The organism is Acidocella sp. C78, assembly GCF_907164655.1.
Genome location: NZ_CAJQZK010000008.1, coordinates 53,547 through 100,447, shown reverse-complemented (window position 1 = coordinate 100,447; position 46,901 = coordinate 53,547). Strand labels below are relative to the sequence as shown.

Below are 46,901 nucleotides of genomic sequence, written 5' to 3'. Positions count from 1 at the left end.
CCAGCGTTCGTCGGACGCGGCGAGGCGGATCACCCCGCTCATTCTCGGCTCGCGCCGCCAGGTGACGGAAGGCGTCGCTCTGGTGGCCCGCACCGGCGAGGCATTGCAGGGCATTTTCCGGGACGTCGAGGCGATGAATGGGCGGATCGGCGAGATGGCGGCGGCGATTGCCGCGCAGTCCGACGATATCGGCGCGATCAATTCGGCAATCGGCTATCTCGACCAGGCGATCCAGCAGAATGCGGCGATGGCCGAAGAGGCCAACGCCGCCACCGCCACCCTTGCCGGGCAGGCGGAGGCGCTTTCGGGGATCGTCGGGCGTTTCCGGTTTGCATCCGGCGCGGCGAAGCCGGACGCGCCGCCGCTTTTGCGCCTGGTGCGGAGCGAGGCGTCCTGATCCGGCCCGGCGTTGCGCGGTTCGGAACCGCGCCGGGCTTCAGACGGCCGGATCGGGCGGCGGGCCGGATAGCAGCGAGCTGCCCCGGGCGACGAGGCGGAGCCCGACCTCGATGCGCTCGGGCGGGAGGGCATCGCCCCGGCGGCGGGCAGCGACCGCGCGGGCCAGCATCGCTCCGGCGCGCTCGCCAATACCCCGCGCATCCACCGCGACGGTGCTGATCGCCGGCACGGCGCAGCGCGACACCTCGAAATCGCCGAAGCCGCCGATGGCGATGCGCGCCGGCACGGCGATACCCCGCCGCTGGCATTCGCCGATCGCGCCGAAGGCGATCAGGTCGCTGGCGCACACGACCGCGTCGATCTCGGGCCAGCGTTCCAGCAGCCGCGCCATGCCCTCGGCGCCGTGGCGCATCGAGAGCGGCGGCTGGCCGTGGCGGAACAGACGAGGCGGGCCGAGCCCGGCGGAAGCCAGCGCCTCTTCATAGCCACGGCCGCGCTCCTCGCCGCGCGGATCGCGCCTTGAGGCGCCGCCGAGAAAGGCGATTCGGCGGCGCCCGATCGATGCGAGATGCGCCGTCATCGCCGCCCCCGCGGCACGGTTGGAGAAGCCGACCACGCCGCCGATGGGGGACGCGGGCAGATCCCATGTCTCGACCACCGGCAGCGCCGAGCGGCCGAGCAAGGCGGCGACGCGCCGGCTGTGCGCCCCGCCGGTCAGCACGATGCCCTCGGGCCGGTGGCGCATCAGCGTGTGGAGCAGCGCCTCCTCGCGGGCGCTGCTGTAGAGCGTGGTGCCCAGCAGCAGGTCGAGCCCTGCCTGGCGGAGCGCGGCCTCAAGCCCGGCGACGGTTTCGGCGAAGTTGGAATTGTCCATCGAGGGAACGATGGCGGCGACGAAGCCGGACCGCCGGCTGGCCAACGCGCCGGCCGCCGCGTGCGGCACATAGCCGAGCCGGGACACCGCCTCCATGATCCGCGCCCGCGTCGGCGCCGCCACCACCGCGCCGCGCAACGCCCGCGAGACGGTCATTTTCGACACGCCGGCGGCGGCGGCGACATCGTCCATCGTCGGCGCGCGATCGAGCGGGGAGGTCATCGCGCCAGCGCCTAGAAGGCGAGCTGGACCTTCACCGCGCGCGCCTTGTCAGCCGCGAGCGCGAAAGCCTCCGCCGCCCGCGCCGCCGGCAGCACCGCGCTGAGCAGGGGGTCGGGGTCGATCGCGCCGGATGCGAGCAGCGCCACCGCCTCGGCGAATTCGGGGCCGAAGCGGAAAGCGCCGGCCAGCTCGATCTCCTTGCTCACCAGCGCCATCAGCGGCAGGGTCATGTCGCCGCCAAGACCGAGCTGGACGATCCGTCCCTGCGGGCGCACCACCGCGATCAGCCCGGCGAGCGAGGCGGCGGCACCCGACGCCTCGATCGCCGCATCGAACCGGCCCTTGCCCTCGGCGAAGCGGGCGAGACCCTCCGGTTTCTGACCGAGATCGACCGTTTCGGTCGCGCCAAGCCGGGCCGCGAGGGCGAGCGGGGCGCCAAGCACGTCGCAGGCGACGATCTCGGCAGCACCACGATGCCGTGCCGCGAGCAAGGCGAGCAAGCCGATCGGCCCCATGCCCGCGATGATCACCCGCATCCCCGGCCCGATCCCCGCCCGCGCCGCGGCGTGCAGCCCCACCGCCAGCGGCTCGGCGAAGGCGGCGCGCTCGACCGACAGCCCCGCCGGCAGCCGGACGAGCTGGCGCGCCGGCACCGTGATCGCGGAGCGGAACGCGCCGTTGATGTGCGGCCGGCGCATCGCGCTGCCGAAGAACCGCATGTCGGCGCAATGCTGCGTCGCCCCGGCAAGGCAGAACCGGCAGGCGCCGCAGGGCAGCGACGGGTCGATCGCCACCGCCTCGCCGGGCGCGAAACCCGACGCGGCGCCGGCAACCTCCACCTCGCCCGCCACCTCATGGCCGAGCACCATCGGCTCGGCCAGGCGCACCGGGCCGAAGCCGCCATGGCGCATGTAATGCAGGTCGGAGCCGCAGATCCCGCCGCGCAGCACCCGCACGCGCACCTCGTCCGGCCCCGGCGGCGGCGCGGGGCGATCCTCGATCCGGAGATCGCCCGCGGCGTGGATCACGATCGCTGTCATGGTGATTTCCTCCTTGAGCGGTGGGCCGGGTTCGTGTTACGGCATCAAAAGTGTTACCGCTAACATGCGCCGGTTTCGGCAGTTCGGCAACCATCCGGCACGAGCCGGCATAAAATTCGAGACCGGCCCGTGCCGGCGGATCAGAAAAATGACCGGCATTTGCCGGTGGAGCCAATAAATGACCGGCATTTGCCGGTCGGGGATGGATACGTGGGACTGACTCTGTTCGACCTTTCGGGCCGCAGGGCCCTGATCACCGGCGGGCGCAGCGGCATCGGCCGCGCCATCGCCACCGGGCTCGCCGAGGCCGGGGCGACGGTCATTCTGAACGCGCGCGACGCCGGGCGGCTGGAGGAGGCCGCCGCCGCGCTGCGCGCCCTCGGGCTCGACGCCCATGCCGCCTGTTTCGATGTCACCGACGCCGACGCCACCGCGGACGCCATCGCGCGGATCGAGGCCGACGGGCCGATCGACATCCTGGTGAATAACGCCGGGCTGCAACACCGCGCCCTGGCGGCGGATTTCCCGCTCGACGCCTTCGACCGGATCATGGCGCTCAATGTCCGCGCCGCCTTCGTGATGGCGCAGACGGTCGGCCGGCGGATGCTCGCCCGCAACCGCGGCAAGATCATCAACATCGCCTCGGTGCAGAGCGAGCTGGGCCGCGCCTCGATCACGCCCTACACGATGAGCAAGGGCGCGGTCCGCCAGCTCACCCGCGGGCTCTGCGCCGAATGGGGCGGGCGGAACATTCAGGTCAACGCCATCGCGCCCGGCTATTTCCGCACCGAGCTGACCGCAACCCTCACCGCCGACGCCGATTTCTCCGCCTGGCTCGCCGCGCGCACGCCGGCCGGGCGCTGGGGCGAGCCGGACGAGCTGAAGGGGGCGGCGATTTTCCTCGCCAGCGCCGCGTCGGATTTCGTCAACGGCCAGATGATCTTCGTCGATGGCGGGCTGACGAGCGTCGTATGACCGCGATCGGGCTGATCGGCGCGGGGGTGATGGGCAGCGCGATCGCCCGCCGCCTGCTCGCCGCCGGGTTCGGCCTGCGCGTGCACGACCGCAATCCGCCGAAGCTCGCCGCCCTCGCCGCGCAGGGCGCCCTGCCCGCCGCCAGCCCGGCCGAGGCCGCGCGGGGTTGCCCCTTCGTCATTCTCAGCCTGAACGATGCCGCCGGCATTCGCGCCGTGATGTTTGGCGCTGGCGGAATCACCAGCGTCGCCGGGCCGGAGACGCTGGTGATCGACATGTCCTCGATCGACCCGGCGGCGACCCGCGCGCTGGCCGCCGGCTTCGCCGCCGCCTGCGGCGGGCGCTGGCTCGATGCCCCGCTCTCCGGCGGCGCCCCCGGCGCGCTGGCCGGGCGGCTCGCCGTGATGGCCGGCGGCACCAGCGCCGATTTCGAATCCGCCCGCACGGTGATGGATCATCTCGCCGCGCGCTTCACCCTGATGGGCGGCACCGGCGCCGGGCAGGCGGCCAAGCTGGCCAACCAGCTGCTCTGCGGCGTCGGCTTCGCCGCCCTCGCCGAGGCGATCGCGCTGGCCGAGGCCGCCGGGGTCGATGCCGCGCGCCTGCCCGAAGCACTGTCCGGCGGCCGCGCCGATTCCGCCATCCTGCGCGAGTTCGGACCGAAATTCGCCGCCCGCGACGAAACCCCGACCGGCCGGCTCGACAACATGGTGAAGGACCTCGCCGGCGCCGCCGGCCTCGCCGCCGAGGCGGGCCTCGCCCTACCGCTGCTCGACGCGACCCTCGCCACCCACCGCGCCCGCATTGCCGAGGGGCTCGGCGGGGCGGATACCGCCGCGCTGATGCGCGCCTTTCCCCGACGCGAAGCGGGCGCGCCATGACCGCGCCGCTGCTTGCCATGCGCGGCAATACCGCGCCACTCCTGGCCATGCGCGGCATCTGCAAGAGTTTCGGCGGCACGCGGGCGCTGGATGCGGTCGATCTCACCGTCAACGCGGGCGAGATCGTCGCCCTGCTCGGCGAGAACGGGGCGGGCAAATCGACGCTGATCAAGATTCTCGCCGGCGTCTACCCGATGGATCGCGGCGAGATCAGCTTTCGCGGCGCGCCGGCCGTGCCGGGCAGCCTGCCGGTGCGGTTCATTCATCAGGATCTCGGCCTGGTGGACTGGATGACGATCGCCGAGAATTTCGGCCTCGCCCTCGGCTTTCCCCGCCGCCTCGGCCTGATCGACCGGCGTGCCGCCGCCCGCCGCGCCGCCGCCGCGCTGGCGGAGCTTGGCGTCGATCTCCACCCCGAAACCCGCATCCGCGACCTTGCCCGCGCCGAGCGCGCCTTGGTCGCCATCGCCCGGGCGCTGGCCGGCGAGGGCGAGATGCTGGTGCTCGACGAACCCACCGCCAGCCTGCCCGCCGCCGAGGTCGAACGGTTGTTCACGGCACTGCGCCGGCTGCGCGCCAAGGGCGTGGGGATGCTCTATGTCTCGCACCGGCTCGACGAGGTGTTTGCCCTGGCCGACCAGGCGGTGGTGCTGCGCGACGGGCGGCTGGCGGGGGCCGGCGCGGTCGCGACACTCGATGCCGGGGCGCTGATCGGCATGATCGTCGGCCACGCCGTCGCCCGGCATCGCCGCGCCGATGCCGCACCCGGCGCGGTCCGGCTCGAATGCCGCGACCTCTCGGTCGCCGGCGGGCCGCCGGTGAACCTTTCGGTCCGCGCCGGGGAAATCCTTGGCCTCGCCGGCCTCGTCGGCGCTGGGCAGGAGCGGCTCGGCCGCGCCCTGTTCGGGCTCGCGCCGCGCAGCGAAGGCCGCATCCTGCTCGACGGAATCGCGTCCGCGCCGGACTCCCCGCAGGCGGCGATGGCGCTCGGCATCGGCTTCGTCGCCGGCGACCGGGTGGGCGAATCGACCGCGCCGCGCCTTTCGGTCGCCGAGAACGCCTTCCTCAACGCCTATGCCCACGGCATGAAGCCGCTTTCCATCGTCCCGCCCGGCCGCCTCGCCCGCCGCGCTGCCGCCCTCGGCCGCGCCGTCGGCCTGCGGCCGAACGATCCGTCGCTGCCGATCGAGCAGCTTTCGGGCGGCAACCAGCAGAAGGTCGTGGTCGGCCGCTGGCTCGACCAGGCCGCCCGGCTGCTGGTGTTCGAGGACCCGACCGCCGGCGTCGATGTCGGCGCCAGGGCCGATATCTACCGCCTCTTCGCCGCCGCCGCCGCGTCCGGGGCGGCGATCGTCGTCGTTTCGTCGGATTTCGAGGAGATCGCCGAATTGTGCGACCGCGCGCTGGTGTTCGATCGCGGCGCCGTGGTCGGCGAGATCGCCGGGGCGGCGCTGACCATGGAACGCCTGCTCGCCGCCGCCTCCGCCGGCATCGCGACGGCGGCACCACCTGAAACCGGGGAGATCCGCGATGGAATCGCTTAAGTCCGACGCGCTGGAGCCGAGCGGCGCCGAACGCGCCGTCCTGCCGCGCGCCGAACTCCGCCGCCGCCTGCTCACCGTCTATGGCCTGCCGATCCTCACGGTGGCACTGATCGTGCTGTTCTCGCTGCTGCTGCCGGACACGTTCCCCACCGCCGGCAACATGCGGGCGATCTTCGTGGTGAAATCGGTCGTCGCCCTGCTCGCCCTCACCGCCCTGCCGCCGATGATCGCCGGGCGGATCGACCTGACCGTGGGCTACGGCATCGTGCTGTGGTCGATCATCGCGATCAGCCTGCAGGTGCAGTATCACTGGCCCTGGCCGCTGGCTGTGCTGGCGGTGCTCGCGCTCGGCGGGCTGTTCGGGCTGATGAACGGCATGCTGGTCGAGATCGCGCAGATCGACAGTTTCATCGCCACCCTCGGCACCGGCACCATCATCTACGCCCTCGCCGAATGGTATACCGGCGGCGAGCAGGTGGTGGGCACGCTGCCCGCCGCCTTCACCGCCATCAATGACGGCCGCCTGTTCGGCCTCGTGCCATTCCCCGCGCTCTACGTGCTGGTGGTGGCGCTGCTGCTCTGGCTGGTGACGGAGCGGATGCCGCTCGGCCGCGTGCTGTATGCGATCGGCGCCAACCGCCGCGCCGCCGAGCTGAACGGCATCGCGGTGCGGCGGCACGTTATCCTCGTGTTCGTCGCCTCCGGCGTGCTGACCGCCTTCGCCTCGGTGGTGTTGGCGGCACAGCTGCGGATCGGCGCGACCAGCCTCGGGCTGAGCTACCTGCTGCCCGCTTTGGTCGGCGCCTTTCTCGGCTCGACCACGATCCGCCCCGGCCGGGTGAATGTGTGGGGCACGGTGGTGGCGGAGCTGCTGCTCGCGGTCGGCATTTCCGGCATCGAGCAGCTCGGCGGCGCGTTCTTCGTCTCCAGCCTGTTCAACGGCGTCACCCTCGTGGTCTCGATCGGCCTGGCCGGTCTCGCGCAGCGGCGACGCGGCGTTCTCATCAAGGCGGCGCCGCCGGCGACCGCCGCAACCGGGGAGGACTCATGAAAAAGAACATCACACTGCTGGCGGCGCTGGCCGTCGCCGGCTTCACGGCACAAGCGCTGGCCGCGCCGTCGATGCTCGCGACGGCGCGCCAGTATGTCGCCGCCGCGACCAATCCCGCCCTGCCCTATACCGGGCCGACCACCGGGCCCAAGGCGGTGGCGGGCAAGTTCATCGTCTATGTCTCGTCGAACCAGTCGAATGGCGGGGCGCGCGGCGTGGGCAAGGCGGTGCGCGCGGCGGCGACGGCGATCGGCTGGCGCTTCCGCCTGCTCGACGGCAAGGGCACGGCGGCCGGGCAGAACGCCGCCCTGTCGGAGGCGATCGCGCTGAAACCCGCCGGCATCGTCCTTGGCGGGCTGGATGCGACGCAATCCGCCCCGTTCATCGAACAGGCCGACAAGGCCGGGATCAAGGTGGTCGGCTGGAATGTCAGCCCCAAGCCGGGCCCGATCGCGAAGCCGGCCATCGTCTACAACGTCGCGCAGGACCCGCTGGAGGTCGCCCGCGCCGCAGCACTCTACGCTATCGCCCGCTCGGACGGGCATGCCGGCGTCGTCATCTTCACCACCAGCGAATTCTCGATCGCGCTCGCCAAATCGAACCGGATGGCGGCGATCATCCGCGATTGCAAGGGCTGCCACCTGCTCGGCATCGAGAACGTGCCGCTCTCCTCGACCGCGACGCGGATGCCGCAGGTGACCGCGGCGCTGCTTGCCAAATACGGCAAGAAATGGACCTATTCGCTCGCCATCAACGACCTCTATTACGACTACATGGCGCCTGGCCTGTCCGCCGCCGGGCATCGCGGCGACGGCCCGCCCTACAACGTTTCGGCGGGCGACGGCTCGCAATCGGCCTTCCAGCGCATCCGCTCGAAACAGTTCCAGACCGCGACCGTCGCCGCACCGCTGGAGCTGGAGGGCTGGCAATGCGTCGATGAACTGAACCGCGCCTTCGCCGGGCAGAAGCCGGTCGCCGAGCCTGACCCGGTGCATCTGTTTACCCCGGAAAACGTCAACCAGGACGGCGGCGACAAGGACGTGTTCAATCCGCCGAACGGCTACAAGAGGGTGTTTCTGCGGATCTGGGGCCGCGCCGGCTGACCCCGGCGCGCAAGACCGACTCGCCGGCTGACCCCGGCGCGCAAAGCCGACGCGCCGGCTGACCCCGGCGCGCAAGACCGACGCGCCGGTTGACCCCGGCGCGCAAGACCAACGCGCCGGCTGACCCCGGCGCGGGACGCTGCCACGCTGTTTTCGCGGTGATGGCAAACGAGCGGTTTGGGTATAGGCTGCGCATTAGAGCATCATCCGATCAGATGGAGCCATCTGATCGGATAAAGATGCTCTGATCATCAATATCATAGAGCACTACATCCGATCCGGATGGATCGGAAAGTGCTCTAGCGCATGGCGGCGGGGCCACGGTGGCACCGCCGCCACGGCGCGAAGGAGCGGGGCCATGCCGACCACGATCGAACTGCCCGACCGAATCATCGTCGATCCCGCCATCACCACGCTGCGACGACATATCCACCACTGGCAGCGGGTGCAGGACATTGCCGGACTGCTGGCCTTTGTGCTGTTCGCCGCAACGCCGCTGGTGATGACGCTGACGTTCTGAGGCGTCCGGCACGTCCTCGCGGGCGGGGACGTGCGGTGTTGCCGGTTCAGACCACGCGGTTGGCGGGAGACTGGCCGGCGAGGACGGCCTCGATCCCGTCCAGCGCCAGCATGCCCATCGCAGTGCGGGTCTCGCGCGTGGCGCTGCCGAGATGGGGCAGCAGGACGACGTTCTCCAGGCCGAGATAGACCTCGGGCACGGCGGGTTCGGCGGGAAAGACGTCGAGCCCGGCGGCGCCGAGATGGCCGCTGGCGAGTGATGCGGCGAGGGCTTCATCGTCGATCGTGGTGCCGCGGCCGGTATTGATGACGATGGCGCCCGGTTTGAGGCGGGCGATGCGCGAAGCGTTCAGCCAGTGCCGCGTCGCGTCGCCGCCGGGCAGGTGGATCGACAGCACGTCCGCCGCGGCGAGGAAATCGGCCTCGTCGGCGATAAAGGCGGCGCCGCCCTCCTGCGCCGGGGCGAGGCGGCGGCGGTTGTGATAGACCACGCGCATCGACAGGCCCTGCGCCATCCGCGCCAGCGCCTGGCCGATGCGGCCCATGCCGAGGATGCCGAGCGTCTTGCCCTCAAGGCTGGTGCCGAGGAGGTAGGTCGGCGTCCAGCCCGGCCAGGCGCGGGCGCGGACGATGCGCTCGCCCTCGCCGGTGCGGCGGGCGGCGGCGAGCATCAGCGTGAGCGCAAGCTCGGCGGTGGCGAAGGAGAGCACGTCCGGCGTGTTGACCACGGCGAGGCCGCGCGATTTGGCGGCGTCGAGATCGATATGGTCGGTGCCGACGGAGAAGGTGGCGAGGACGCGCAGGCCGGCAGGGATGCGGGCAATCGCGGCGGCGTCGAGCCGGTCGGCGGGGGTGACCAGGGCGGCGGCGGCGCCATCGAGCGCGGCGAGGAAGGACTCGGCGTCGAAGGCGCCGTCCTGCGCGAGGAAGCGGGCGGCGAAGCCCTCGGCGGCGCGGGCCTCGACCGGTTCGGGCAGCACGCGGGAGATGGTCAGTCCTGGTTTCATGGGCGGTCCTTGAGTTCGGCCAGCGCGTCCCGCGTGTCGAAATCGCGCAGGACGGCATCGTCGGGCATTTCGACCTCGGCGATCCGGTCGACATGACGGGCGAGGATGTGGCGCGCGCCGGCATCGCCGGTGAGGGCGGCGATTTCGGGGAAGAAGCTCCGATCCCAGAGGATCGGGTTGCCGCGGCGGCCGCGATGGGTGGGGACGACGATGGCGCGGCCCTCGTCGGGATCGTAGGCGGCGATCAGCCGGTCGATCGCGGCGGCGTCGACCAGCGGCATGTCGCCAAGGCAGATCAGCGCCGCCGCCGTGTCCGCCGGCAGGGCGTTGATGCCGGCGGCGAGGCTCGCGGCCATGCCGGACGCGAAGCCAGCGGCGTGGACGAAGCGGACCGGGCGGCCGGTCAGCGCCTCGCGCACCGCATCGTCCTGATGGCCGGTGACGACGAGGACGAGGGCGGCGCGGGCGGCGAGCGCGTGATCGACCGTCGCGGCGACGAGGGCGCGGCCATCCTGCAGGCGGGCAAGGAGCTTGTTCTGCGGAGCGGCGCGCGAGGAGCGTCCGGCGGCCAGCACGATGACGGCGATTTTCGGCGCGGTGCGGCGGGCGGCGCGCGGCACGCGGGGTTCGGGGCGGGGGGCGAAATCCTTGAGCAGGCCGCCAATGCCCAACGAGGCGATCAGCGCGTCGTCGAGCGGTTCGCCGGCGAAGACGCGGTCGAGCACGAAATCGATGCCGTTGAGCCTCGGGCTGCGGGCGCAGCCGGGCAGGACGATGGCCGGCACCGCGCCGATGCGGCCGAAGCAGAGCAGGTTGCCGGGATCGACCGGCATGCCGAAGCGATCGATCCGGCCGCCGGCTTCGGTGATGGCGGCGGGGGCGACATCGGCGCGGTCGGTCACGGCGGAGGCGCCGGCGATCAGCACGAGATCGGCCCCCTGGGCGAGGAGCGCGTCGATCGCCGCGCGGATCGGCGCGGTTTCGTGCGGGGTCTCGATCGGGTCGAGCAGGGCGCCGCCGCGGGCGGCGACGCGCTGGCGGGTCGCCTCGATCGTGTTGCGGATCGCCGCGTCCTTCAGTTGCGGCAGGCGGGAGAGGACGAGGCCGGTGCGCAACGGCCGGAACGCCTCGATCCGCAGCGGCGCGCCCGCGCCGAGCAGGGACGCGGCGCGCGCCATCACCGCGCCGGGACGGCGAAGGGGACGATCTTGAGGGTTGCCAGCATGTCGCCGGGGGCGACGGGCGCGGCATCCGGCAGGGTGCCGAGGGCGATCGCCTCGTCGAGCCCGTTAAGGGCGGCGATGGCGGCGGCATCGAGGCGGAACAGGCCGTGGGCTTCGGCGAAGACGTTGACGCGGCCATGCACCGGGGCGGCGACGCGCAGACCGGGGCCGGCGAAATGGGCGCCGAGGCGGCGGGCGGCGTCTTCCTCCGGCACGTCGCCCGGTTCGAGCCGGGCGACGGTGACCTCGGCATGGCCGGCGGCGCGCAGGGCGGCGATCAGGGCGTCATCGAGCACCGCACCCTTGTGGATGACGCGATCGCGCGTCTTGAGGCTGTGGGCGAGGATGGCGCCGGCGAGATCGGCCGCGAGCGGGGCGGCGCCGAAGATCATGGCGCGGCGAGGCGACCGCGGCGGGCGGCGACGATTTCGGCGATGATCGACAGGGCGATCTCGGGCGCGGTGACGGCGCCGATATCGAGGCCGACCGGGGCGCGGATGCGGGCGAGCGCGGCATCATCGACCCCGACGGCGCGCAGGCGATCGAGCCGGGCGGCGTGGGTTTTCCGCGAGCCGAGCGCGCCGACATAGAACGGATCGGCGGCCAGCGCCCGGCGCAGCGCCGGATCGTCGAGCTTGGGGTCGTGCGTGAGGGTGACGACGGCGGTGCGGGAATCGAGGCCGAGGCGGTCCAGCGCCTCGTCCGGCCAGTCGGTCGCGATGGCGACGCCGGGAAGCGATCCGCGGTGGCGAAGGCGCGGCGGGGATCGACCACGGTGACGGCGAAGCCGGAGGCCAGCGCGAAAGGCACCAGCGCCTGGGCGATGTGCACCGCGCCGATGACGAGCAGCCGGGGGGACGGGTTGCGCGACTCGATGAACCAGGCGTCGTCGCCGATGGTGACGGTGCCGCTGCGGTCGGCGGCAAGCATGGCAGCGGCCTCGGCGGCAAGTGCGGCGGGGGCGGCCTCGTCCGGCAGGATGAAGGCAGCACCAGTGGCGAGGTTGGTGGCGAAGGCGACCGGGCGGCGGGCGGCGGCGGCTTCGCGCAGGGCTGCGAGATGGGCGGCCTTCACGAGAGCTTTTCCACGAAGACCGAGACCTTGCCGCCACAGGCGAGGCCGACCTCCCAGGCGCGTTCGTCGGTGACGCCGTAATCGAGGCGCTGCGGCGCGCCGGTTTCGATGCTGCGCTGGGCGGCCTCGGCCACCGCGCCCTCGATGCAGCCGCCGGAGACCGAGCCGGCGATGCGACCGGAGGCGGTGACGGCCATGCGGCTGCCGACGCGGCGCGGCGAGCTGCCCCAGGTGCTGGTGACGGTGGCGATGGCCACCTGCTCGCCTTCCGCGTGCCAGGCGGCGGCGATTCCGAGAATGTCCTCGGCGTCGGATACGGTGTCGCTCATTGGCGGGTCTCCCACAGGGCGGCGGCCTGCAGACGCGGCGGCGCCTCGCCCGACAGGGCTTGGACCAGGCTGCGCAGGCTGGCCAGGTTATGCACCGGGCGGAACTCGTCGACATAGGGCAGCATCGCCCGTGCGCCTTGCGATTTCGGCGCGAAGCCATCGTAGCGCAAGAGCGGATTGAGCCAGATCAGCCGGCGCGAGGAACGGTGCAGCCTTGCCATGTTGTCGGCGAGGCCGACGGCGCCCTCGCGGTCGAGCCCGTCGGTGACGAGAAGGACGACAGCACCCTGCGCCAGCACGCGGCGGGCCCAGAGCCGGTTGAACTGGCCGAGCGCCTCGCCGATGCGGGTGCCGCCCGACCAGTCCGGCACCGCGCTGGCGACCTGCTCGAACGCCTCTTCCGGGTCGCGCCGGGCGAGCTGGCGGGTGATGTTGGTCAGCCTCGTGCCGAAGAGGAAGGTGGTGACGCGCTCGCGGTCGTTGGCGACGGCGTGGAGGAAGTTCAGCAGGATCTGCGCGTAGCGGGCCATCGAGCCGGAAATGTCGCACAGGACGACGAGCGGCGGCGGGCGGGTGAGCGGCACGCGGCGGGCGATGTCGAACACCTCGCCGGAATGACGCATCGAATCGCGCAGGGTGCGCTTGAGATCGACCCGGCTGCCGCGGGCGGCGAGGCGGAAGCGGCGGGTGCGGCGTTCATCGAGCGGCAAGGCGAGACGGGCGATCTCGGTCTTGGCGGCGGCGATCTCCTCGGCGCTCATCGCCTCGAAATCGAGGGTTTCGAGGCGTTCCTGGGCGGAGGCGGAGAGGATCGCGTCGATCTCGCGGCGTTCGTCGGGGCGGGGTTCCTGCTCGCGTGCCTTCGCCGCCGCCATCGCCTCGGCAAGGCGGCGGGCGCCGGCGGCGGCCTTCTCCTCGCGCGGGGCGCGGCCATCCATCGCCGCCAGCATCTGGGCGAATTTCGCGGCATCGGGGTTGCGCCAGAAGGCCGAGAAGGCCTGGTCGAACAGCAGCGCGTGCTCGTGCCGGCGCAGCATCACCGCTTGCAGGGCCGCGCGCATCACCCGCCGGTCGGTGATGTCGACATGGGTGAGTGCCTCGGCGGCGGCGATGACCTCGCCGGGGCCGACGGGCAGGCCGGCGCGCCGGAGCAGGCGCGCGAAATGCATCACGTTCGGCGCGAGCCGGCCCGTATCGGAGGCACTCATGCCGCCTGGATCGCCTCCCCGGTGAGGCGGGCGGCGGTCTCGCCACGGATTTTCGCGATGTCGTCCTGGTATTTCAGCAGGGCGCCGAGCGTGTCCTCGACCGCGGCGGGGGCGAGTTCGACCTCGTCGAGCGCGGCGAGGGCGGAGGCCCAGTCGATCGTTTCGGCGACGCCGGGGAGCTTGAAGATGTCGGTGGTGCGGATGCGCTGGACGAACGCGACCACCTGGGCGGAGAGCTTCGCCGGCACCGCAGGCGCGCGGGCGGCGAGGATGGCGCGCTCGCGGGCGGCATCGGGATAGTCGACCCACTGGTAGAGGCAGCGGCGGCGGATCGCGTCGTGCACCTCGCGGGTGCGGTTGGAGGTGATGACGACGACGGGTTTCGTCGCCGCGGCGATGGTGCCCAGCTCGGGAATGGTGATCTGGAAATCGCCCAGCAATTCGAGGAGGAAGGCCTCGAAGGGCTCGTCCGCGCGGTCGAGCTCGTCGATCAGCAGGACGGCGGGCGACAGGCCCGGATCGATCGCCGAGAGCAGCGGCCGGCGGAGCAGGAATTCGGCAGAATACAGCGTCTCGCGCAGGGAGGCGCGGCTGGCGCCGCGGATTCGGCGAGGCGGATTTCCATCAGCTGGCGGGCGTGATCCCACTCATAGGCTGCGGCGGCGAGATCGAGCCCGTCATAGCATTGCAGGCGCACCAGACGCCGGCCGAGCTGCTCGGCCAGGACCTTGGCGATCTCGGTCTTGCCGGTGCCGGGCTCGCCCTCAAGGAACAGGGGGCGCCCCATGGCGAGGGCGAGATGCACGCTGGTGGCCAGCGCCCGGTCGGCAACGTAGTTGCCGCGGGCGAGCAGTTCGGCGGTTTCGGCGACGGTGCGCGGGAGGGCGGTTTCGGTCATCCGATGTATTTGGAGAGGACCAGTGCCACGACAACCGCCGAAATGATGATCGGCACCCAGATCCCGAGGGGCAGGCCGGCGATGACGGGGTTGCTGCGATCCTCGCCATGGGCGGGGTGGGCGTGATCGTGGGCGTGGTCGGCCATGCTGGCGGTCTCCTTGGTTTGGTCCGGCGCGGGAGCCGGGACGGCTGCCGGGGCGGGGGCGAGTTTTTCGGAAAATTTGGTGAAGAAGGACTCGGCGTAGGATTTCGCCACCGAATCGATCAGCCGGGCGCCGAGCTGGGCCATCTTGCCGCCGATCTGCGCGGAGACCTGATAGGTCAGCTTCGTGCCGCCCTCGGCATCGGCGAGCTGGACCTTCGCGCCGCCCTTGGCGAAGCCGGCGACACCGCCCTGCCCTTCGCCGGAAATCGTGTAGGAATTGGGCGGATCGAGATCGGCCAGCGTCACCTTGCCATTGAAGCGCGCGGAAATCGGGCCGATCTTGGCGGCAACCGTCGCGGCCATCTCGGTATCGGAGTGCTTTTCAATGGATTCGCAGCCCTGTATGCACGCCTTGAGGACTTCGGGGTCGTTCAGCGCGTCCCATACCGCCGCGCGCGGCGCGGCGATCAGCCGTTCTCCCGACATTTCCATGAGGCTTGCTCTCCTTCGTGACCGTGTTCCGTTTCCGCATCTTTAGTTTGACGCTGCCGCGCGCGCAAATCCGCCCTGCCCTGCCGCGCGGGATCTTGAAAGCCGGACGCCGGGGCACGCGCCGGTGAGCGGGCTTGCCGCAGTCGCGCCGTTCTTGGGCACGCTGGCGAGTTTCGCCCTGCTGCCGGGGCTGGCGCCGCGCGTCTGGCACCGGCACATGGTGCGGATCAGCCTGTTCTGGGTGGCGCTCGGACTCGCGATCGGGGCGATGGCGGCCGGGCCGGCGGCGGCGCTGGCGCAACTCTGGCATTCGGGGCTGGTCGATTTCATGCCCTTCATCGCGGTGCTGATGGCGCTCTACACGCTGGGCGGCGGGGTGCTGATCGCCGGCGGGCCGTGGGGGCGGCCGGGCGGCAACCTGCTGCTGCTGGCGGTGGGCACGCTGCTCGCCTCGGCGATGGGGACGATCGCAGCCTCGCTGCTGCTGATCCACCCGCTGCTGGCGGCCAACGCGGCGCGGCGCGAGGTGCGGCATCTGGTGCTGGCGTTCATTTTCGTGGTGGCCAATGCCGGGGGCGCGCTGACGCCGCTCGGCGATCCGCCGCTGCTGATCGGCTTCCTGCGCGGGGTGCCGTTCTTCTGGCCGCTGTTCAACCTCGCCGGGCCGATGCTGGTGGTGGTGGTGCCGGTGCTGGCGCTCGCCTTCGCGATCGACTGGCGGCTGGCGCGGCGCGAACCGGTGCGCAAGGCCGAGCGGCTGAGGGTGCGCGGCGGCGCCAATCTCGCGTTGCTTGGCATGTTCATCGCGGTGCTGACGCTGGCCGGGATCGAGCCGGGGCCGGAGATCGCGATCGGGCCGGCATCGCTGCCGGCGGGGCAGATCGCGATCACATTGTCTGCGGCCGTTTTCGTCGCGATTTCCGAGCGGGTGACGCCACGGGCGATCCGCGCGCGCAACCAGTTCGCCTGGGAGCCGATGCGCGAGATCGCCGTTCTGTTCTTCGCGATCTTCGCGACGATTCCGCCGGTGCTGCGCACGGTCGCGGCGGCGGGGCTGCCGCAATCGGCGGGCTTGTGGTTCTGGGCTTCGGGCCTGTCCTCGGCGTTTCTCGACAGCGCGCCGACCTATCTGATGTTTTTCGAGGCGGCCGGGGGGAACGCGGCGCGGCTGGTCGCCCCGCCGGCGACGCTGCTGACAAGCTTCGCCGCCGGATCGGTGCTGTTCGGCGGGCTGACCTATCTTGGTAACGCGCCGAATTTGATGATCCGCGCGATCGCGGCGCGGCGCGGCGTGCGGATGCCGGGGTTCATCGGGTATATGGGGGCGGCATTCATTGTGCTGCTGCCGCTCTTCGCGCTGACGACGCTGATGTTTTTCGCGGGCTGACGCCGCTGATCGTCTTTTGCCGGCGGTCGCCGTTGATCGTCTTTGCCGGCGGTCGCCGTTGATCGTCTTTGCCGGCGGTCGCCGTTGATCGTCTTTGCCGGCGGTCGCCGGCGGGTCGGGTTCAGCGGCGCAGGGCGGCGGCGGCGGCGGCGCGCTCGGTGATGGCCCGCCAGTCGCCGGCGCTGAGCAGATCGGCCGGGGTGAGCCAGGAGCCGCCGACGCAGATCACGTTGGCCAGCGCGAGATAGTCGGGCGCGGAGGCGGGGGTGATGCCGCCGGTCGGGCAGAAGGTGACCTCGTGGATCGGCGCGCCGATCGCCTTGAGCATCGGGATGCCGCCGGCCTGCTCGGCGGGGAAGAATTTCTGGTAGCGGAAGCCGGCTTCGAGCAGATGCAGCACCTCGGTCGGCGTTGCAGCGCCGGGGAGGAAGGGCACGCGGCTCTGCGCCGCGGCGGCGTGGACGGCGGGGCTGGAGCCGGGCGAGACGACGAATTTCGCACCGGCCTCCTCCACCTCGCGATATTGCGACGGGGTGAGGACGGTGCCGGCGCCGACGACCATTTCCGGCACCGCTTCGGCCATCGCCGCGATCGCCTCCATCGCCGCCTTCGTGCGCAGCGTGACCTCGACGACGCCGACGCCGCCCTCGATCAGGGCGCGGGCGAGCGGGATGGCATCCTGCGCGCTGTCGATGGTCAGGACCGGGATGACCGGCGAGACGGCGAGCAGGGCAGCGAGCCCGTCCTGGCGGTTCATGCGAAGACGCTCGCGCCGAGATCGGCCCCGGCGACGGCGGCGCGGAAGGCGCCGAACAGGTCGCGGCCGATGCCGTGGTGATGCGCCGAGAGATCGACTTCCGGGAGCGGCCGCGCCGCGAATTCCGCCTGATCCACCTGAACCTCCACTATGCCGGCCTCGCAGTCGAGCCTGATCATGTCGCCATCCCTCACCTTCGCCAGCGCGCCGCCGCAGGCGCATTCCGGCGTCACGTGGATCGCCGAGGGCACCTTGCCGGAGGCGCCGGACATCCGCCCATCGGTGACGAGGCCGACCTTGAAGCCGAGATCCTGCAACACGCCGAGGGGCGGTGTCAGCTTGTGCAATTCGGGCATCCCGTTCGCCTGCGGCCCCTGATGGGTGACGACGGCGACGAAATCGCGGTGCAGTTCGCCGGCCTTGAACGCCTCCTGCATCGCTTCCTGGCTGCGGAAGACGCGGGCCGGGGCGACGATGACGCGGTGCTCGGGCTTGACGGCGGAGATCTTGGTGACGGCCTGGCCGAGATTGCCGTGCATGATGCGCAGGCCGCCATCCTTGCTGAAGGGCTCGGAGGCATCGCGCAGGACGTCGCGGTCGAGGCTTTCGGCCGGGGCGGGTTTCCAGCGCAGGACCTTTTCCTCCAGCACCGGCTGGTCGCGATAGGCCTGCAACCCGTCGGGGCTCCAGACGGTGCGGGCATCGCCGTGCAGCAGGCCGGCATCGAGCAGGGCGCCGATCAGCACCGGCATGCCGCCGGCGGCCTGGAAGTGGTTCACGTCGGCGCTGCCATTGGGATAGATGCGGGTAAGCAGCGGGATGTGTTCGGACAGATCGGAGAAATCCTGCCAGGTGATGGCGATGCCGGCGGCGCGGGCCATGGCGACAAGGTGGATGGTGTGGTTGGTCGAGCCGCCGGTGGCGAGCAGGCCGATGATGCCGTTCACCACCGTCCGCTCGTCGACCATTTCGCCGACCGGGGTGAATTCGTTGCCGCGGGCGGTGATTTCGAGGATGCGCTTCGCCGCCGCACTGGTCAGCGCGTCGCGCAGCTCGGTGTTGGGGTTGACGAAGGAGGCGCCCGGCAGATGCAGGCCCATGATCTCCATCAGCATCTGGTTGGAGTTGGCGGTGCCGTAGAAGGTGCAGGTGCCGGGGCTGTGATAGGCGCCGATTTCGGAGTCGAGCAGTTCGGCGCGGCCGACCTTGCCCTCGGCGTAGAGCTGGCGGACGCGGGATTTCTCGGTGTTGGAAATGCCCGATTGCATCGGCCCGGCGGGGACGAAGATGGCCGGCAGGTGGCCGAAGGACAGGGCGGCGATGACGAGGCCGGGGACGATCTTGTCGCAGACGCCGAGCAGCAGCGCGCCGTCGAACACGTCGTGCGAGAGGGCGATGGCGGTGGCCATGGCGATGACGTCGCGCGAGAAGAGCGAGAGTTCCATCCCTTCCCGCCCCTGGGTGACGCCGTCGCACATCGCCGGCACGCCGCCGGCGACCTGGGCGATGCCGCCGGCCTCGCGCACGGCGTGCTTGATGAGGTCGGGGAAGCGGCCGAAGGGCTGATGCGCCGAGAGCATGTCGTTATAGGAGGTGACGATGCCGATATTCGGCTTGTCGTCGCGCTTGAGGTCGTCCTGCTCGGCCTTGGCGCAGCCGGCCAGGGCGTGGGCGAGATTGGCGCAGCCGACCGCGCCGCGGTGCACGCCGCGCGCAATCAGCGCGCCCGTGCGGGCCAGATAGGCGGCGCGCCCGGCCTCGCTGCGCGCCCTGATCCGGTCGGTGACCCGTGCGATCGCATCCTGAACCATGTTTTTGCTCCTCGCAGTACGCGCGCCCCGGCGGGGCGTGTCAGTCGCCGGCGCCGTAGCCGGCCTGTTCGTCGAACCAGGTGCGGCCGTCGCGGACGATCATCGCCACCGCCTCGGACGGGCCCCAGGTGCCGGCGGTGTAGAGCTTGGGACGGTCGCCGGCGGAATTCCAGGCATCGAGGATGGATTCGGTCCATTCCCAGGCGGCCTCGACCTCGTCGCGCCGCATGAACAACGTGGCGTTGCCGCGCACCACATCCATCAGCAGGCGCTCGTAGGCATCCGGCATATGGTTGTTCTTGAAGGTTTCGGCGAAGCTCAGGTTGAGCGGGGCGTTGCGCAGGCGCAGGCCGCCGGGGCCGGGTTCCTTGGTCCACAGATGCAGGCGGATATGCTCGTCGGGCTGCACGCGGATGACGAGGCGGTTCGGCATCGCGCGGTCAGAGCCGGTGGGGAAGATCCAGTAGGGCACCGGCTTGAACTGGATGACGATTTCCGAGACCTTTTCGGGCATCCGCTTGCCGGTGCGCAGGTAGAACGGCACGCCGGCCCAGCGCCAGTTGCGGACCTCGACCTTCAGCGCGGCGAAGGTTTCGGTGGTGGAGCCGGGGGCGATGTCGTTTTCCTCGGCATAGGATTTCACCGGGCCGCCCTTGATCGCGCCGGCGCGATACTGGCCGCGGACGGATTTCGTTGCGATATCGTCACGGGAAATCGGGGCGAGGGATTTCAGCACCTTGATCTTTTCGTCGCGCACTTCCTCGCGATCGAGCGTTGCCGGCGGTTCCATCGCCACGAGGCAGAGCAGCTGCATCAGGTGGTTCTGGATCATGTCGCGCAGGGCGCCGGTATGGTCGTAATAGCCGCCACGATCCTCGACGCCGACGGTTTCGGCGACGGTGATCTGCACATGATCGATGCCGTTATGGTTCCAGACCGGTTCGAACAGCGAGTTGGCGAAGCGCAGCACCAGCAGGTTCTGCACCGTTTCCTTGCCGAGATAATGATCGATGCGGAAGATGTTGCTCTCCTCGAACACCGCGCCGACACGGTCGTTGATGGCGCGGGCGGAGGCAAGGTCGTGGCCGATCGGCTTTTCCAGCACGATGCGGGTTTCCGGCGTTTGCAGGCCGTGGGCGTGGATGTTGTCGGCGATCGGGCCATACAGCTCGGGGGCGGTGGCGAGGTAGAAGACGCGGATCTGGCGCGGCGCATCCCCGAGCAAGGCGGCGAGTTCGGGCCAGCCGCGCGCGGCCTTGGCATCGACCGAGACATAATGCAGCCGGGCGAGGAAGCGGGCGAGCACCGCGGGATCGAGCTTGTCGGCGATGAATTCGCGCAGGCTCGCCTCGACCAGCTCGCGGAACCCGGCCGCGGAGAGTTCGGTGCGGGCGGAGCCGACGATGCGCGAAGACGCCGGCAACTGGCCGTCGAGATCGCGGAGGTAGAGTGCGGGCAACAGCTTGCGGCGGGCGAGGTCGCCGGTGCCGCCGAACACCACGTAGTCGAACGGGTCGATAATGGGCTGGGAAAAATTCATGGGTCAAAATAATCCCTGGTTGCCGCTGCCCGGTATAGGCCGGGCCGCCGGTCAACTCAACACCGGCGGCCCGCTTGCGGTCAATTCATGCAATTGCCGCCATCGACGTTGAGCGTCTGGGCGACGATGTATTCCGCCTCGTCGGAGGCGAGGAAGATGGCGGCACCGACGAGATCGTCCGGCCGGCCCATCCGCCCATAGGGCACGGCGAGGCCGACCTGGCGCTTCTTCTCGCCGACCGGCAGGTTTTCGTATCGCGCGAACAGCGCATCGACCTCCTGCCACATCGGCGTGTCCACCACGCCGGGGGAGATGGCGTTGACGCGGATGCCGTGGCGGATCAGGTCGAGCCCGGCGGACTGGGTGAGGCTGATCACCGCCGCCTTGCTCGCGCAGTAAACGCCGACCAGCGCCTCGCCGCGGCGGCCGGCCTGCGAGGCCATGTTGATGATCCGCCCGCGCCGCCCGAGCGCGATCATCTGCCGGGCTGCCGCCTGCAGGGTGAAGAGCAGGCCCTTCACGTTGACGGCGAAGAGCTTATCGTAGCTCGCCTCGGTGATGTCGGCGATCGGCGCGAGATCGAACACCGCGGCGTTGTTCACCAGGATGTCGAGCCCGCCGCGCGCTGCGGTGAAATCGGCGAAGGCGGCAATGGAATTCATGTCCGCCACATCGAGGGCACAGGCATGCGCCTGCGGCCCGAGATCGCGCGCGACCGCCTCCGCCGCCGCGCGCGAACGGTCGGCGATGCAGACAGTCGCACCCTCCTCGATATAGCCGGCCGCCATCGCCTGGCCGATGCCCCCTGCCCCGCCGGTGATCGCCGCGTATTTGCCTTGCAAGCGTCCGCTCATCGCTGCCTCACCAGACCGTGTAGCCGCCATCGGCGAGGACGATCGAGCCGGTCATCAGGCTCGACGCGTCGGAGGCGAGGAAGAGCACCACCGAGGCGATTTCGTGCGGCTGGCCGACGCGGTGCATCGGCGTCATGTCGAGCCAGATGCGGTTGAGTTCGGGATCCTCCATGCCGAAGCGGGTCAGCGGCGTGTCGATATAGGTGGGCGCGACGGCGTTGACGCGCACGCCGCGATCGGCCCACTCGCCGGCGAGGGAGCGGGTGAGATGGTGCACCGCCGCCTTCGACGCGTTGTAGAAGGACTGCTTCTGCGGCTTGTTCGAGATGAAGCCCGACATCGAGCCGGTGTTGACGATGACGCCGCGCTGGCGGGCGAGCATGGCGCGGCCGAAGGCGCGGGCGCACCAGAACACGCCGTTGAGATTGACGTTGATGACATCGAGCCAGTGCTCGTCGGTCACGTCCTCGGCGGCGACGCCCGAGCGGGCGATGCCGGCATTGTTCACCAGGATGTCGATCGCGCCGAATTTCGCATTCAGCGCATCGGCGGCGGCGTTCACCGCGTCGGGGTCGGTGACGTCGAGCACGACGGAGTCGGCCGAGTAGCCGAGCTTCGCGAGTTCGGCCTTGCCTTCCTCGCAGACGGTGGCATCGCGGTCGGCGATGACGACATGCGCGCCGGCCTCGGCCAGAGCGGTGGAACAGGCGAGGCCGATCGCGCGGCCACCGCCGGTGACGACCGCGTTGCGCCCCTTGAGGTCATATTTCTCGAGATACATGTCCGCTCCTTGTGTTGTCCTGCGCTGGCGTGGTGCTCAGCGCAGGTGGAATTCGCGCCGCAGCAGCGCCTTGCCGTCCGGCCCGAACAGCACGGCGCGGGCGGGTTGCGGCTTCATGCGCACGGGATCGCCCATGCGCACGCCGGCGAGATCGTCGGCCTTGACGATCATCTGCGCCTCGCCGGGGCGCCTGACATAGACGAGGGTTTCATTGCCGAGATGCTCGACGAAATCGGCGGTGCCGCCGATTTCGCCATCGGCGGCGAGCGCGGTGTGCTCGGGCCGGATGCCGAGCGTGACGCGCAGGCCGGGGGCCGCGGCGATGTTGGCCGCCGCGACACGGATGCTGCCGCCATCGTCGAGTTTCACATCCGCGCCGGCATCGTCGCGCGCGGAGACGACGCCTTGCAGCAGGTTCATCTTGGGCGAGCCGATAAAGCCGGCGACGAAGAGATTGGCCGGGTTGTGATAGAGTTCGAGCGGCGAGCCGACCTGCTCGACGATGCCGCCGTTCAGCACCACGATGCGATCGGCCATCGTCATCGCCTCGACCTGGTCGTGGGTGACGTAGATCATCGTGGTTTCGAGCTGCTTGTTCAGCTTCACGAGTTCGGTGCGCATCTGCACGCGCAGCGCGGCATCGAGATTCGACAGCGGTTCGTCGAACAGAAATCCTTTCGGATTGCGAACGATGGCGCGGCCGATGGCGACGCGCTGGCGCTGGCCGCCGGAGAGCGCCTTGGGGCGGCGGGCGAGTACCTTGTCGAGTTGCAGCATCTCGGCGGCGTGGGCGACCTTCCGCTCGATCTCGGCCTTGGGGACTTTCGCCATCTTGAGCGCGAAGCCCATGTTTTCCGCGACCGTCATGTGCGGGTAGAGCGCATAGGTCTGGAACACCATGGCGAGGCCGCGCTTGTCGGGCGGGATGTCGTTGGCGCGCACGCCATCGATGCTGAAATCGCCGCCGCTGATTTCCTCGAGCCCGGCGATCATGCGCAGCAGCGTCGTCTTGCCGCAGCCCGAGGGGCCGACGAAGACAACGAATTCGCGATCGTCGATCGACAGATCCACGCCCTTGATGGCGTGGAAGCCCTCGTATCGCTTCTCGACCTTTTCCAGCAGAAGTTTCGCCATGATCCGCTCCTATTTCACCGCGCCGAATGTGAGCCCGCGCACGAGGCGGCGCTGGGTCAGGCTGCCGAAGACCAGAATGGGGGCGACCGCGAGAACCGAGGCCGCCGAGAGTTTCGCCCAGAACAATCCCTCCGGCGCCGAGAACCGCGCGATATAGGCCGCGAGCGTGCCGGCGTGCGACGCGGTGACGTTGATGCTCCAGAACGCCTCGTTCCAGGCGAGGATGACGGAGAGCAGCGCCGTGGAGGCGACCCCGGGCCCCGCGAGCGGGAGCAGCAGATGGATCATCTGCTGGCGCGGGCCAACCCGTCGACGCGCGCGGCTTCGAGGATTTCGTGAGGTATATCCTTGAAGAACGAATAGAGCATCCAGACCACGATGGGCAGGTTCATCAGCGTGTCGATGGCCACGAGGCCGAGCCGCGTGTCGAGCAGGTGGACGTTCTTGAGGAAGAGATAGATGGGCATCAGCACGCCGACCGCCGGGAGCATCTTGGTCGAGAGCATCCACATCAGGGTGAATTCCGTGCGCTTGCCAGGGAAGAAGGCGAGCGCGTAGGCGGCGGGAAAGGCGATGGCGATGGCGAGAACGGTGGCGCCGACGCTGACGATCACGCTGTTGAGCGCGAAGAGCAGGTAGCCGGCGTTCTGCGTCGCGTCGAAAAAGCTCCTGAGCGTGGGCGTGAAGATCAGCAGCGGCGGGATCGCGATGGCCTGGCCTTCGGTCTTGAAGGCGGTGACGAGCATCCAGAGGATGGGGAAGACCATGATGAGCGCTGCCGCCCAGGCGAGGGTGGCGAGGACGACGCGGCTGGCGAGGGAGGGTTTCATCGGCGGGACCTCACGCCTGCAACGTGCGCGAGACCGCGCGGATGAGGAAGAAGGCGAGGATGTTGGCAAGCACGATCGCGAAGACGCCGGCGGCCGAGGCGCTGCCGATCGAGAAATCGTTGAGCGCGCGGATGAAGATCATGTAGGTCAGCGTCGTCGTCGCATCGCCGGGGCCGCCATTGGTGGTGGTGTAGATGACGGCGAAGGCCGAGAGCATGAAGATCGATTCCAGCATCACCACGATCGAGATCGGCCGGCCGAGATGCGGCAGCACGATGTAGCGCAGGCGGGCGAAGCCCTTCGCACCGTCCATCCGCGCGGCTTCGAGCTGGTCGGTATCGAGCGATTGCAGGGCGGTGAGCAGGATGAGGGTGGCGAAGGGAATCCAGCGCCAGGAATAGATCACCACGATCGAGAGCATCGGATAGACGCTGAACCAGGCGATGGGCTTGAGGCCCGCCAGCGTCATCAGCCAGCCGGCGAGGCCGCTGACCGGATCGAGCAGCAGGTTCTTCCAGATCAGGGCGGCGACCGGCGACATCACGAAGAAGGGCGCGATCGCCATCAGCCGGGCGATGTTGCGGCCGGGGAAATCGTTGTTGAGCAGCAGCGCGATGATCGTGCCGAACACGATCGAGGCGGCGAGCACGCCGGCGACCAGCACCACGCTGTTCCAGATCGCCGTCCAGGTCGAGGAATCGGTGAAGAGGTAGGTATAGTTGAGGCCGCCATTATACGCCGCCGGCGGTTCCATCAGGTTGTAGTGCTGGAACGAATAGAGGATCGTCTGCAGCAGCGGCAGGATCGACCAGAGCAGCAGGAGGACGACCGCGGGAGCAGCAGCGGCAGGGTTCGCACCTGGCGGCGCGGCGCGGCCGAGGGAGCGGCTTTTGTCATCGTGGGTGATACAGGCTGGCTCATCATGCGCTCCCGCGTTCCGGCGGATGGCGGCGCCCCGGAAGATCCGCGACGCCGCCTCCTTCCTTGCCGAACTCAGTGGTAACCGGCTTCCTTCATCGTCCGCGCCGTGGCCTTCTGGGCCTGGGCGAGGGCGGCGTCGACCGATTTCTGCCCGGCGAGGGCGGCGGCGAGCTGCTGGCCGACCTCGGTGCCGATCCCCTCGAATTGCGGGATCGCGACGAACTGCACGCCGGTATAGGGCACGGGCTTCAGCGTCGGGTGATTCGGATCGGCGGTCAGGATCGCGTTCTTGACCGCCTCCGCGAAGGGAGCCGCCTTGAGGTAGTCAGGGTTGCTGTAGGTCGAGATGCGGGTGCCGGGCGGGACCTGGACCCAGCCGAATGTGTGACCGACCAGCTTGAGATAGGCTTTCGACGTGGCCCATTCGAGGAACTTCATGTCGGCCGCCTTGTGGCGCGTGGTTTTCGGCATGGCGAGCGCCCAGGCCCAGAGCCAATGCGCGCCGTGCGGCGTGACCGCGACCGGGGCGGAAACCATGCCGACCTCGCTTGCGACCTTCGAGGTTTTCGGGTCCCACAGCGAGCCGGCCGCGACCGTGCTGTCGATCCACATGCCGCATTTGCCCTGGCTGAACAGCGCCAGATTCTCGGTGAAGCCGTTGGAGGTGACGTTGGGCGGGCCGTATTTCTTCTCGATGTTGACGTAGAAATCGGCGGCCTTCTTCCAGGCCGGACTGTCGATCCGCGGCTGCCATTTCATGTTGAACCAGCGGCCGCCGAACGTGTTCACCAGCGTGGTGAAATAGGCCATGTTCTCGCCCCAGCCGGGCAGGCCGCGCAGACACATGCCGTAGATGCCCTTCGAGGGATCGTTGATCTTGGCGGCAAACGTCTCGATCTCGGCATAGGTCGGGTGCGCCGGCATGGCGAGGCCGGCGGCCTTGAACAGATCCTTGCGGTAATACGTCGCCGAGCTTTCGGCATAGAACGGCAGGGCGTAGAGCGTGCCCTTGTAGGACAGACCCTTGCGCACGGTGGGGAACAGATCCTTCGCGTCGTAGCTCGCGGGCAGGTTCTTCACCGGCGCGAGCCAGCCGGCCTTGCCCCAGATCGGCACTTCGTAGGAGCCGACGGTGACGATGTCGAAATTGCCGGAATTGGTCGCGATATCGGTGGTGACGCGCTGGCGCAGGGTGTTTTCCGGCAGCACCACCCAGTTCAGCTTGATGCCGGTTTCCCTGGTGAACTGGGGCGACAGTTTCTGCATTTGCAGCATGTCGGGGTTGTTGACCGTCGCGATCGTCAGCGTCGTCGCGTGAGCGGCGGCGATGCCGAGGCAACCGAGGGCGAGTCCGCCCATCGCAGTCCTGATCTGTCGTTTCATGAAGCGTTTCCCTCTCGAACAATCCGGTTCATCGACTGAAGCACGGCGCTCGCAAACCGCGCGCCGGGACGTGCGCAGACGGGGCTGCGCGAGGTGAGCCCGCAAGGGCCAGTGCGATCGGGGAAACCCGGCCCGCGCCCCGCCCGGGTGCGACCGGAAGGCTGGATATCCCCCCGCATGTTGCGTCCGGCGCGCCGGCACAACTTGTGATTCGCAGGTAGCTGGCTTTCGTTTGGAAAGTCAACGACAAAATCATGCCGCGGCGCAACATCGAAAGATAGGAATTTGAAATAGAAATATGGCGAGAGCGGCGGAAAATCGGGTTTGCTGGTGAAAAAATTTCTTTCGTTTCGAAACCTATAGACTTCCGGTCGGGTTACTGGCATCGATGCCGCATGGAACGTTCCGGGGCATCGCTTTGACGGTCGGCGCAAAGAGCGCCGTGTTGCAGCGGCGGTTGCAGATCGCCGACTGGATCCGTCAGTACGGGCAGATGCGCGTGGATGAACTCAGCACGGCGCTCAAGGTTTCCGAAGTCACGATTCGCGGCGACCTGACCTATCTCGAGGAGCAGGGGCTGATCGTCCGCAGTTTTGGCAAGGCGATCGCCGCGAAATCGGCCGCTCCGCGCGACCGGCCCGCCGGCGCGCCGCTGACCAAGGCGCAGCTGGTGCCGATGCTGCGGCGGGCGCAGGCGCTGATCGGGCCGGACCAGACGGTGCTGGTCGGCCCCGGGCCGCTGGCGACGCAGGCGATTCCGTGGCTCGCGGAAATTCCCGGACTTTCGGTGGTGCTGACCAGCGCCGAGGCGATCCCGCTTGCCCGCACCTGCCTCGATGCGCGGATTCATCTGCTGGGCGGCGAGATCGCGCCTGACAGCGGCATGATCGAGGGCGCGGGCGCGCTCAGGATGCTCGACCATTTCGCGCTCGGCTGGTCGATCTTCGAGGCGGACGCGCTGTCGGCCGACGCCGCCCTGCTGCTGGCCGCCAAACCCGCCGAACGGCTGGCCGAGGCGGCGATACGGCGCAGCACGCGCAGCATCGTGCTGATCGGCAACCCCGCTCTTTCGCTCGAACGGCGCACCGCACAGCTCGGCCTTGCCGGGATTTCCGACCTGATCCTGCCCGGGCTGCCGAGCAACCGGCTGCGCGACATCCTGCTGGGCGCGGGCTTCAGGCCGGTGGATGCCGAGGCCGGGACGGAGGCGCATTTCTCCAGCCACCCGGCACGGCAGCGCGCCGGCGCCAAGGCATTCGGCGAGGCGTCATGACCGGCATGATCGTCACCATGGGTGAAATCCTCGTCGACATTCTCGCCGAGGAAAAGGGGCAGGGCTTTCACGAGCCCGGCCGGCTGCTCGGCCCCTTCCCCGGCGGCGCGCCGGCGACCTTCATTGCCCAGGCCGCGCGGCTCGGGGCTGGCGCGGGCATCATCTCCTGCATCGGCGACGACGATTTCGGCTGGCTCTGCGTCGACCGGCTGCGGCGCGAGGGGCGGATGTGAGCGCCGTGCGGATCGAGCCGGACCAGGTGACGGCGAGCGCCTTCGTGCGCTACCGCGAGGATGGCGACCGCGACTTCCTGTTCAACCTCAAGCGCAGCGCCGCCGGGCGGATCACGATCGACGCGGCGGCGCGGGCGATGCTCGCGCAATGCGCGCATTTCCATATCATGGGCACGTCGCTGTTTTCGTTTCATGTCATTGACGAAATGAAAAAGGCGATCGAACTGGCCAAGGCGAATGGGGCGGTGATTTCGTTCGATCCGAATATCCGCAAGGAAATGCTGACGATTCCCGAAATGCGCGCCGGGCTCGAATTCATGCTGGGCTATACCGACATCTTCCTGCCCTCGGGGCCGGAGATTCTGCTGCCGACGGAGGCGAAGTCGGAGCGCGCGGCGGTCGAGGAGCTGCTCGATCTCGGCGTGCGGATGGTGGTGATCAAGCGCAGCCGCAAGGGTGTCAGTTTCCGCTCACGCGAGGAACAGTTCGACCTGCCGGCCTTTCCGGTGGAGGAGGTCGACCCGACCGGGGCTGGCGACTGTTTCGGCGCCGCCTTCGTCACCTGCCTGTTGCAGGGGATGGGGACGCGGCGGGCGCTCGACTACGCCCGCGCGGCCGGCGCGCTGGCCGTCAGCCGCAAGGGCGGGATGGAGGGGATCGCCGATCTCGCGACACTCGACGCCTTCATCGCCGAAGCGGGCTGAGCCATAACCGGAACGAGGAGAACCGCCATGAGCCATCCGGAAAACCATGTCGTCATCGGCGTCGATGTCGGCACCGGGAGCGCGCGCGCGGGCGTGTTCGGCCTTGACGGGGCGATGCGCGGGAGTGCCACGCGGGCGATCGGCAGCTGGCGGCCGCGGGCGGATTTCATCCAGCAATCGAGTGCGGATATCTGGGGAGCGGTGAGCGCGTGCGTGCGCCGCGCGATGACGGAGGCGGGCGGCGGGCTGGTGGTGCGGGGCATCGGGTTCGATGCGACCTGCTCGCTCGTGGTGCTGGATGCGGCCGGCGCGCCGCTGCCGGTGGAGCCGGACGGCGACCCGGCGCAGGACGTGATTCTCTGGGCGGATCATCGCGCGCGGGCCGAGGCGGAGGAGATCAATGCGGGCGGGCACGAGGTGCTGCGCTATGTCGGCGGGCGGATCTCGCTGGAGATGGAGACGCCGAAGCTGCTGTGGCTGAAGCGGCACGCGCCGCAAAGCTGGGCGGCGGCGCGGCATGTCTTCGACCTGCCGGATTTCCTCACCTACAGGGCGACGGGGGCGACCAGCCGCTCGCTCTGCTCGACCGTGTGCAAATGGACCTATCTCGGCCACGAATCCCGCTGGGACGAGGGGTATTTCCGGGCGATCGGGCTTGGCGAACTCGCCGATGAGGGGTTCGCGCGGATCGGCACCACGATCCTGCCGATCGCGACACCGGTGGGCGGCGGGCTCTCGGCCGAAGCGGCGGCGGCGTTTGGTCTCACGCCGGGGATTCCGGTAGGCACCTCGGCGATCGACGCGCATGCCGGCGGGATCGGGGTGATCGGCGCGGCACTCGACGGAGCGGCGCCGGATGCGGCCGCGCTCGGGCGGCGGGTGGCGCTGATCGGCGGCACCTCGTCCTGCCACATGGCAGTGGCGCCGGAGCCGCGCTTCGTTCCCGGCGTGTGGGGACCATATCACGCGGCGATGCTTCCGGGGATGTGGCTGAGCGAGGGCGGGCAGTCGGCGACGGGCGCGCTGATCGACCACGTGGTGACGACCCATGCCGCCTATCCCGCGCTTGCCGAGGCCGCGAAGGCGGAGGGGGTGAGCATCTATGAGCGGCTGAATGCGATGGTCGGGCAGATGGCGGCGGAGGCCGGCTCGACCGCGGCGCTGACCGGGGAGCTGACCGGGGAGCTGACCGGGGAGCTGCACGTGTTTCCCGATTTTCACGGCAACCGCTCGCCACGGGCCGATGCGAGCCTGCTGGGCATGATCTCGGGCCTGAAGCTCGCGGCGGACGAGGCTGAGTGCGCGCGGCTCTATCTCGCGACGATCCAGGCCGTGGCCTATGGCACGCGGCACATCATCGAGACGATGAACGAACATGGCTACGCGATCGACACGATCATGGCGACCGGCGGGGGGACGAAGAACCCGCTGTTCCTGCGCGAGCACGCCGATGCGACGGGATGCCGGATCGTGCTGCCGGCGGAGCCGGAAGCGGTGCTGCTCGGCAGCGCCATTCTCGGCGCCGTGGCCGGCGGCGCCTATCCCGACCTGCCGGCGGCAATGGCGGCGATGAGCCGGGCCGGGGCGGTGATCGCGCCGGAGGCGGCGCGGACGGCGTTCCATGCCCGCAAATATGCCGTGTTCCGGCGGATGCATGACGACCAGATGGCGTATCGGGCGCTGATGCGGGGCTGAACCGGCGAGGGTATCTGCCGGCGGCGCGGGATTGGTGTATCCTGCGCGGCATGTGGACATCTCCCCTCGCCGTGCGGGTCGCGCGCAGCCACCCGCGCCTGTTTACCGGATTGCTCTGCGGCCTTCTGGCCGCGCTGCTGCTGCCCGCCACGATCGCGCCGACGCTGCGCGCGGTGCTGTGCTGGGACATCGCCGTTGCCGCCTATGTCGTGCTGGCGATGCTGCATTTCAGCCGCGCCGATCACACCCGGATCGGCGATGACGCGGCGCGGCAGGAGGAAGGCGAATGGACGATCTTCGGCCTGAGCATCGCCGGCGCGCTGATGAGCTTCACCGCGATCGTGATCTTCGCCGCGCGCGGCAAGGGGGCGGGGGCGGCGGCGCACACGCCCTATGTGGCACTGGTGGCGGCGACGCTGGTGGCCTCGTGGCTGATGACGCAGATCACCTTCACCTATCGCTACGCGCATGAATATTACGCGGCGACCGAAAGCGGGCCGGAGGGCGGGCTTGCCTTTCCGGGTGGCGAGGCGCCCGACTATCTCGATTTCGTCTATTTCTCGTTCGTGCTGGGGATGACGTTCCAGGTGTCGGACGTGAACATCCTCAGCCGCAAGATGCGCCGGCTCGCGACATTGCAGGGCGTGATCGGCTACCTGTTCAACACCGTGGTGCTGGCGCTCGCCATCAACATCGCGGCTGGGCTGTTCTGAGCGCGGGATTGAGCATCATCCGATCGGATGGGGTCATCTGATCGGATGATGCTCCAATTATCAATATCGTGCTCTATTTCGACGCCTTGTAGGCGGCGGCCTCCTCGGCGCTGGCGACACCGCCATGCTTCGCCGACCAGGCGACGGGGTCTTCGAGGAACCTGCGCACGCCGGCGAGTGTCGCCTCGGGGAAATAGTCGCCACCGCGGCAGGCTTCCAGCACGTCCCACCAGGTGCAGAGATGGTGCAGCGACATGCCCATCTCGGCCAGCGTGTTCAGGCTGCCGGGGAAGACGCCGTAATAGAACACCACGAAGACGTGGTTGCAGATCGCCCCGGCCTCGCGCAGCGCGTTGGCGAAGTGGATTTTCGATCCGCCATCGGTGGTGAGGTCTTCGACGAGGAGGGTGTTCCTGCCCTCCGGCACGTCGCCCTCGATCTGGGCGTTGCGGCCGAAGCCCTTGGGCTTCTTGCGGACATAGGCCATCGGCAGGCCCATGCGGTCCGCCATCCAGGCGGCGTAGGGGATGCCCGCGGTTTCGCCGCCGGCGACGGCCTCGATCGTCTCGAAGCCGACATGGCGGTAGAGCTTCTCGACGCCAAGCTCGCAGATTTTCGCCCGGGCGCGGGGGAAGTAGATAATCTTGCGGCAGTCGATATAGACCGGCGCCTTCCAGCCCGAGGTGAAGGTGTAGGGTTCCTCGGGGCGGAAATTCACCGCCCTGATTTCGAGCAGGATGCGGGCCGCGGTAAGTGCGGCGTCGCGGTCCCAGTCGGTCGCGTGGCCCAGGCCAGACGTCATGTCGATCCTCCAAATCTGGCCGCCGTCCTAGAACACCCCTGCCCTGCCGTCCACCGTCTTGCGGCGGGCGGGGCGCATGGCTAGACCGTCGCAAACTGCCGCAAGGAGCTTCGGAATGGCCAAGATCAAGGTTAAGAACCCGATCGTGGAGATGGACGGCGACGAGATGACCCGGATCATCTGGGGGTTCATCAAGGACAAGCTGATCCTGCCCTATCTCGACATCGACCTGAAATATTTCGATCTCGGGATCGAGAACCGCGATGCGACCGACGACAAGGTGACGGTCGACTCGGCGCTGGCGACGCGGGAATACGGCGTCGCGGTGAAGTGCGCCACGATCACGCCGGACGAGGCGCGGGTGACGGAATTCAACCTCAAGCAGATGTGGCGCAGCCCGAACGGGACGATCCGCAACATCCTCGACGGCACGATCTTCCGCGAGCCGATCATCTGCGCGAACGTGCCGCGCCTGGTGCCGCACTGGTCGCAGCCGATCGTGATCGGCCGCCATGCCTATGGCGACATCTACCGCGCCGCCGAAACCAAGATCCCCGGCCCCGGCAAGGTGCAGCTCTCCTACATTCCGGCCGATGGCAGCAAGCCGCTGATCCTCGACGTGCATGATTTCAAGGGCCCCGGCGTGGCGCTCGGCATCCACAACACCAAGGCCTCGATCGAGGGCTTCGCGCGGGCGAGCTTCAATTACGGGCTGGCGCGGAACTATCCGGTCTATCTCTCGACCAAGAACACCATCCTCAAGGCCTATGACGGCATGTTCAAGGATGTGTTCCAGGAGATCTTCGACGCCGAGTTCAAGGCCGAGTTCGACAAGCGCGGCCTGACCTACGAGCACCGGCTGATCGACGACATGGTCGCCTCGGCGCTGAAATGGAACGGCGGCTATATCTGGGCCTGCAAGAACTATGACGGCGATGTGGAGAGCGACATCGTGGCGCAGGGCTTCGGCAGCCTCGGGCTGATGACCTCGGTGCTGATGAGCCCGGACGGCAAGACGGTGGAGAGCGAGGCGGCGCACGGCACCGTGACGCGCCACTATCGCGAGCACCAGAAGGGCCGGCCGACCTCGACCAACCCGATCGCCTCGATTTTCGCCTGGACCCGCGGCCTCGCCTATCGCGGCAAGTTCGACGAGACCCCCGAGGTGACCGAGTTCGCCGAGACGCTGGAGCGCGTCTGCGTCGAGACGGTGGAAAGCGGGTTCATGACCAAGGATCTCGCGCTGCTGATCTCGAAGGATCAGCCCTGGATGACGACGCAGGACTTCCTCGCCAAGCTCGACGAGAACCTGCAGGCGGCGATGGCGAAGCGCCAGGCCGCGTGATGGCGGGCCCTGTGGTCCACACAAGGATCGCAGGGCCACATACCTGACGGCGTCTTGACTGAAAGGCGGGCTGCCTTCCCTATATGGATATGATGGAAGGCTTCCCGTTTTCGGTTCTCGACCTCGCCCCCGTGCCGGACGGCGCCACCCGGGCGACGCGTTGCGCAACAGCATCGACCTCGCCCGCCACGCCGAAACCCTCGGCTTCAACCGCTACTGGTTGGCCGAACACCACAACATGCCCGGAATCGCGAGCGCGGCCACCTCGGTCGTGATCGCGCATGTGGCGCAGGCGACGACGCGGATCCGCGTCGGCTCGGGCGGGGTGATGCTGCCCAACCATGCGCCGCTGGTGATCGCCGAGCAGTTCGGCACGCTGGCCGCGCTGCATCCCGGGCGGATCGATCTCGGGCTTGGCCGCGCGCCGGGCACCGATCCGCGCACCGCCCACGCGCTGCGGCGGAACATGGAGGGGACCGAGGCCCGCTTCATCGAGGATGTGATCGAGCTGCAATCGTATTTCCAGCCGGCGGACGCGGCGCAGGCGGTGCGCGCGGTGCCGGGCGCGGGGCTCGACGTGCCGATCTGGCTGCTCGGATCGAGCACCTTCTCGGCCGAACTCGCCGCCGCGCTCGGCCTGCCCTTCGCCTTCGCAGCGCATTTCGCCCCCGATCTGCTGGGTGCCGCGCTGACGCGGTATCGCAGCCGGTTCCAGCCTCGGCACAGCTGGCGAAGCCGCATGCGATGATCTGTGTCACGGTCTGCGCCGCGCCGGATGACGAGGAGGCGGATTTCCTGTTCACCTCGCAGCAGCGCGCCTTCGTCAATCTGCGGCGCGGCCAGCCGGGGCTGCTGCCGCGCCCCGCGCCGCTCGACGGGGGATGGAGCGAGCGCGAGCGCGCCGGGGTCGAGCATGCGCTGGCCTATGCGATGGTTGGCGGGCCGGCGCGGGTCGCGGCGAAGCTCGCCGGCTTCATGGCCGAATTCCGCCCCGACGAACTGATGATCGCCTGCCAGATCCACGACCATGCGGCGCGCCGGCGCAGCTACGAGATCGTGCGCGGGCTGGGCTGCAGCCTGAGCCGGGCCGCCTGAGGCCTCAGCCGGCGGCGGGCGGCTCGTTATGCTCCCAGCCGCCGCCGAGCGCCTGATAGAGCGTGACGAGGTCGGCCGAAATCCTCGCCTGGCTCTGCGCCTGCGCCTGTTCGGCGGCCAGCACGGATTGCTGCGCGGTGAGGACCTGGAGATAGTCGACGAGGCCTTCGCGGTAGCGTTCCTGGGCGAGTGACAGCGCGCGGCGGGTCTGGGTGACGTCGGTTTTCAGCGCGTCCTGGGTCTTCTGCTCCTCGTCATAGGCGGTCAGCGCGTTGTCGACCTGATGGAAGGCGGTGAGCACGGTTTTCGCGTAGTTCACCGCGGCCTCGCGCTGCTGCGCCTTGCGCAGGTGCAGCTCGCCGCGCAGGCGGCCGCCCTCGAACAGCGGCATGGTGATCTGCGGGCCGATCGCGTAGGTGACGGCGGAAAGCTGGTTCAGGTTGGAGAATTGCAGCGCCTGCAGCGACACCGAGCCGGCGAGCGAAATGTCGGGGAAGAAGCTCGCCTTGGCGACACCGATCTCGGCGGTGGCTTCATGCAGGCGGGCGGTAGCTTCGCGGATGTCCGGACGGCGCTGGAGCAGTTGCGAGGGCAGGCCGATCGGCACCACCGGGGGGACCGGCGGAATCGGTTTCGCGGTGATCAGCCTTGCGCGGAGGGCTTCCGGCCCCTCGCCGAGAAGGAGGCTGAGCTGGTTGATGTCCGCTGAGATCGAAGTTTGCAGGGCGGGGAGTTGGGCGCGGATCGACGCCGCCTGGGCCTCGGCGTCGGCGACGTCGAGCGCGTTGGCGAGGCCGGCCTGCTGGCGCTGGCGGATCAGCCCGGCGATGTTGCTGGCGCTGGCGAGGTTGCGGCGGGTGATGGCGAGGACCGCCTGCTCGGCGCGCAGATTGATGTAATCGTGCGCCACCTCGGCCTCGGTGTTGAGGAGGACGGCGCGGCGGGCATCGCGCGAGGCCTGCACCGCGGCGAGCGAGGCCTCGACCGCGCGGCGGTTCTTGCCCCAGAGATCGAAATCGAAGACCGAGGAGAAACCGTACTGGAAGAGGTTGAAGGGCTGGAGCTGCGCGCCGGGCAGGCCGCCGCCGCCGATCGAGGTCGAGCCGCCGCTGGCGGTGGAGCCGGCATTGGTGCTGGTCGAGGTTGACCCGCCGCCGCTGAGCGCGGTGAAGACGCCCTTGTTGCTCGGCTTCTCGCGCGTGTAGGAGCCGGCGAAATTGAGGTTCGGGTAGAGTGCCGCGCCCTCGATCTGCGCCTGGGCCTCGGCTTCGGCGAGGCGCTGGGTGGCGGCCTTCACGTCGAGATTGCGGGCGATGGCCTGCTGCTCAAGACCGCTGAGGGCGGGATCGCCGAAGCTCTGCCACCAGGCGAGGTCGACCTTGCCCTGGCTGACCGTCTCCGGGGAGGTCAGCGCCGGACGATGGGCGAGAAAGGATGAAGCCGTCCTCGTTCGCGGCGCGTGGAAATTGGGGCCGAGTTCGCAGCCGCCGAGTGCGAGGGCCGCGATCAGCGCCGGGCCCATGAGGGCCCGCCGGCGCAGGCGGGCGGCAAAAACATCAGATTTCATAGACCACTCCTTCGGCGGCGCGGGCGGACGGGGTGCCCAGCAACAGCACGACCGGCCAGACCAGCAGGGCCATCAGGCCCAGAATATGGAACAAATCAAGATAGCTCATGAACGCTGCCTGATGTTGCACCGCCGCGGCGACCTGCGAAAGGGTCCTTCCGTGCAGGCTGGCATACGGTGTGACGGATTCGGCAAGTCTTGAATGATGGAACTGGGTACGCCAGGCGAGCATCGAGGTGACGAAGGAGATGCCGATGCTGCCGCCGATATTGCGCACCTGGTTGATGATGGCGGAGGCATCGCCGTTGCGGGCCGGTGGCAGGCCGACATAGGACAGCGCCGAAATCGGGATGAACAGGAAGGGCAGCGCGATCACCTGCAGCACCCGGTCGATCGAGATGGTGGAGAACGAGGCGGTGGGCGCCAGGTGCGACTGGAAGACCAGCGCGATGCCGGTTTCGAGCAGACCGCCCACCAGCAGCACGCGCGCGGGGATGATCCGGCCGGTGACGATGCCGGCGACGGGCATCAGCCCGATCGTGGCGAGGCCGCCGAGGGCGAGGGCGAAACCGGCGGTTTCCGAGGAGTAGCCCATCAGCGTCTGGGTGAGCTGGGGAAGCAGCTGGGTGGTGCTGAGCAGGATGAAGCCGATGACGAACATCACGAGGCAGCAGATCGCGAAGTTTCGGTAGGCGAAGAGGCGGACATTCACCACCGGCGCGGGGTGGTTCCATTCCCAGACGATGAGGGTGACGAGCGAGACCGACCAGAGCACGAACAGGAAGCGGATGAAGACGCTGCCAAATCCGTCGTCGATCGAGAACTTGTCGAGAAAGATCTGCAACGCGCCGAACCCGACAGCGACCAGCAGGAGGCCGAACCAGTCGAACCGCAGGCCGACGGCGAGGCGGGCGGCGCGCTCGCGGATCAGAAGTTCGGGTTCGTCGACAAAGATCGCGATCAGGGCAAAGGCGATGAGGCCGATCGGCAGGTTGATCAGGAACACCCAGTGCCAGGACAGATGGTCGGTCAGCCAGCCGCCGAGGATCGGCCCGGTGGCGGGGGCGACGATGATCACCACGCCGAATACCGCAAAGACCTGGGCGCGCTGCGAGGGGGGGAAGCTGTCGGCATACATCGACTGGGTTACGGGCTGCAGGCCGCCGCCGCCGATGCCCTGCAGCACCCGGGCGACGATGAGCATGGACAGCGAGGTCGAGAGCGCGCAGAGGACCGAGCTTGCGGTGAAGAGCGCGACGCAGATCAGGAACAGCCGCTTGCGGCCGACCACCTCCTGCAGCCAGCCGGTGATCGGCAGGATGATGCTGTTCGAGACGAGATAGGAGGTAAGCACCCAGGTGCTTTCGTCGGGGCTGACCGCCAGCGAGCCGGCGATATGGGTGAGCGCGACATTGGCGATGGTGGTGTCGAGCACCTCCATGAACGGTGCCAGCGCCACCATCGCCACGATCAACCAGGGATTGTAGACGCCTGCCGCCGAACGCGGCGTGTTGGGCCGCGTGGCGTAGAGCAGGCTCATTGGCCGCGGATGCGGATATAGGGCTCGACGGACATGCCGGGCGCGAGCAGATGGTTGCGCAGGCGGCTGTCGTCGAAGTCGATGCGGACGGGGACGCGCTGGACCACCTTGACGTAATTGCCGGTGGCGTTCTCTGCCGGGAGCAGCGAGAAGACGCTCCCGGTGCCGTGCTGGATGCTGGCGACCCGCGCGTGAAACGCGATGCCGGGGATGGCATCGACATAGACCCGCACGTTCTGGCCGGGATGAATCCTGCCGAGCGCCGTCTCCTTGAAGTTCGCGGTAACCCATACGCGATCGCCGACAATGGCCATCAGCCCGGCTCCGGGGGCCACGACATTGCCGGTGCGCACGCTCTTGCGCGCGACCCAGCCGGAAACCGGGGCGCGGATTTCGGTGTAGCCAAGCTTGAGCCGGGCGTCGGCGACATTCACGGTGGCGGCCTTGAGCGCGGCTTGCGCTGCCGCGACAGCGGCATTGGCGGCGCCAACCTGCTGGCGGGCGGCGTCGGCGCGGGCAACCGCGCCGCGCAGGGCGGCGGCGACGGAATCGCGCGTTGTCGGCGTGATCGCGCGCGGATCGATCCTGGTGTAGCGCGCCTCGTCACGGCGGGCGCGGAACAGCGAGGCGTCGGCCACCTCGACATTGGCGCGGGCAACCGCGAGGTCGGCCTCGCGCGCGGCGAGATCGGCCTTCGCCTCGGCCTCGCCGGCTTCGGCGCGGTCGAGCGCCACGCGCTGGGCCCGCGGATCGAGGCGGACGAGCACCTGCCCACGCACGACGTGCTGGTTGGTCCTGACCAGAACGGCCACGACCTTGCCCTGGACGCGGGCGGAAATCGTATGGATCGCGCTTTCGATCTGCGCATCCGAGGTGGAGGCGAAATCGCGGGTGCTCCACCAATAGGCAAGGCCCGCGGCGGCAAGACCGATCAGCAACAGCGCCAGAATTACAAACGGACGCCGCTTGCGGCGCGCGGCGACTGCAGGTGCTGACGACGAGGTCGCGCTGCGGCGCAAGTCGGTCTCGGTCAGGTCATTCATGAATGCAGTTTATCCTATTGGCAGGATCATCGCCACCATCGGCGCGTGGGTCGCCATTACACACATCTCGAAGCCGCAACAACTCGGCGGGGGTCGAACGTACATCAACAAAGTTTCAACGAAGACGACGATTCGGCTTGAATCCGTCGGCGTGTGGAGTATTACTATCTTAGGTAGTATTTCGATTTTCAAAATAACAATTTGGATGAAAAATGACGCAGTTTCAGAGCATGGACAGTTACCTGCGCGACCGGATCAGGGCATGGCCACAGACGCCGCCGGGGCTTGAACCCGCAGATGCGGACGAGCGCGGGGTGTGGCTGCGGGCCCGGCCGGGACCGGTTCAGGAAACCGAGGCCCCTGCCCTGAAGATTCCCGGCGCCTCGCGGATGCGAACCTTCCCCGACGGGCTGTGGTTGTGGTTCGGCGGCAATAGCGCCGATCCGTTCGTCGATCTCTTCGCGATCGAGATCTGCGGCAGCTTGCAGAACCTGCTCGACAAGCGGTCCCGCTATGCGCCGAGCCTGCATTCGCTGCTGGTCTCCTGCCCCGCCGGATGGATGCGCCGGCCAGTCTGCGCGCAGGACCCGACGCAGCGATGGCAGCGGATCGGCCTGCTCGATGCCGCACCGGAGACGCCAACCGCGCTGCCGGTGCGCGACATCAGGGTTCTCTATGCGCTGAAGCCCAAGCATTTCAGGGAATTCACCGCCGGAAGCATCGCGCATCCGCACGAATTGTTCGCGCCTGTGGACATATTGCTCGACGAGGCGGGCTGGCGGGCGCCGGGGTTGCGGCGGTTTCTCTGCCACGCCGCGCGGCGCGCGAATTACTGGGATTCAGCCTGGTGCGGCGGCGACGAAGCCGGGGGCGGCGAGTTGCAAGCCGGCGCGCGCGATGGCGTCACGGGCGAGATCGGGACGATCGGAAATCATGCCATCGACGCCGAACCCGATCATCCGGTCGAACGCCTCGGCGGTGTTGACGGTCCAGGGCAACACGAGGAGGCCGAGCGCGTGGGCCTCGCGGACTTCGCTCTGCTGGAGCGTCCCGTGAAACGGCGCCCAGCACACGGCCCCCAGGGCCGCGACCGCGCGCGGGAGCTGGCCGCCGAATGCGTCTAGATCGATGCCGCCGAGCCAGAGCGGGGCGGCCTCCACCGTATCCGGCGCGGTGAGGCCGCACCGGCGCAGGCCCGGCTCGATTGCCGCCGCGGCGCGCAGCACCCGCCAGTCGAAGGCAAAGAGCAGCGTACGCCCGATGGCGCGATGACGGCGGAGCGTGTCGATCACCGCGGCGGCCATGCGTTCGGGCGTCGCCGTGCGGTCGGGATGGTCGGGGAAGGTCTTGACCTCCACCAGGAGATCGCGGCCGGCAAGCGCCTCGATCACCGCATCGAGCGTGGGAATCCGCGCGCCATCCGCCGGCGCCTGGGCGGGGTAGCGCGCGGCATAGTCCGATCCCGGCCGCAGCCGGCCGACATCGTAGGCGGCGAGTTCGGCGAAGCGTTGCGCGCGAAGCAGCGGGGCGGCTTCGGGCGCGAGCCAGTTCCCTGCCCCATCGCGCGCGATGTCGGGATTGAGGCGCGGATCGTGGTGAACCACCACGACATCATCGACCGTCAGGCCGACATCGAATTCGGCGCCGGTCAGGTCGAGCGACGCGATCGCGGCGAAGCCCTCGATGGTGTTTTCGGGACGCAGGCCGCGCGCGCCACGATGGCCGAACAGAGCGATGGAGCGCGGCAATGCGGCGGCGTCGGTCATGGCGGGTCTTTCGGGTCAGGCGGTCTCGGCTGCGTCGACGCGGGCATGGCCGCCCTCGCCGGGGCTGATGCGCATGCGCCTGGGATGCAGGCGGATCAGGCTTTCGTGATGGGCGATCGAGACGATCTGCATCGCCGGCATGCGGGCGCGCAGCATGGCGAAGAGGCTGGCGGCCGACTCCTCGTCGAGCGCGGAGAGCGCCTCGTCGAGGAACAGCCAGTCCGGCCGCGCGACCAGCACGCGCGCAAGGGCGAGGCGCTGCTGCTCGCCGCCCGACAGGCGCAGCGCCCAGTTGTCGACATGTTCGAGACGCAGGCCGAGGCCGCCGAGGCCGACCTCGGCGAGGGCCGCGCGGACGGTTTCGTCGTCCACCTCGTATTCCTGCTGCGGATAGGCGACCGCGCGCTTGAGCGAGCCGAGCGGAAAATAGGGTTTCTGGGGCAGGAACATCGCCGTGCCGGAGGGCCGGGCGACGCGGCCGCGGCCGAACGGCCAGATACCGGCGAGCGCGCGGAACAGTGTGGATTTTCCGGTGCCGGAGGGGCCGGTGATGACCACCGGCTCGCCGCGCTCGATGGCGAGGCTGGCGCCGGCGAAAAGATGCCGCCCGTCGGGCAGCGAGACGGTGAGATCTTCGGCATGCAGTGCTGCATCCGCCGGCGCGACGACATGGTCGGGCCGGTGCGCGTGCGCCTGCTTCACCGCGCGCTCGAACCCATCGAGACGCTGCACGGTGGCGCGCCAGCCGACCAGCTGCGGATAGGCCGAAACGAACCAGGAGAACGAGCCCTGCACGTTGCCGAAGATATTGTTGATCTGCAGCAGCAGGCCGAGGGTGAAGAGGCCGGAGAAATAGCCGGGGGCGGCGATCAGGATCGGGAAGATGATCGCCACCTGGCTGAAGCCGATGGTGAAGAAGTTCAGCGCCTTGGTGCGCTTCATGATCTTCCACCAGTTGAGGTAGATCGCATGGAAGCGCTGCTTCAGGCCGACCCCTTCCTCGGCCTCGCCGCCATAGAGCGCGATCTGCTCGGTGTTCTCGCGCACGCGGATGAGATTGAAGCGGAAATCGGCGTCGACCTGCTGCTGCTGGAAGCTCAGCGGGATCAGTTTCCAGCCGATCACATGGGTCAGATAGGTGCCGATGAGCGAATAGACGATCGCGATCCAGACCAGATAGCCGGGGATCACCAGGCCAAGCAGGTGCAGCGGCGGCACCAGGAACCACAGCACGAAGATGAAGCTGCAGAGGTTCACGATGTTGGAGATGAAGCTGATGCCAAGGGACAGGTTGTTGGAGACGAAGCTGCGCAGGTCGTCAGCGATCCGCTGGTCGGGGTTATCGAGCGGGCTGCCGGCCTCGGCCTTCAGGCTGAGCTGGTAATGCGCGCGGTTGGCCAGCCAGTCAGCCACGAAATTTTCGGTGATCCAGCGGCGCCAGCGGATTTCCAGCATCTGCTGGAGATAGAAGGCGTAGACGCCGACGAGGATGTTGAGGGTGGCGATCTCGGTGAAACCGGGGACGAACCAGGGATAGCCCTTGATCATCCGGTAGGTGAAGATCGACTGCCAGAAACCGGCGGCGTCCTTGGCCTGGAGCGCGTTGTAGAAGATCTTGTACCAGTAGGAATAAAGAACGTTGAGATAGACCGAGACGAGGTTGAGGGCGATGATGGTCGCGAGCAGGGCCAGCGCCGGCCAGCGCTCTTTCGAGGCGAAATAGGGCCGGGCGAGGCGCCAGGCATCCGCCAGGGCGGCGATCACCGCGCGCAGGAACCTCATGAATGCGGCGCCGCCGCGCGGGAGATGGCATCGAGCCAGCGCCGCAGCCGGGCGGCATTGGCGCCGAAATCCGAATAGCCGTAGAGCGAGCGGGAATAGAGGATCAGGTCGCTGCCGCCGGCCGGGTCGGGGCGGACCTGAGCGATCACCACATCGGGGAAGTTCGCCACGGGCGTGCGCGCGACCCAGGCTTGCTGCATCCGGGCCGGATCGGCCGAGAGGCCATAGGTTCGCGGCTCGGCGGCCGCGACACGGGCGACGAGCGCATAGAGCGCGGCGGGCGGCAGGCCGTAGCGCGGCGTGTCGAACGTGGGTTTCGGGGTGAAGCCGGCGGGGGCCGCCAGCGCCTTGTTGGGCGAGGCCGGGAGGGCGAGATGGGGGAAATCGACATGCCCCGGCGGGGTGACGCCGGCGGCGCCGGCGAAGCCGCAGGCGGGGAAGACGATGCTGAGCAGCAGGGGCAACAATCCAACAGCCATCAGGCGGTCTCTCCGGGAGGAATGGCGGGCTGGGCGAGACGAATGACGCCCCGCACGGCATCGGGTTCGACCACCTTGCCCTTGCGCAGGATCACGATGCTGCCCTCGCGGGCAAGGTCGAGCGCGGTGCGGCGGATGGTGGCGCCAGGCGTCGGGCGCGGTTTCGCCGCGCGCGGCGGCGAGATGCCGGGCGGCATCCGTCGGGCAGATCGAGGCGCCTGGCCGACAGGCAGCGAGGGCACCGCGAATCGCGCGGCCGGCTTCGTCGGGGCTGGCAGAGTGCGGAGCACGGGTCATGCCGTCATGTCTGGCGCGGATCGGGCGTTCCGGCAAGCTCCCGCGCCGCCAACCGCGAAGGGTTCGGGCCGTGCTGCGCGGCTCAGATCCCGGCCGGCAGCCGCGCGCGAAGCATGTCCGCCGCCATGGCGGGCCCGATCCATGGCCCCTGCACCTCGGCGATTCCGAGCTCCCGGGCTTTCTGCAATTCGGACTCGGTTTCCACCCCATCGAGCAGGACGGTGACGTCGAACCGGCGGGCGATGTCGATCGCGGCGCGGATCAGCACCACGTCCGGCCCGGCGGGATCGGCCACCAGGGCGCGAACCAGCCGGCGGTCGAATTTGAGGCCGCTGAACGGCAGGCGGGACAGCAGGGCAAGCCCCCCGAAATCGTGACCGAACCCTTCGAGGATGACGCCAATTCCGGCGTCCCGCAGGCCGGCGATCTGCTGCTGGAGATGCTCGCCGCCGATCACGAGGTCGGCTTCGTCGATCAGGATGTCGAGCCTCTGGAGGTCGATGCCGAGCGGCTCGAAGGCCTGGCGCACGAGGCCGACGGCGTAGCCATCCCCGAGGGTGGCGCCAGGAAGCGGAACGCCGACATGCCAGCCCGGCGGCCCGGCGGCGAGTTCGGCCGCGACGGCGCGCAGCGTGTAGGACAGCATGTCGTGACGCAGCATCGCCCGGTCGATCCCGCGCAGCAGGGGAGCGACCGGCATCAGGCCGCGGCGGCGGTTCGGCAGGCCGAGCCAGAGATCGGCGCCAACGAACCGCTCGGCGGAGGGGGCGAGGCTGAGGCGCGGGATGTAGCGGCGGACGAAACTGTCCTGCCGCAAGGCATCGGCGAGGCGGGCCGCCCGCTTGCGCTGCTCGCCGGCTTCGAGACGGCGGAGCGACGCGCGCTCGCGACGCTCCGTTTCAGCCGAACCGGACTCCGAAACGCCCGACCGAACCGGCGCGGTGGCCGCTGTCGGCCGAAAGTCCGGTGACTGCGATACACTCAAAAGACACTACTCCATCGACGCGTCCCACGTGACGGGATGATGAAGCAGGATGGGTAAAATATACCTTAACGTGACACGATAAATGCGACGACGAGCTTATTTTAGGGCGTTTCAGACGCCGATCGTGTCGAGCAGGCGGGTGGTGCCAAGACGGGCGGCGGCGAGCAGGCGGGCGCCCGAATCGAGCGCCGCGAGCGGGGCCAGACTCGTTTCGTCGACGAGTTCGAGATAATCTAGGACGAACCCGCCGGCGGCGAGCGTCTGCCGGCTCGCGGCAAGGGTCGCGCCGACCGGGGCGCCGGCGCGCAGCTCGTCGCGCGTGCGTAGCAGGACCCGATGCAGCAGCGGCGCGCGGGCGCGCTCGGCGGCGTCGAGATAACGGTTGCGCGAGGACATCGCGAGGCCGTCTGCCTCGCGCAGGGTCGGGCCGACGACAATCTCCACCGGCAGGAACAGGTCGCTCGCGACGCGGCGAATGACCTGCACCTGCTGCCAGTCCTTCTCGCCGAACCAGGCGGCGTTCGGCCCCACCTGGCCGAGCAGCTTGGCCACGACCGTCGCCACGCCCCGGTAATGGCCGGGTCGGACCGCGCCTTCGAGCACCGTCGACAGCCCGGCGACATCGATCATGGTGGCATCGCCGGGCGGATACATCGTCGCCACCTCGGGTAGCCAGGCCAGCGCGCAGCCGGCATCGGCGAGCAGCGCGCAGTCGCGCGCGGGGTCGCGCGGGTAGCGGGTGAAATCCTCGTTCGGACCGAACTGGGTGGGGTTGACGAAGATGGAGGCGGCCACGACGTGCCCGGCCGCGCGGGCCGCGCGAACCAGGGAGAGATGGCCCTCGTGCAGCGCGCCCATGGTCGGCACCAGAGCGAGGGAGGCACGGCCGCCTTCCGCCAGCGCCGCGCGGGCGGCCCGCAGGTCGTGGAGATGACGGACGATCTGCATGGTGTGTCTCCATGAAAGACGGCTGGTTGAGGGCGTTTTGAGGGAATCCGGCGGCCGCGTCCATGCCCGCTGGCGGAAGGCTGTTCCGCCGGCAAAGGCGCGGCCATACATTCGGAAAACATAAACTATCCGCGAGCGGGCCGCGCCGGAGGCGGAAGCGCACTTTGGAAATCGGCGGGGTAACTATATGTAGCGGTCATGGCACGCCAATCGTCTCCCGCGAAACAGTGGATCCATCAGGAAATCAGGCTTGGAGGACGCCGCGCCCGGCTCGCGATCGGGCTCGGCATCGCCTCCACCCTCATCGCGATCGGGCAGATCGCCTGCGCCGCCGGGCTGCTGGCCGCGGCGATCGCGCCGGGGCATCTGCCCGTCGCGCTGCTCGGGCTCGGCTTCATCACCGCCGCCCTGCTGCGGGCGGGGCTGATCGTCGGCCAGGAACACGAGGCGAGCCGGCTCGGTATCGCCGCCCGCCGGCGGCTGCGCAGCGACACGCTGGGCCGGCTGATGAGCGCGGGGCCGGGGCTGCTGCGCGGGCGGCATTCGGCGGAGCTGTCGATCATCGTGGTCGACCGCGTCGAGGCGATGAACGGGCTGCACGGGCGCTGGATTCCGGCGGCGCGGCTCGCCGCGATCGGGCCGGCGCTGGTCGCGCTCGCCGCCGCGATCGCGGACTGGCGCAGCGGGCTCATCCTAGCGGTGAGCGGCGTTCTGGTGCCGGTGTTCATGGCCATGACCGGGATTGGCACCGGGGTCGCGGCGCGGTGCCAGTTCACCGCGATGGCGCGGTTGCAGACCCGCTTTCTCGATCGCGTGCGCGGCATCGCCACCATCGTGCTGGCCGGGCGCGCGGAGGCCGAGGCGGCATCGCTCGGCCGCGCCGCCGACGAGTTGCGCCACCGCACCATGCGAATTCTGCGCATCGCCTTCCTCAACGCCACGGCGCTCGACCTGCTGGCCGCGGCGGCGCTGGTGGGGATCGCCATCCGCTTCGCCGGGCCGCTGCTCGCCGGCCACGCAGCACTGGCGCCGACCGCGCTGTTCTGCGTGCTGCTGGTGCCGGAGTTCTTCGCGCCGCTGCGCGCGTTCTCGGCCGTGTATCAGGACCGGATGACCGCGCAGACCGCGGCCGAAGACCTGGTCGGCCTGCCCGAGCCGCAGACGGTCGCGGTGCCGCCGGATGCCATCCGCACGGTGACGGCGCGGGGCATCACGATCGGTTTCGAGCAGGTCGGCTTCGCCTGGAGCGAGGCGCGCGGCCCGGTGTTGCAGGATCTCAGCTTCCAGTTGCCCGCGGGGAGATGATGATGCTGGTCGGCCCCTCGGGCGCCGGAAAATCCACCATCATCGAGCTGCTCCTTGGCTATATCAGGCCGCAATCCGGGCGGATCACGCTGAACGGCGCGCCGATCGAGACGATCGTGCCAGCCGCCCTCGCCCGCATGACGGCGCTGATCAGCCAGCGGCCGGTGCTGTTCGCCGGAACGATCGAGGAGAATATCCGGATGGGCCGGCCGGAGGCGAGCGAGGCCGACCTGCTGGAGGCGGCGCGGCTCGCGCGGGTGAGCGAGTTCGCCGACCAGCTTCCCGAAGGACTGGCGACCCGCATCGGCGATGGCGGCTACGGGCTGTCAGGCGGCCAGGCGCAGCGGATCGCGATTGCCCGCGCCTTTCTCAAGGATGCCAGCCTGCTGCTGCTCGACGAGCCGACCGCGCAGCTCGATCCGGCGACCGAGCGCGAGGTGGTGGACAGCCTCAGGCGGCTGGCGATCGGGCGGACCGTAGTGCTCGCCAGCCATGCCGCCTTCGCCCATGAATTCAGCGGCCGCAAGCTCGATCTCGGCGCCGCCCAGGCGGCGCGGCTCGAGGGGGTGGCGTGATGAGGGATGTCGTGTTCGCGCCGCTGCTGCGGGTGATCCTGATCTGGCGGCGGCAGGCGCCGGCGATCGCCTTCGGCGCGCTGGTCGCACTGGCCTCGCTTGCCTCCGGAGTCGCACTGATGGCCGGCGCCGGGCACTATATCGCGGCCTCGGCGATCGGCCTCGCCGTTGTCGTGCCGGTGGTGCTGGAGGTGACCGGCGTCGCGCGGGTGGTGCTGCGGTATCTGGAGCGGCTGACGACGCATGATGCGACCTTCCGCGCGCTGGCGGCGCTGCGGTTGTGGTTCTATCGCGGGTTCGCGCGCAGTGCCGCCGGCGGGCTCGGGTTCCGGCGCTCGGGCGATGTGCTGGCGCGGCTGGTCAACGATATC

Annotated in this window: 41 protein-coding genes and 7 pseudogenes (1 of these 48 only partly in view); 17 read left to right on the top strand and 31 right to left on the bottom strand. The window is 69.2% G+C overall.

All coding sequences use genetic code 11. The features are described from left to right. Positions 1-397: pseudogene (locus ACIDOCELLA78_RS000000103400) on the top strand (hypothetical protein); the annotation flags it as partial. A gap of 39 nt (positions 398-436) precedes the next feature. On the opposite strand, the gene ACIDOCELLA78_RS000000103395 reads toward ACIDOCELLA78_RS000000103400, so the two are convergent. Together ACIDOCELLA78_RS000000103395 and ACIDOCELLA78_RS000000103390 are read right to left on the bottom strand one after the other, a co-directional pair. After that, a complete protein-coding gene (locus ACIDOCELLA78_RS000000103395) occupies positions 437-1,495 on the bottom strand; it encodes a LacI family DNA-binding transcriptional regulator (RefSeq protein ID WP_201728378.1) in 1,059 nt (352 codons plus the stop codon). Between the two features lie 11 nt (positions 1,496-1,506). Beyond that, positions 1,507-2,535: an L-idonate 5-dehydrogenase gene (locus tag ACIDOCELLA78_RS000000103390; protein WP_201728377.1), complete on the bottom strand. Its 1,029-nt coding sequence runs from the start codon at positions 2,533-2,535 to the stop codon at positions 1,507-1,509. Between the two features lie 210 nt (positions 2,536-2,745). Here ACIDOCELLA78_RS000000103390 and ACIDOCELLA78_RS000000103385 point away from each other — a divergent pair, with 210 nt between their 5' ends. From ACIDOCELLA78_RS000000103385 to ACIDOCELLA78_RS000000103360, 6 genes are all read left to right on the top strand, one after another. Further along, positions 2,746-3,510 (top strand): glucose 1-dehydrogenase, encoded by a 765-nt coding sequence (locus ACIDOCELLA78_RS000000103385; RefSeq protein WP_201728376.1) that lies wholly within the window; start codon positions 2,746-2,748, stop codon positions 3,508-3,510. Further along, a complete protein-coding gene (locus ACIDOCELLA78_RS000000103380) occupies positions 3,507-4,391 on the top strand; it encodes an NAD(P)-dependent oxidoreductase (protein ID WP_201728375.1) in 885 nt (294 codons plus the stop codon). Before ACIDOCELLA78_RS000000103385 ends, ACIDOCELLA78_RS000000103380 begins: the two co-directional genes overlap by 4 nt. After that, complete coding sequence (locus ACIDOCELLA78_RS000000103375) at positions 4,388-5,935, top strand: sugar ABC transporter ATP-binding protein (RefSeq protein ID WP_249675598.1); 1,548 nt, start codon at positions 4,388-4,390, stop codon at positions 5,933-5,935. Before ACIDOCELLA78_RS000000103380 ends, ACIDOCELLA78_RS000000103375 begins: the two co-directional genes overlap by 4 nt. Beyond that, complete coding sequence (locus ACIDOCELLA78_RS000000103370; protein ID WP_201728374.1) at positions 5,922-6,986, top strand: ABC transporter permease; 1,065 nt, start codon at positions 5,922-5,924, stop codon at positions 6,984-6,986. Before ACIDOCELLA78_RS000000103375 ends, ACIDOCELLA78_RS000000103370 begins: the two co-directional genes overlap by 14 nt. Beyond that, positions 6,983-8,089, top strand: a complete 1,107-nt coding sequence (locus ACIDOCELLA78_RS000000103365) for a substrate-binding domain-containing protein (RefSeq protein ID WP_201728373.1) — start codon at positions 6,983-6,985, stop codon at positions 8,087-8,089. Before ACIDOCELLA78_RS000000103370 ends, ACIDOCELLA78_RS000000103365 begins: the two co-directional genes overlap by 4 nt. 358 nt (positions 8,090-8,447) lie before the next feature. After that, positions 8,448-8,609, top strand: coding sequence for a hypothetical protein (locus ACIDOCELLA78_RS000000103360; protein ID WP_201728372.1), 162 nt, complete (start codon positions 8,448-8,450; stop codon positions 8,607-8,609). A 46-nt stretch (positions 8,610-8,655) separates the two neighbouring features. On the opposite strand, the gene ACIDOCELLA78_RS000000103355 is transcribed toward ACIDOCELLA78_RS000000103360, so the two are convergent. The 9 genes and pseudogenes from ACIDOCELLA78_RS000000103355 to ACIDOCELLA78_RS000000103315 all read right to left on the bottom strand — a co-directional run bounded on the left by ACIDOCELLA78_RS000000103355 (position 8,656) and on the right by ACIDOCELLA78_RS000000103315 (position 14,985). Next, positions 8,656-9,615 (bottom strand): D-glycerate dehydrogenase, encoded by a 960-nt coding sequence (locus tag ACIDOCELLA78_RS000000103355; protein WP_201728371.1) that lies wholly within the window; start codon positions 9,613-9,615, stop codon positions 8,656-8,658. Further along, on the bottom strand, positions 9,612-10,793 hold the full coding sequence (locus ACIDOCELLA78_RS000000103350) for an NTP transferase domain-containing protein (protein ID WP_307850882.1): 1,182 nt from the start codon (positions 10,791-10,793) through the stop codon (positions 9,612-9,614). The genes ACIDOCELLA78_RS000000103355 and ACIDOCELLA78_RS000000103350 overlap by 4 nt, the downstream gene beginning before the upstream one ends. Next, positions 10,793-11,134, bottom strand: coding sequence for a hypothetical protein (locus ACIDOCELLA78_RS000000103345; protein WP_307850881.1), 342 nt, complete (start codon positions 11,132-11,134; stop codon positions 10,793-10,795). Before ACIDOCELLA78_RS000000103345 ends, ACIDOCELLA78_RS000000103350 begins: the two co-directional genes overlap by 1 nt. Positions 11,135-11,226: 92 nt before the next feature. Then, on the bottom strand, positions 11,227-11,532 hold the full coding sequence (locus ACIDOCELLA78_RS000000103340; protein ID WP_283770827.1) for an XdhC family protein: 306 nt from the start codon (positions 11,530-11,532) through the stop codon (positions 11,227-11,229). 89 nt (positions 11,533-11,621) lie between these two features. Further along, positions 11,622-11,768: pseudogene (locus ACIDOCELLA78_RS000000103335) on the bottom strand (xanthine dehydrogenase); the annotation flags it as partial. 140 nt (positions 11,769-11,908) lie between these two features. After that, entirely contained in the window at positions 11,909-12,241 is a 333-nt protein-coding gene (locus tag ACIDOCELLA78_RS000000103330; protein WP_201728370.1) for an XdhC family protein, read from the bottom strand. Then, complete coding sequence (locus ACIDOCELLA78_RS000000103325) at positions 12,238-13,449, bottom strand: VWA domain-containing protein (protein WP_201728369.1); 1,212 nt, start codon at positions 13,447-13,449, stop codon at positions 12,238-12,240. Before ACIDOCELLA78_RS000000103325 ends, ACIDOCELLA78_RS000000103330 begins: the two co-directional genes overlap by 4 nt. Continuing rightward, a pseudogene (locus tag ACIDOCELLA78_RS000000103320) lies at positions 13,446-14,347 on the bottom strand (AAA family ATPase). The gene ACIDOCELLA78_RS000000103325 and the pseudogene ACIDOCELLA78_RS000000103320 overlap by 4 nt, the downstream one beginning before the upstream one ends. Beyond that, positions 14,344-14,985, bottom strand: coding sequence for a carbon monoxide dehydrogenase subunit G (locus ACIDOCELLA78_RS000000103315; RefSeq protein WP_201728368.1), 642 nt, complete (start codon positions 14,983-14,985; stop codon positions 14,344-14,346). The pseudogene ACIDOCELLA78_RS000000103320 and the gene ACIDOCELLA78_RS000000103315 overlap by 4 nt, the downstream one beginning before the upstream one ends. 124 nt (positions 14,986-15,109) lie before the next feature. Between ACIDOCELLA78_RS000000103315 and ACIDOCELLA78_RS000000103310 the strand changes: the two genes are divergently transcribed. Then, a complete protein-coding gene (locus ACIDOCELLA78_RS000000103310) occupies positions 15,110-16,372 on the top strand; it encodes a sodium:proton antiporter (RefSeq protein ID WP_201728367.1) in 1,263 nt (420 codons plus the stop codon). A gap of 121 nt (positions 16,373-16,493) precedes the next feature. On the opposite strand, the gene eda is transcribed toward ACIDOCELLA78_RS000000103310, so the two are convergent. From eda to ACIDOCELLA78_RS000000103265, 9 genes and pseudogenes are all read right to left on the bottom strand, one after another. Beyond that, complete coding sequence (gene eda, locus ACIDOCELLA78_RS000000103305) at positions 16,494-17,129, bottom strand: bifunctional 4-hydroxy-2-oxoglutarate aldolase/2-dehydro-3-deoxy-phosphogluconate aldolase (RefSeq protein ID WP_201728366.1); 636 nt, start codon at positions 17,127-17,129, stop codon at positions 16,494-16,496. Continuing rightward, positions 17,126-18,940 (bottom strand): phosphogluconate dehydratase, encoded by a 1,815-nt coding sequence (gene edd / locus ACIDOCELLA78_RS000000103300; protein WP_201728365.1) that lies wholly within the window; start codon positions 18,938-18,940, stop codon positions 17,126-17,128. Before edd ends, eda begins: the two co-directional genes overlap by 4 nt. A gap of 40 nt (positions 18,941-18,980) precedes the next feature. After that, the gene (zwf, locus tag ACIDOCELLA78_RS000000103295) at positions 18,981-20,480 is read right to left on the bottom strand and encodes a glucose-6-phosphate dehydrogenase (protein ID WP_201728364.1); all 1,500 of its coding nucleotides are present in this window, start codon (positions 20,478-20,480) and stop codon (positions 18,981-18,983) included. Positions 20,481-20,560: 80 nt separating this feature from the next. After that, positions 20,561-21,334 carry an L-iditol 2-dehydrogenase gene (locus ACIDOCELLA78_RS000000103290; RefSeq protein ID WP_201728363.1) on the bottom strand — a complete coding sequence of 258 codons (774 nt, stop codon included), beginning with the start codon at positions 21,332-21,334 and terminating at the stop codon, positions 20,561-20,563. Between the two features lie 7 nt (positions 21,335-21,341). Further along, a complete protein-coding gene (locus ACIDOCELLA78_RS000000103285) occupies positions 21,342-22,115 on the bottom strand; it encodes an SDR family NAD(P)-dependent oxidoreductase (RefSeq protein ID WP_201728362.1) in 774 nt (257 codons plus the stop codon). 36 nt (positions 22,116-22,151) lie between these two features. Continuing rightward, positions 22,152-23,249, bottom strand: a complete 1,098-nt coding sequence (locus ACIDOCELLA78_RS000000103280; RefSeq protein ID WP_201728361.1) for an ABC transporter ATP-binding protein — start codon at positions 23,247-23,249, stop codon at positions 22,152-22,154. 9 nt (positions 23,250-23,258) lie between these two features. Then, positions 23,259-24,079, bottom strand: a pseudogene (locus ACIDOCELLA78_RS000000103275) (carbohydrate ABC transporter permease). 10 nt (positions 24,080-24,089) lie between these two features. Then, the gene (locus tag ACIDOCELLA78_RS000000103270) at positions 24,090-24,833 is read right to left on the bottom strand and encodes a carbohydrate ABC transporter permease (protein ID WP_249675595.1); all 744 of its coding nucleotides are present in this window, start codon (positions 24,831-24,833) and stop codon (positions 24,090-24,092) included. A gap of 239 nt (positions 24,834-25,072) precedes the next feature. Continuing rightward, positions 25,073-26,383 carry a sugar ABC transporter substrate-binding protein gene (locus tag ACIDOCELLA78_RS000000103265; protein WP_201728360.1) on the bottom strand — a complete coding sequence of 437 codons (1,311 nt, stop codon included), beginning with the start codon at positions 26,381-26,383 and terminating at the stop codon, positions 25,073-25,075. Positions 26,384-26,771: 388 nt separating this feature from the next. Between ACIDOCELLA78_RS000000103265 and ACIDOCELLA78_RS000000103260 the strand changes: the two genes are divergently transcribed. Genes ACIDOCELLA78_RS000000103260 through ACIDOCELLA78_RS000000103240 form a run of 5 tightly spaced genes read left to right on the top strand, consistent with a single transcriptional unit; the run spans position 26,772 to position 31,001 of the window. Continuing rightward, entirely contained in the window at positions 26,772-27,656 is an 885-nt protein-coding gene (locus ACIDOCELLA78_RS000000103260; RefSeq protein WP_201728359.1) for a DeoR family transcriptional regulator, read from the top strand. After that, positions 27,653-27,889, top strand: a complete 237-nt coding sequence (locus tag ACIDOCELLA78_RS000000103255) for a PfkB family carbohydrate kinase (RefSeq protein ID WP_249675593.1) — start codon at positions 27,653-27,655, stop codon at positions 27,887-27,889. Before ACIDOCELLA78_RS000000103260 ends, ACIDOCELLA78_RS000000103255 begins: the two co-directional genes overlap by 4 nt. Further along, a complete protein-coding gene (locus ACIDOCELLA78_RS000000103250) occupies positions 27,886-28,593 on the top strand; it encodes a sugar kinase (RefSeq protein ID WP_249675589.1) in 708 nt (235 codons plus the stop codon). The genes ACIDOCELLA78_RS000000103255 and ACIDOCELLA78_RS000000103250 overlap by 4 nt, the downstream gene beginning before the upstream one ends. A gap of 27 nt (positions 28,594-28,620) precedes the next feature. Further along, complete coding sequence (locus ACIDOCELLA78_RS000000103245) at positions 28,621-30,288, top strand: FGGY-family carbohydrate kinase (protein WP_201728358.1); 1,668 nt, start codon at positions 28,621-28,623, stop codon at positions 30,286-30,288. A 50-nt stretch (positions 30,289-30,338) separates the two neighbouring features. Next, complete coding sequence (locus ACIDOCELLA78_RS000000103240; RefSeq protein ID WP_201728357.1) at positions 30,339-31,001, top strand: DUF1345 domain-containing protein; 663 nt, start codon at positions 30,339-30,341, stop codon at positions 30,999-31,001. Positions 31,002-31,074: 73 nt separating this feature from the next. Here ACIDOCELLA78_RS000000103240 and ACIDOCELLA78_RS000000103235 read toward each other — a convergent pair whose 3' ends face one another. Further along, the gene (locus ACIDOCELLA78_RS000000103235) at positions 31,075-31,803 is read right to left on the bottom strand and encodes an orotate phosphoribosyltransferase (RefSeq protein WP_201728356.1); all 729 of its coding nucleotides are present in this window, start codon (positions 31,801-31,803) and stop codon (positions 31,075-31,077) included. Positions 31,804-31,918: 115 nt separating this feature from the next. On the opposite strand from ACIDOCELLA78_RS000000103235, the gene ACIDOCELLA78_RS000000103230 reads away from it, so the two are divergent. Further along, positions 31,919-33,148, top strand: a complete 1,230-nt coding sequence (locus ACIDOCELLA78_RS000000103230; RefSeq protein ID WP_201728355.1) for an NADP-dependent isocitrate dehydrogenase — start codon at positions 31,919-31,921, stop codon at positions 33,146-33,148. Between the two features lie 83 nt (positions 33,149-33,231). After that, positions 33,232-34,243, top strand: a pseudogene (locus tag ACIDOCELLA78_RS000000103225) (LLM class flavin-dependent oxidoreductase). A 4-nt stretch (positions 34,244-34,247) separates the two neighbouring features. Here the strand turns inward: ACIDOCELLA78_RS000000103225 and ACIDOCELLA78_RS000000103220 are convergent. From ACIDOCELLA78_RS000000103220 to panC, 10 genes and pseudogenes are all read right to left on the bottom strand, one after another. Next, positions 34,248-35,810, bottom strand: coding sequence for an efflux transporter outer membrane subunit (locus ACIDOCELLA78_RS000000103220; RefSeq protein WP_201728354.1), 1,563 nt, complete (start codon positions 35,808-35,810; stop codon positions 34,248-34,250). After that, entirely contained in the window at positions 35,800-37,350 is a 1,551-nt protein-coding gene (locus ACIDOCELLA78_RS000000103215; RefSeq protein WP_201728353.1) for a DHA2 family efflux MFS transporter permease subunit, read from the bottom strand. The genes ACIDOCELLA78_RS000000103220 and ACIDOCELLA78_RS000000103215 overlap by 11 nt, the downstream gene beginning before the upstream one ends. Continuing rightward, entirely contained in the window at positions 37,347-38,393 is a 1,047-nt protein-coding gene (locus ACIDOCELLA78_RS000000103210) for an HlyD family secretion protein (RefSeq protein WP_201728352.1), read from the bottom strand. The genes ACIDOCELLA78_RS000000103215 and ACIDOCELLA78_RS000000103210 overlap by 4 nt, the downstream gene beginning before the upstream one ends. A gap of 188 nt (positions 38,394-38,581) precedes the next feature. Beyond that, a complete protein-coding gene (locus ACIDOCELLA78_RS000000103205) occupies positions 38,582-39,205 on the bottom strand; it encodes a hypothetical protein (protein WP_201728351.1) in 624 nt (207 codons plus the stop codon). Positions 39,206-39,232: 27 nt separating this feature from the next. Further along, positions 39,233-40,159 (bottom strand): glycerophosphodiester phosphodiesterase family protein, encoded by a 927-nt coding sequence (locus ACIDOCELLA78_RS000000103200; protein WP_201728350.1) that lies wholly within the window; start codon positions 40,157-40,159, stop codon positions 39,233-39,235. A gap of 15 nt (positions 40,160-40,174) precedes the next feature. Then, on the bottom strand, positions 40,175-41,941 hold the full coding sequence (locus tag ACIDOCELLA78_RS000000103195; protein WP_201728349.1) for an ABC transporter ATP-binding protein/permease: 1,767 nt from the start codon (positions 41,939-41,941) through the stop codon (positions 40,175-40,177). Beyond that, complete coding sequence (locus tag ACIDOCELLA78_RS000000103190) at positions 41,938-42,420, bottom strand: DUF1499 domain-containing protein (protein WP_201728348.1); 483 nt, start codon at positions 42,418-42,420, stop codon at positions 41,938-41,940. Before ACIDOCELLA78_RS000000103190 ends, ACIDOCELLA78_RS000000103195 begins: the two co-directional genes overlap by 4 nt. Then, positions 42,420-42,717, bottom strand: a pseudogene (locus ACIDOCELLA78_RS000000103185) (DUF3253 domain-containing protein). Before ACIDOCELLA78_RS000000103185 ends, ACIDOCELLA78_RS000000103190 begins: the two are co-directional and overlap by 1 nt. A gap of 82 nt (positions 42,718-42,799) precedes the next feature. Beyond that, a complete protein-coding gene (locus tag ACIDOCELLA78_RS000000103180) occupies positions 42,800-43,702 on the bottom strand; it encodes an EAL domain-containing protein (RefSeq protein WP_201728347.1) in 903 nt (300 codons plus the stop codon). Between the two features lie 111 nt (positions 43,703-43,813). Further along, positions 43,814-44,650, bottom strand: coding sequence for a pantoate--beta-alanine ligase (gene panC / locus ACIDOCELLA78_RS000000103175; protein ID WP_201728346.1), 837 nt, complete (start codon positions 44,648-44,650; stop codon positions 43,814-43,816). Between the two features lie 198 nt (positions 44,651-44,848). Between panC and cydD the strand changes: the two are divergent. Both cydD and cydC read left to right on the top strand, forming a co-directional pair. Next, positions 44,849-46,530 (top strand): annotated as a pseudogene (gene cydD, locus ACIDOCELLA78_RS000000103170) (thiol reductant ABC exporter subunit CydD). Further along, on the top strand, positions 46,530-46,901 hold the beginning of the coding sequence (cydC, locus tag ACIDOCELLA78_RS000000103165) for a thiol reductant ABC exporter subunit CydC (protein WP_201728345.1). It continues 1,272 nt past the right edge of the window; only the first 372 of its 1,644 coding nucleotides appear in the window; it begins with the start codon at positions 46,530-46,532; the stop codon falls past the right edge of the window. Before cydD ends, cydC begins: the two are co-directional and overlap by 1 nt.

Coding starts and splice junctions, on each gene's coding strand:
- ACIDOCELLA78_RS000000103365 (WP_201728373.1), top strand. CDS start 6,983: ATGAAAAAGAACATCACACTGCTGGCGGCGCTGGCCGTCGCCGGCTTC.
- ACIDOCELLA78_RS000000103260 (WP_201728359.1), top strand. CDS start 26,772: ATGCCGCATGGAACGTTCCGGGGCATCGCTTTGACGGTCGGCGCAAAG.
- ACIDOCELLA78_RS000000103350 (WP_307850882.1), bottom strand. CDS start 10,793: ATGGCGCGCGCCGCGTCCCTGCTCGGCGCGGGCGCGCCGCTGCGGATC.
- ACIDOCELLA78_RS000000103325 (WP_201728369.1), bottom strand. CDS start 13,449: ATGAGTGCCTCCGATACGGGCCGGCTCGCGCCGAACGTGATGCATTTC.
- zwf (WP_201728364.1), bottom strand. CDS start 20,480: ATGAATTTTTCCCAGCCCATTATCGACCCGTTCGACTACGTGGTGTTC.
- ACIDOCELLA78_RS000000103330 (WP_201728370.1), bottom strand. CDS start 12,241: ATGAGCGACACCGTATCCGACGCCGAGGACATTCTCGGAATCGCCGCC.
- ACIDOCELLA78_RS000000103270 (WP_249675595.1), bottom strand. CDS start 24,833: ATGGAACCGCCGGCGGCGTATAATGGCGGCCTCAACTATACCTACCTC.
- ACIDOCELLA78_RS000000103280 (WP_201728361.1), bottom strand. CDS start 23,249: ATGGCGAAACTTCTGCTGGAAAAGGTCGAGAAGCGATACGAGGGCTTC.
- edd (WP_201728365.1), bottom strand. CDS start 18,940: ATGGTTCAGGATGCGATCGCACGGGTCACCGACCGGATCAGGGCGCGC.
- ACIDOCELLA78_RS000000103215 (WP_201728353.1), bottom strand. CDS start 37,350: ATGAGCCTGCTCTACGCCACGCGGCCCAACACGCCGCGTTCGGCGGCA.
- ACIDOCELLA78_RS000000103380 (WP_201728375.1), top strand. CDS start 3,507: ATGACCGCGATCGGGCTGATCGGCGCGGGGGTGATGGGCAGCGCGATC.
- ACIDOCELLA78_RS000000103220 (WP_201728354.1), bottom strand. CDS start 35,810: ATGAAATCTGATGTTTTTGCCGCCCGCCTGCGCCGGCGGGCCCTCATG.
- ACIDOCELLA78_RS000000103360 (WP_201728372.1), top strand. CDS start 8,448: ATGCCGACCACGATCGAACTGCCCGACCGAATCATCGTCGATCCCGCC.
- ACIDOCELLA78_RS000000103315 (WP_201728368.1), bottom strand. CDS start 14,985: ATGGAAATGTCGGGAGAACGGCTGATCGCCGCGCCGCGCGCGGCGGTA.
- ACIDOCELLA78_RS000000103355 (WP_201728371.1), bottom strand. CDS start 9,615: ATGAAACCAGGACTGACCATCTCCCGCGTGCTGCCCGAACCGGTCGAG.
- ACIDOCELLA78_RS000000103255 (WP_249675593.1), top strand. CDS start 27,653: ATGACCGGCATGATCGTCACCATGGGTGAAATCCTCGTCGACATTCTC.
- ACIDOCELLA78_RS000000103190 (WP_201728348.1), bottom strand. CDS start 42,420: ATGGCTGTTGGATTGTTGCCCCTGCTGCTCAGCATCGTCTTCCCCGCC.
- ACIDOCELLA78_RS000000103240 (WP_201728357.1), top strand. CDS start 30,339: ATGTGGACATCTCCCCTCGCCGTGCGGGTCGCGCGCAGCCACCCGCGC.
- ACIDOCELLA78_RS000000103195 (WP_201728349.1), bottom strand. CDS start 41,941: ATGAGGTTCCTGCGCGCGGTGATCGCCGCCCTGGCGGATGCCTGGCGC.
- ACIDOCELLA78_RS000000103375 (WP_249675598.1), top strand. CDS start 4,388: ATGACCGCGCCGCTGCTTGCCATGCGCGGCAATACCGCGCCACTCCTG.
- ACIDOCELLA78_RS000000103235 (WP_201728356.1), bottom strand. CDS start 31,803: ATGACGTCTGGCCTGGGCCACGCGACCGACTGGGACCGCGACGCCGCA.
- ACIDOCELLA78_RS000000103230 (WP_201728355.1), top strand. CDS start 31,919: ATGGCCAAGATCAAGGTTAAGAACCCGATCGTGGAGATGGACGGCGAC.
- ACIDOCELLA78_RS000000103370 (WP_201728374.1), top strand. CDS start 5,922: ATGGAATCGCTTAAGTCCGACGCGCTGGAGCCGAGCGGCGCCGAACGC.
- ACIDOCELLA78_RS000000103390 (WP_201728377.1), bottom strand. CDS start 2,535: ATGACAGCGATCGTGATCCACGCCGCGGGCGATCTCCGGATCGAGGAT.
- ACIDOCELLA78_RS000000103265 (WP_201728360.1), bottom strand. CDS start 26,383: ATGAAACGACAGATCAGGACTGCGATGGGCGGACTCGCCCTCGGTTGC.
- ACIDOCELLA78_RS000000103200 (WP_201728350.1), bottom strand. CDS start 40,159: ATGACCGACGCCGCCGCATTGCCGCGCTCCATCGCTCTGTTCGGCCAT.
- ACIDOCELLA78_RS000000103395 (WP_201728378.1), bottom strand. CDS start 1,495: ATGACCTCCCCGCTCGATCGCGCGCCGACGATGGACGATGTCGCCGCC.
- ACIDOCELLA78_RS000000103285 (WP_201728362.1), bottom strand. CDS start 22,115: ATGTATCTCGAGAAATATGACCTCAAGGGGCGCAACGCGGTCGTCACC.
- ACIDOCELLA78_RS000000103290 (WP_201728363.1), bottom strand. CDS start 21,334: ATGAGCGGACGCTTGCAAGGCAAATACGCGGCGATCACCGGCGGGGCA.
- panC (WP_201728346.1), bottom strand. CDS start 44,650: ATGCAGATCGTCCGTCATCTCCACGACCTGCGGGCCGCCCGCGCGGCG.
- eda (WP_201728366.1), bottom strand. CDS start 17,129: ATGAACCGCCAGGACGGGCTCGCTGCCCTGCTCGCCGTCTCGCCGGTC.
- ACIDOCELLA78_RS000000103210 (WP_201728352.1), bottom strand. CDS start 38,393: ATGAATGACCTGACCGAGACCGACTTGCGCCGCAGCGCGACCTCGTCG.
- ACIDOCELLA78_RS000000103245 (WP_201728358.1), top strand. CDS start 28,621: ATGAGCCATCCGGAAAACCATGTCGTCATCGGCGTCGATGTCGGCACC.